The 57,671-nt window shown below is 32.2% G+C and carries 56 protein-coding genes and 1 pseudogene (2 of these 57 cut by a window edge); 20 read left to right on the top strand and 37 right to left on the bottom strand.

Annotated features, from left to right (window positions below):
• The 10 genes from HYI43_04940 to HYI43_04895 form a co-directional block, all read right to left on the bottom strand.
• Positions 1-371 carry the start of a CamS family sex pheromone protein gene (locus HYI43_04940; GenBank protein ID UDI77920.1) on the bottom strand. 835 nt of this gene lie to the left of the window's left edge, so the window shows 371 of its 1,206 coding nt (coding positions 1-371); its start codon is at positions 369-371; its stop codon lies beyond the left edge, outside the window.
• A gap of 12 nt (positions 372-383) precedes the next feature.
• Complete coding sequence (gene ligA / locus HYI43_04935) at positions 384-2,387, bottom strand: NAD-dependent DNA ligase LigA (GenBank protein UDI77919.1); 2,004 nt, start codon at positions 2,385-2,387, stop codon at positions 384-386.
• 3 nt (positions 2,388-2,390) lie between these two features.
• Complete coding sequence (pcrA, locus tag HYI43_04930) at positions 2,391-4,583, bottom strand: DNA helicase PcrA (protein ID UDI77918.1); 2,193 nt, start codon at positions 4,581-4,583, stop codon at positions 2,391-2,393.
• Positions 4,580-5,275, bottom strand: a complete 696-nt coding sequence (locus HYI43_04925) for a heptaprenylglyceryl phosphate synthase (protein ID UDI77917.1) — start codon at positions 5,273-5,275, stop codon at positions 4,580-4,582. Before HYI43_04925 ends, pcrA begins: the two co-directional genes overlap by 4 nt.
• 365 nt (positions 5,276-5,640) lie before the next feature.
• On the bottom strand, positions 5,641-5,943 hold the full coding sequence (locus tag HYI43_04920; GenBank protein UDI77916.1) for a hypothetical protein: 303 nt from the start codon (positions 5,941-5,943) through the stop codon (positions 5,641-5,643).
• A gap of 94 nt (positions 5,944-6,037) precedes the next feature.
• On the bottom strand, positions 6,038-7,333 hold the full coding sequence (gene purB / locus HYI43_04915; GenBank protein UDI77915.1) for an adenylosuccinate lyase: 1,296 nt from the start codon (positions 7,331-7,333) through the stop codon (positions 6,038-6,040).
• A 264-nt stretch (positions 7,334-7,597) separates the two neighbouring features.
• Positions 7,598-7,771, bottom strand: a complete 174-nt coding sequence (locus tag HYI43_04910; protein ID UDI79271.1) for an NETI motif-containing protein — start codon at positions 7,769-7,771, stop codon at positions 7,598-7,600.
• Positions 7,752-8,357: a DUF2179 domain-containing protein gene (locus HYI43_04905; GenBank protein ID UDI77914.1), complete on the bottom strand. Its 606-nt coding sequence runs from the start codon at positions 8,355-8,357 to the stop codon at positions 7,752-7,754. Before HYI43_04905 ends, HYI43_04910 begins: the two co-directional genes overlap by 20 nt.
• Positions 8,358-8,443: 86 nt before the next feature.
• Positions 8,444-9,265, bottom strand: coding sequence for an ammonia-dependent NAD(+) synthetase (gene nadE, locus HYI43_04900; GenBank protein UDI77913.1), 822 nt, complete (start codon positions 9,263-9,265; stop codon positions 8,444-8,446).
• Positions 9,258-10,727 carry a nicotinate phosphoribosyltransferase gene (locus HYI43_04895; protein ID UDI79270.1) on the bottom strand — a complete coding sequence of 490 codons (1,470 nt, stop codon included), beginning with the start codon at positions 10,725-10,727 and terminating at the stop codon, positions 9,258-9,260. The genes nadE and HYI43_04895 overlap by 8 nt, the downstream gene beginning before the upstream one ends.
• A 181-nt stretch (positions 10,728-10,908) precedes the next feature.
• Between HYI43_04895 and HYI43_04890 the strand changes: the two genes are divergently transcribed.
• The gene (locus tag HYI43_04890) at positions 10,909-11,976 is read left to right on the top strand and encodes a nitric oxide synthase oxygenase (GenBank protein UDI77912.1); all 1,068 of its coding nucleotides are present in this window, start codon (positions 10,909-10,911) and stop codon (positions 11,974-11,976) included.
• Between the two features lie 29 nt (positions 11,977-12,005).
• On the top strand, positions 12,006-12,809 hold the full coding sequence (locus HYI43_04885; protein ID UDI77911.1) for a prephenate dehydratase: 804 nt from the start codon (positions 12,006-12,008) through the stop codon (positions 12,807-12,809).
• Between the two features lie 148 nt (positions 12,810-12,957).
• Here the strand turns inward: HYI43_04885 and HYI43_04880 are convergent, their stop codons facing one another.
• Positions 12,958-14,040, bottom strand: a complete 1,083-nt coding sequence (locus tag HYI43_04880; protein ID UDI77910.1) for a pectate lyase — start codon at positions 14,038-14,040, stop codon at positions 12,958-12,960.
• Between the two features lie 176 nt (positions 14,041-14,216).
• Here HYI43_04880 and HYI43_04875 point away from each other — a divergent pair, with 176 nt between their 5' ends.
• From HYI43_04875 to HYI43_04865, 3 genes are all read left to right on the top strand, one after another.
• A complete protein-coding gene (locus tag HYI43_04875) occupies positions 14,217-14,777 on the top strand; it encodes a cysteine hydrolase (protein ID UDI77909.1) in 561 nt (186 codons plus the stop codon).
• A gap of 49 nt (positions 14,778-14,826) precedes the next feature.
• Positions 14,827-15,756: a manganese-dependent inorganic pyrophosphatase gene (locus HYI43_04870; GenBank protein UDI77908.1), complete on the top strand. Its 930-nt coding sequence runs from the start codon at positions 14,827-14,829 to the stop codon at positions 15,754-15,756.
• A 214-nt stretch (positions 15,757-15,970) separates the two neighbouring features.
• On the top strand, positions 15,971-17,353 hold the full coding sequence (locus tag HYI43_04865; GenBank protein UDI77907.1) for an aldehyde dehydrogenase: 1,383 nt from the start codon (positions 15,971-15,973) through the stop codon (positions 17,351-17,353).
• 226 nt (positions 17,354-17,579) lie between these two features.
• Here HYI43_04865 and HYI43_04860 read toward each other — a convergent pair whose 3' ends face one another.
• Positions 17,580-18,617: a lactonase family protein gene (locus HYI43_04860; protein UDI77906.1), complete on the bottom strand. Its 1,038-nt coding sequence runs from the start codon at positions 18,615-18,617 to the stop codon at positions 17,580-17,582.
• A 158-nt stretch (positions 18,618-18,775) separates the two neighbouring features.
• The gene (locus HYI43_04855; protein UDI77905.1) at positions 18,776-18,949 is read right to left on the bottom strand and encodes a hypothetical protein; all 174 of its coding nucleotides are present in this window, start codon (positions 18,947-18,949) and stop codon (positions 18,776-18,778) included.
• A gap of 329 nt (positions 18,950-19,278) precedes the next feature.
• Between HYI43_04855 and HYI43_04850 the strand changes: the two genes are divergently transcribed.
• Positions 19,279-20,319, top strand: a complete 1,041-nt coding sequence (locus HYI43_04850) for an acyl-CoA--6-aminopenicillanic acid acyltransferase (GenBank protein ID UDI77904.1) — start codon at positions 19,279-19,281, stop codon at positions 20,317-20,319.
• Between the two features lie 85 nt (positions 20,320-20,404).
• On the opposite strand, the pseudogene HYI43_04845 reads toward HYI43_04850, so the two are convergent.
• The 3 genes and pseudogenes from HYI43_04845 to HYI43_04835 all read right to left on the bottom strand — a co-directional run bounded on the left by HYI43_04845 (position 20,405) and on the right by HYI43_04835 (position 22,362).
• Positions 20,405-21,248, bottom strand: a pseudogene (locus tag HYI43_04845) (DUF4097 family beta strand repeat protein).
• Positions 21,245-21,802 carry a DUF1700 domain-containing protein gene (locus HYI43_04840; GenBank protein ID UDI77903.1) on the bottom strand — a complete coding sequence of 186 codons (558 nt, stop codon included), beginning with the start codon at positions 21,800-21,802 and terminating at the stop codon, positions 21,245-21,247. Before HYI43_04840 ends, HYI43_04845 begins: the two are co-directional and overlap by 4 nt.
• Before the next feature lie 74 nt (positions 21,803-21,876).
• The gene (locus HYI43_04835) at positions 21,877-22,362 is read right to left on the bottom strand and encodes a hypothetical protein (protein ID UDI79269.1); all 486 of its coding nucleotides are present in this window, start codon (positions 22,360-22,362) and stop codon (positions 21,877-21,879) included.
• Between the two features lie 253 nt (positions 22,363-22,615).
• Between HYI43_04835 and HYI43_04830 the strand changes: the two genes are divergently transcribed.
• Entirely contained in the window at positions 22,616-23,176 is a 561-nt protein-coding gene (locus HYI43_04830; protein ID UDI77902.1) for a thioredoxin family protein, read from the top strand.
• A gap of 211 nt (positions 23,177-23,387) precedes the next feature.
• Here the strand turns inward: HYI43_04830 and HYI43_04825 are convergent, their stop codons facing one another.
• From HYI43_04825 to HYI43_04800, 6 genes are all read right to left on the bottom strand, one after another.
• Complete coding sequence (locus HYI43_04825; protein ID UDI77901.1) at positions 23,388-24,116, bottom strand: hypothetical protein; 729 nt, start codon at positions 24,114-24,116, stop codon at positions 23,388-23,390.
• Positions 24,117-24,989, bottom strand: a complete 873-nt coding sequence (locus HYI43_04820; GenBank protein UDI77900.1) for an ABC transporter ATP-binding protein — start codon at positions 24,987-24,989, stop codon at positions 24,117-24,119.
• Positions 24,989-25,669, bottom strand: coding sequence for an ABC-2 transporter permease (locus HYI43_04815; protein ID UDI77899.1), 681 nt, complete (start codon positions 25,667-25,669; stop codon positions 24,989-24,991). Before HYI43_04815 ends, HYI43_04820 begins: the two co-directional genes overlap by 1 nt.
• Positions 25,666-26,565, bottom strand: coding sequence for an ABC transporter ATP-binding protein (locus tag HYI43_04810; GenBank protein UDI77898.1), 900 nt, complete (start codon positions 26,563-26,565; stop codon positions 25,666-25,668). Before HYI43_04810 ends, HYI43_04815 begins: the two co-directional genes overlap by 4 nt.
• A complete protein-coding gene (locus HYI43_04805; GenBank protein ID UDI77897.1) occupies positions 26,562-26,942 on the bottom strand; it encodes a GntR family transcriptional regulator in 381 nt (126 codons plus the stop codon). Before HYI43_04805 ends, HYI43_04810 begins: the two co-directional genes overlap by 4 nt.
• A gap of 204 nt (positions 26,943-27,146) precedes the next feature.
• Complete coding sequence (locus HYI43_04800) at positions 27,147-27,323, bottom strand: hypothetical protein (GenBank protein UDI77896.1); 177 nt, start codon at positions 27,321-27,323, stop codon at positions 27,147-27,149.
• A gap of 405 nt (positions 27,324-27,728) precedes the next feature.
• Here HYI43_04800 and HYI43_04795 point away from each other — a divergent pair, with 405 nt between their 5' ends.
• A complete protein-coding gene (locus tag HYI43_04795; protein ID UDI77895.1) occupies positions 27,729-29,015 on the top strand; it encodes an aminotransferase class I/II-fold pyridoxal phosphate-dependent enzyme in 1,287 nt (428 codons plus the stop codon).
• Positions 29,016-29,406: 391 nt separating this feature from the next.
• Here HYI43_04795 and HYI43_04790 read toward each other — a convergent pair whose 3' ends face one another.
• The 3 genes from HYI43_04790 to groES all read right to left on the bottom strand — a co-directional run bounded on the left by HYI43_04790 (position 29,407) and on the right by groES (position 32,404).
• On the bottom strand, positions 29,407-29,925 hold the full coding sequence (locus HYI43_04790) for a ClbS/DfsB family four-helix bundle protein (GenBank protein ID UDI77894.1): 519 nt from the start codon (positions 29,923-29,925) through the stop codon (positions 29,407-29,409).
• A 520-nt stretch (positions 29,926-30,445) separates the two neighbouring features.
• Positions 30,446-32,065 (bottom strand): chaperonin GroEL, encoded by a 1,620-nt coding sequence (gene groL, locus HYI43_04785; GenBank protein UDI77893.1) that lies wholly within the window; start codon positions 32,063-32,065, stop codon positions 30,446-30,448.
• Positions 32,066-32,116: 51 nt separating this feature from the next.
• Complete coding sequence (gene groES, locus HYI43_04780) at positions 32,117-32,404, bottom strand: co-chaperone GroES (protein ID UDI77892.1); 288 nt, start codon at positions 32,402-32,404, stop codon at positions 32,117-32,119.
• 177 nt (positions 32,405-32,581) lie between these two features.
• Here groES and HYI43_04775 point away from each other — a divergent pair, with 177 nt between their 5' ends.
• Positions 32,582-33,322, top strand: a complete 741-nt coding sequence (locus tag HYI43_04775; GenBank protein ID UDI77891.1) for a CPBP family intramembrane metalloprotease — start codon at positions 32,582-32,584, stop codon at positions 33,320-33,322.
• A 104-nt stretch (positions 33,323-33,426) separates the two neighbouring features.
• On the opposite strand, the gene HYI43_04770 is transcribed toward HYI43_04775, so the two are convergent.
• Complete coding sequence (locus HYI43_04770; GenBank protein UDI77890.1) at positions 33,427-35,487, bottom strand: hypothetical protein; 2,061 nt, start codon at positions 35,485-35,487, stop codon at positions 33,427-33,429.
• 186 nt (positions 35,488-35,673) lie between these two features.
• Here HYI43_04770 and HYI43_04765 point away from each other — a divergent pair, with 186 nt between their 5' ends.
• From HYI43_04765 to HYI43_04740, 6 genes are all read left to right on the top strand, one after another.
• Positions 35,674-36,300, top strand: a complete 627-nt coding sequence (locus tag HYI43_04765; GenBank protein UDI77889.1) for a nitroreductase family protein — start codon at positions 35,674-35,676, stop codon at positions 36,298-36,300.
• A gap of 113 nt (positions 36,301-36,413) precedes the next feature.
• Positions 36,414-37,199 (top strand): carbon-nitrogen family hydrolase, encoded by a 786-nt coding sequence (locus HYI43_04760; GenBank protein UDI77888.1) that lies wholly within the window; start codon positions 36,414-36,416, stop codon positions 37,197-37,199.
• A 744-nt stretch (positions 37,200-37,943) separates the two neighbouring features.
• Positions 37,944-38,510 (top strand): accessory gene regulator AgrB, encoded by a 567-nt coding sequence (locus HYI43_04755; protein ID UDI77887.1) that lies wholly within the window; start codon positions 37,944-37,946, stop codon positions 38,508-38,510.
• A gap of 2 nt (positions 38,511-38,512) precedes the next feature.
• On the top strand, positions 38,513-38,653 hold the full coding sequence (locus HYI43_04750; GenBank protein UDI77886.1) for a cyclic lactone autoinducer peptide: 141 nt from the start codon (positions 38,513-38,515) through the stop codon (positions 38,651-38,653).
• 25 nt (positions 38,654-38,678) lie between these two features.
• Complete coding sequence (locus HYI43_04745) at positions 38,679-39,968, top strand: GHKL domain-containing protein (GenBank protein UDI77885.1); 1,290 nt, start codon at positions 38,679-38,681, stop codon at positions 39,966-39,968.
• Positions 39,969-39,980: 12 nt separating this feature from the next.
• Positions 39,981-40,697 (top strand): response regulator transcription factor, encoded by a 717-nt coding sequence (locus HYI43_04740; protein UDI77884.1) that lies wholly within the window; start codon positions 39,981-39,983, stop codon positions 40,695-40,697.
• A 52-nt stretch (positions 40,698-40,749) separates the two neighbouring features.
• Here HYI43_04740 and HYI43_04735 read toward each other — a convergent pair whose 3' ends face one another.
• The 7 genes from HYI43_04735 to HYI43_04705 all read right to left on the bottom strand — a co-directional run bounded on the left by HYI43_04735 (position 40,750) and on the right by HYI43_04705 (position 47,997).
• Entirely contained in the window at positions 40,750-41,727 is a 978-nt protein-coding gene (locus tag HYI43_04735) for a carbohydrate kinase (GenBank protein ID UDI77883.1), read from the bottom strand.
• Positions 41,728-43,221 (bottom strand): sucrose-6-phosphate hydrolase, encoded by a 1,494-nt coding sequence (locus HYI43_04730; GenBank protein UDI77882.1) that lies wholly within the window; start codon positions 43,219-43,221, stop codon positions 41,728-41,730.
• 97 nt (positions 43,222-43,318) lie between these two features.
• Positions 43,319-44,269, bottom strand: coding sequence for a LacI family DNA-binding transcriptional regulator (locus HYI43_04725; protein UDI77881.1), 951 nt, complete (start codon positions 44,267-44,269; stop codon positions 43,319-43,321).
• Positions 44,270-44,371: 102 nt separating this feature from the next.
• Positions 44,372-45,616, bottom strand: coding sequence for an ammonium transporter (locus HYI43_04720; protein ID UDI77880.1), 1,245 nt, complete (start codon positions 45,614-45,616; stop codon positions 44,372-44,374).
• A 141-nt stretch (positions 45,617-45,757) separates the two neighbouring features.
• A complete protein-coding gene (locus tag HYI43_04715) occupies positions 45,758-45,982 on the bottom strand; it encodes a sulfurtransferase TusA family protein (GenBank protein UDI77879.1) in 225 nt (74 codons plus the stop codon).
• Positions 45,983-46,008: 26 nt separating this feature from the next.
• Positions 46,009-47,106: a YeeE/YedE family protein gene (locus HYI43_04710; GenBank protein ID UDI77878.1), complete on the bottom strand. Its 1,098-nt coding sequence runs from the start codon at positions 47,104-47,106 to the stop codon at positions 46,009-46,011.
• Between the two features lie 252 nt (positions 47,107-47,358).
• Entirely contained in the window at positions 47,359-47,997 is a 639-nt protein-coding gene (locus HYI43_04705) for a redox-sensing transcriptional repressor Rex (protein ID UDI77877.1), read from the bottom strand.
• Positions 47,998-48,236: 239 nt separating this feature from the next.
• On the opposite strand from HYI43_04705, the gene abc-f reads away from it, so the two are divergent.
• The gene (gene abc-f / locus HYI43_04700) at positions 48,237-50,177 is read left to right on the top strand and encodes an ABC-F type ribosomal protection protein (protein UDI77876.1); all 1,941 of its coding nucleotides are present in this window, start codon (positions 48,237-48,239) and stop codon (positions 50,175-50,177) included.
• Positions 50,178-50,519: 342 nt separating this feature from the next.
• On the opposite strand, the gene tsaD is transcribed toward abc-f, so the two are convergent.
• From tsaD to tsaE, 4 genes are read right to left on the bottom strand one after another with little or no spacing between them, the layout of a single operon-like run.
• On the bottom strand, positions 50,520-51,542 hold the full coding sequence (gene tsaD, locus HYI43_04695; protein UDI77875.1) for a tRNA (adenosine(37)-N6)-threonylcarbamoyltransferase complex transferase subunit TsaD: 1,023 nt from the start codon (positions 51,540-51,542) through the stop codon (positions 50,520-50,522).
• Entirely contained in the window at positions 51,535-51,999 is a 465-nt protein-coding gene (gene rimI, locus HYI43_04690) for a ribosomal protein S18-alanine N-acetyltransferase (protein UDI77874.1), read from the bottom strand. The genes tsaD and rimI overlap by 8 nt, the downstream gene beginning before the upstream one ends.
• Complete coding sequence (gene tsaB / locus HYI43_04685; protein ID UDI77873.1) at positions 51,972-52,637, bottom strand: tRNA (adenosine(37)-N6)-threonylcarbamoyltransferase complex dimerization subunit type 1 TsaB; 666 nt, start codon at positions 52,635-52,637, stop codon at positions 51,972-51,974. Before tsaB ends, rimI begins: the two co-directional genes overlap by 28 nt.
• Positions 52,618-53,079, bottom strand: coding sequence for a tRNA (adenosine(37)-N6)-threonylcarbamoyltransferase complex ATPase subunit type 1 TsaE (tsaE, locus tag HYI43_04680; protein ID UDI77872.1), 462 nt, complete (start codon positions 53,077-53,079; stop codon positions 52,618-52,620). The genes tsaB and tsaE overlap by 20 nt, the downstream gene beginning before the upstream one ends.
• A gap of 517 nt (positions 53,080-53,596) precedes the next feature.
• Between tsaE and ilvD the strand changes: the two genes are divergently transcribed.
• The 4 genes from ilvD to ilvC all read left to right on the top strand — a co-directional run.
• Positions 53,597-55,285 (top strand): dihydroxy-acid dehydratase, encoded by a 1,689-nt coding sequence (gene ilvD, locus HYI43_04675; GenBank protein UDI77871.1) that lies wholly within the window; start codon positions 53,597-53,599, stop codon positions 55,283-55,285.
• A gap of 17 nt (positions 55,286-55,302) precedes the next feature.
• Positions 55,303-57,087 carry a biosynthetic-type acetolactate synthase large subunit gene (gene ilvB, locus HYI43_04670; protein UDI77870.1) on the top strand — a complete coding sequence of 595 codons (1,785 nt, stop codon included), beginning with the start codon at positions 55,303-55,305 and terminating at the stop codon, positions 57,085-57,087.
• Positions 57,084-57,332: an ACT domain-containing protein gene (locus tag HYI43_04665; GenBank protein UDI77869.1), complete on the top strand. Its 249-nt coding sequence runs from the start codon at positions 57,084-57,086 to the stop codon at positions 57,330-57,332. The genes ilvB and HYI43_04665 overlap by 4 nt, the downstream gene beginning before the upstream one ends.
• 141 nt (positions 57,333-57,473) lie before the next feature.
• A protein-coding gene (ilvC, locus tag HYI43_04660) for a ketol-acid reductoisomerase (GenBank protein ID UDI77868.1) crosses the window boundary here: on the top strand, positions 57,474-57,671 show its 5' end (the start). Its footprint extends 807 nt past the window's final position; only the first 198 of its 1,005 coding nucleotides appear in the window; its start codon is at positions 57,474-57,476; the stop codon falls past the right edge of the window.

Here is a 57,671-nt window from a genome sequence, read left to right as displayed (position 1 = left end):
TTAGAGTATTTAGGGTTCAGGTAATCATTAATTGTATCTTTGTCTAAATACTGGCCATCTTGGTATAGATATTTATCTGTTGGAAATACATCTTTACTTAAGTTTAATAACCCACTCTCAAAATCATCACCATTATAGCTATTGGCCATATTATCTTGTAAAACCCCTCTTGCTTTACTTTCTTTAAAAGGTAAGATCGTGCGGTAATTATCTCCTTGAACGTCTTTATCCGTTGCAATAGATTTTACATTATTAGAATCTGATTTAGATTCTTGTTTATTGACTGATTGCTCATTTTTATTACTATTGTGATTGCCACATGCCGCTAACAGCACAAACGACATCATTACTAAAAATAGGGTCCGTTTCATTGCCGTTCTCCTCTAATTCAATATTTCATTTTGTTTCGCTACGAATTGATCTTCTGTCCAAATTTCAGTACCAAACTTTTCAGCTTTAGCTAGTTTAGAACCTGCATCTTCACCAGCAATAACAAGGTCTGTACTTTTAGTTACACTACTAGTGACTTTTGCACCTTGCATTTCCAACCAAGATGAAGCTTCTTTTCGCGTCATTTGTTGTAGTTTACCTGTTAATACGATTGTTTTATCTTTAAAATCAGGATGTCCTTCAATATCACTTGTTTTGATACCTTTATAAATCATATTAACATCTTTAGCTTTTAGCTTATTAATTAATGCTTTGATATCCTCATTCTCTAAATAAGTGACAACAGATTGAGCGAGTTTATCACCAATATCATGTATGCTTACCAGTTCTTCCTCAGTCACTTCAAGTAATCGATCCATTGTTTCGTATTTTTCAGCTAAAACTTGACTCGCTTTCACACCTAAATGACGAATCCCCAATCCAAATAATAAATGTTCTAGCGAATTGTCTTTAGCTGCTTGTATCGCGTTTAAAAGATTTTCTACCTTTTTACTACCCATACGTTCTAGTGGCAATAAATCATCCTCAGTTAAATAAAAGATATCTGCAACGTCTTTGATTACTTGATGATGATAAAGTTGTTGAATAATCTTTGTTCCTAAACCATCAATGTTCATTGCTTGTCTAGACACAAAATGAATTAATCCTTCAACCAGTTGAGCCTGACATTTAGGATTGATACAGCGTAACGCAACCTCACCTTCTATACGTACTAGTTCATGATTACAACTAGGACAATGCGTAGGCATATGATAAGGTTGTGCATCGTCTGGACGACGATCAATAACACTTTTTACAACTTCAGGTATGATATCCCCTGCTTTTTTAACAACAACACTATCACCAATTCGAATATCTCGCTCTCTAATTAAATCTTCATTATGAAGCGATGCTCTTGATACTGTTGTTCCTGCAACTCGAACTGGATCTAAAATAGCTGTAGGTGTGACAACGCCAGTTCTCCCAATACTTAACTCAATGTCTTGTAATGTCGTAAGTACTTCTTCTGCTGGGAATTTATACGCAATGGCCCATCTAGGAGATTTTTGTGTGTATCCCATTTCGTCTTGTTGTTCAATATCATTTACTTTAATAACAATACCATCTATATCGTATGCAAGTTGTTCACGGTTTTCCGTCCATTTTTCAATGTAGTTAAGTACACCTTCAATATCTGCAACTCTTTCACGTTCATGGTTCGTTTTAAAGCCCAATCGGTCTAATTCATCTAAAGCACCACTTTGTGTTGTAGCATTAAAATCTGTAAAATCATTTACGCTATATAAAAAGACACTTAATTTACGTTTAGCTGCTAATTTAGGGTCTAATTGTCTCAATGATCCTGCTGCTGCATTTCTTGGATTAGCAAACGGTTGTTCTTCGTTTTTTTCTTTCTCCTCATTTAATCTCATAAATGAACTACGTGGCATATACGCTTCTCCACGAACTTCAAAACTTAAAGGTTCTTTGATTTTTAGAGGTATAGCATGAATGGTGCGTAAATTTTCAGTAATATCCTCTCCAGTTGTACCATCACCACGGGTCAAACCTTGGACAAAACGTCCATTTACATACTTAAGAGAAACTGCTAAACCATCAATTTTAAGTTCGCACATGTATTCAACTTTACCTATTTGTTGACGGATACGTTCATCAAATCGACGTAATTCCTCTGCATTAAAAGCATTTCCCAAACTTAACATTGGCGTATCATGGTTAACTTTCTCAAACGATGATTGTGCTTCACCACCTACACGCACTGTTGGTGAATCTTCTGTTTTATATTCAGGATGAGCCTCTTCAATATCGATTAATTCACGTAATAATTTATCGTATTCACTATCGGGAACAGAAGGATTATCTTTGACATAGTATTCATAGCTATATTGATTTAATAAATCATGTAGTTCACTCACACGATTTTGGATATTTTCCATTCATTAATCCTCCTTTTTTTCAATAGGGGCAAATTGTGCTAGTAAGCGCTTAGGTCCTTCAGATTTAAAGATAATATCTAATTCTACTGAACCATTTTTTTCATTTACATTACTCACCATACCTTCTCCCCATGATTTATGCGTCACTTTATCTCCAACTTTCCAGTCAGATGCAGAAACTTGTTTTTTCGATGATGTCGTGCGCTTACTAAAGCCACGTTTAGGTTGAGAAGCTGTTTTTGATTGAATGGTGTGTCGTTGTTGTTTAGTAGGTGTTTCTAGTAATTCTTCAGGAATTTCTCGTAAAAATCTTGAAGGCATATTTGATTGAGAGCGACCGTATAACATTCGAGATGTAGCATGTGTAATATATAACACTTCCTCTGCACGAGTAATTGCTACATAACAAATACGTCGCTCTTCTTCCATCTCATGTTCATCATCACTTTTTATAGCACGAATATGTGGGAATAATGATTCTTCCATACCCATTAAAAATACGATTGGAAATTCTAGCCCTTTTGCTGAATGCATCGTCATTAATGTTACACCACTTTCAATTTGTGCTTCATCTATATCAGCTACTAATGATAAATCCGTTAAGAAGTTAATAAGCGATTGTTCTTCTAAAGGTGTATTTTCTTCATAATCTTTAGGTACTGACATAAATTCATCTATATTTTCAAGTCTACTACGTGATTCAATGGTTTGTTCATTTTCTAACATAGATCTATAGCCAGACTTATTAAGAATTTCGTCTACAATCTCACTAATTTCTAAAAATTCTTGTTCTTTGATTAAATTTTGTATCATTTCGTAAAATTGAATACATTCTTGAGTGACTTTTTTTGATAGACCAATAAAGTCCACTTCACCTAAAGCATCAAACATACTAATATTATTATCCATTGCGTAGTTTTGAATCTTCTCAACAGATGATGGACCAATACCACGTTTAGGAACATTAATAATTCGTTGTAAGCTAATGTCATCCTTGCTATTTGCAACAACTCTTAAATAACTTAGTAAATCTTTAATTTCTTTACGGTCATAGAACTTTTGTCCGCCTACCATTGTATAAGGAATATTAGATTTCATAAATGTTTCTTCAAGTACACGTGACTGCGCATTTGTACGATACAAAATAGCCATATCATTATAGTCTTTTCCAGCTTTACGGTGTTTCATAATTTCTCTTACGACATATTCCGCTTCATCGCGTTCCGTCATCGCTTCATAATATTTAATTTTTTCGCCACCAGTATTGGCAGTCCATAGACCTTTAGGTTTACGTTCAGAATTGTTTTTGATGACCTCATTAGCTGCAGTCAGAATCGTTTTAGTTGAACGGTAATTTTGCTCTAAGAAAATGGTTTTAGCGTCTGGATAATCTTCTTCAAATGATAATATATTTTGAATATCTGCACCTCTCCATCCATAAATAGATTGGTCAGAATCACCTACTACACAAAGATTTTTAAATTTGCTAGCCAATAATTTTACTAATGTATATTGAGCCTTATTCGTATCTTGATATTCATCAACATGAATATATTGAAATTTATTTTGATAATATTCTAACGCATCGGGCACACGTTCAAATAAACGAATCGTCTTCATAATTAAATCATCGAAGTCTAGTGCCTCATTACGTGATAATTGTCTTTGATAACCACTATATACAGTAGCTACCATTTGTGAGTGAAAGTCATTTGCTTCATTAATAGCATCTTCAGGTGTTTTTAATTCATTTTTTAGGTTACTAATTGCCCCGATAAACATTCTTGGTTCAAAACGTTTACTATCAATGTTCTCGTTTTTAAGAACATCTTTAATTACAGACTTTTGGTCGGTAGGATCAATAATAGTAAAGTTTCGTTCAATGCCAATTCTGTCAGCATCACGTCTTAAAATGCGAACACACATTGAATGGAATGTTGACATCCATATGACTTGTGCTTCTTCCCCCACTAATTGCTCTACACGTTCTTTCATTTCTTTTGCCGCTTTATTTGTAAATGTAATTGCTAAAATATTGTAAGGAGAGACATCTTTTTCATCTAATAAATAGGCGATTCGATGTGTTAATACTCTCGTTTTACCTGAACCAGCACCAGCCATGATTAGCAATGGACCTTCAGTAGCTCTTACGGCTTCACTTTGTTCTTTATTCATATTATTGACTAATGAATTCATTTATTAGACTCCTTTTTTATTTTTACTGTTTTAAGGGCTTTTTTAATATCTGAATATATGACATTGCCGACAACAATCGTATCTGCATATTGCGCCATTTCTTTTGCTTGCTCAAGTGTGCTTATTCCTCCGCCATAAAATAGTTGTGTACGCGACAACATCTGTGAAATTGCTTTGACGTAGTCGGTGTCGCCATACATGCCACTATATTCAACATACATCATGGGTAACTTATACATTTCATTTACCATTTGGGCGTAGGCTTCTACATCCTCAATAGATAAGTTAGTAGTTGAATTTGTAACTTGCGCAACTTTACTTTCTGGATTAAGTACTAAATACCCTTCTAATATCATTTCTTCGAAGTTAATCATATGCCCAAATTGTTTTAACGCACTATGTAACATTCCATTATGATAAGTTGTGTCACGACTATTTAATACTGTCGGTACAAAGTAAAAATCAAAACCTGGCATAACACTTTCAATATTAGAAATTTCAAGTACCATTGGCAATGGATATCTTCTTACTCTGCTCATTAAATGAATTACATTATCTTCAGTAACACCATCTGTACCACCAATCATAATCGCGTCGGTATCTGACATGCAAAGTGCTTCTAAATCATCATCACTTATTTCTTTAGCAGGATCTAATTTAAACACATGTTGCCATTCTTTAATGTCGTACATTTACCCATAACTCCTTTTTTTAACATACACTAAATTATAGCATTTTTAATAAGCTAGTTCTAAGTAGATTAAACTATTTATACTCGGAAAAATAATAATTAGTATTTAAATTTTTAAATATCCATTTTCTAAAAAAAAGAGGACTAGGACCGAATTCTTTTCGAATTCATCGTCCTAGCCCTGCGTATGCATGACTAAAATTGAGAAATGCTTAATTTAAGTGATTTCTCAGCTCAGTCAGCTACTGTGAATTTGCAATGTAGCCAAAATATTATTTATTTCAGACTTAACTTATATTGGTCACTCATTTAAGAACGTATGGCTTTAATATTCTAATTTCGATTAAAACTCATATCAAATCATGCTTATTCTTTAGTTTCGATATTTAAACGATCTAAAATCATTGTATATGCATCATTACCCCATTGTAATGAACGTTTCACTCTGGAAATTGTTGCTGTTGAAGCACCTGATTCTTTTTCAATCGTTGCATAAGTAAAGCCTTGTTTTATCATTTTAGCAACTTGAAGTCTTTGAGATAAAGATTGAATTTCATTAACGGTGCATAAATCATCAAAGAATTGATAACATTCTTCTCTGTTTTCAAGTGTTAGAATTGCATCAAATAATTCATCTAATGCTTGTCCTCGCAATTTCTCTATTTGCATCTCAAACAACCCCTATATTTCAATTTCAATATAATCTAATTTTAACGCATTAAATAGTTAAAGTGTAGTAATTTCATTGAAAATGAAAAACGGATTATTCTAAACCAGCACGTTTAAAAATTGTGTCAACTTGATTTAAATGATGTTCAGGATTAAAGCATTCATCTAACTCTTCTTTAGATAATACATTAGTAATTGAACTATCTTGTTCAATTAACTCACGGAAAGGTGTTTTAGTTTCCCATGATTCCATAGCTTTAGGTTGAACTTTGTCATACGCTTCTTCACGAACCATACCTTTATTGATTAATGCTAGAAGGACACGTTGAGAGAAGATTAGACCAAATGTTTTATCGATATTATTTCTCATATTATCTTCAAAAACAGTTAATCTATCAACTATATTTGTAAAACGATTTAACGCATAATCCAACGCTATTGTTACATCCGGCAACATAATTCGTTCTGCTGAAGAATGTGAAATATCACGTTCATGCCATAATGGGACGTTTTCATAAGCTGTAGTGATATAACCACGAATCACTCTTGAAATACCTGTGATATTTTCTGAACCAATTGGATTACGTTTATGTGGCATAGCTGAAGAACCTTTTTGACCTTTAGCAAAAGCCTCTTCAACTTCGCGAGTTTCAGTTTTTTGTAAGTTACGGATTTCAACAGCAAATTTTTCCAACGAAGTAGCTACTAAAGCAAGTGTCGCAATATAATACGCATGTCGATCACGTTGTAATGTTTGTGTAGAAACAGGTGCTGCATCAATACCTAAATGTTTACAAACATAACTTTCAATTTCTGGTGGAATATTAGCAAATGTGCCCACTGCACCACTCATTTTACCTACTTCAATTTCTTTACGTACTTCTTTAAAACGTTTTAAATTACGTTGCATTTCTGCATACCATAGTGCCATTTTAACACCAAATGTAGTTGGTTCAGCATGCACTCCATGTGTACGTCCCATCATCAAAGTATATTTATAATTTTTAGCTTTTTGTTCTAATACATCAATGAATCTTTCAATATCTTTTTCTAAAATCTCATTGGCTTGTTTAATGACATAACTCAATGCTGTATCTACAACATCCGTTGAAGTTAAACCATAATGAACCCATTTACGTTCATCACCTAAAGTTTCAGATACTTGTCTTGTAAAAGCAACTACATCGTGTCTCGTTTCTTGCTCGATTTCTTGAGCACGTTTTACATCTACTTTTGCGTTATCTCTAATATTTTTGACATCTTCCTTAGGAATGTGACCTAATTCACTCCAAGCTTCACAAGCAAGTATTTCAACTTCTAACCATGCTTCGTATCTATTTTGATCGGTCCAGATGTTTGACATTTCTTCTCTTGAATAACGTTCAATCATTTTTAAACTCCTATTCTATGTATTAATTTTCAAACAAAAACTGTACATTAAACAACAAAAATTATAAATAGTTCGTGTTTAAGCTTTCAATTAAAGTTTAACAGATTCTTTATTAAATGTATAAACCTTTTTTCACTATATAATTATAATTCATTCTCAATAAAATAAACACTCATCCTCTCCACTTCTTACACATAAAAAATCTACATTGTGGAGTTCAATCACGCAATGTAGATTCACTAGTATAGTTTTAATCAAGTAAATTTATTCTAATTTCTTTCCAACAAATTGAATGTCTTGTCGTAATACTTCAATGTTACCATTTTTATCTTCTTTATAAATTGGCTTTTCAATGCGTTTCACGGGCATATACCCTTCAGCACGCATACGTTCTAAACATTCTGAAATAGTTTCATTATCATTTACTTTGAATTTCATCATGTTCCACAACACTTTCAATTTCTTCAACTTCATATGCTTTAACTTTTCGAGTACGAACGCCTTTAGTCCAGAAGCCACCATGAATCGCTCTTGGTTCATAAGCTATGATAAATGCTTTCGCATCTAAGTTACGTACTGTTTCCATTAACTTACGTTCATATCGTCGTGGCGTTAAAATTTGCATAACCATTCGGCTACCATCACGACCATGAGCTGCATAGTGTGTAACACCATATCCTAAATTTCTTAACTCATTTGGCAAATCAATTTCGTACTCTGAAGAGGTAACGTTTACTACTGTATAACCTAATGCGAGTTTTTCTTCGATTTTCATTCCTACTAATATCCCTATTGAAAAACCTAATGCATAGGCAAAGATATTTTGAATTTGGTCTAAACTAGACATAACCATACCTAGACCAACTACATATACTAATACCTCAAGGAAACTTACTGCTGCTGCCATATAACGATAACCTTTTAACGTTAATATCGTTCGCATTGTTAAAAATGTGACATAAAAAACGTTAATGACGAATATCGCTAATACCATTGTCCATGGATTTGAAGTTATCACTGACATACTATTCCTCTTTTCTCCCTCGGAAATCTAAAATCGAGATAATTTTATCAGTGAAATTTTATTTTGTCACTAGTAAATAAGTTTTCTTAATTTTTAGGCCAAGTATAACGCGTATAAGCTAACTCACGTTTATGCGCATTTTTAACATAATGCTTTTCAATTGTTTCTCGTGCTTCACTAGGAACCTCTTTGCCTTCTAAATAATCATCGATTTGATCATACGTAACACCTAAGGCTTCTTCATCAGGTAATTGTGGTTTATCATCTTCTAAATCTGCCGTTGGTATTTTTTCATACAAATGTTTAGGCGCATCTAGATATTTAAGTAATTGTCTTCCTTGTCTTTTATTCAGTCCGAAAATAGGAGCAATATCTGCTGCACCATCGCCATACTTAGTATAAAATCCAGTTATGTTTTCAGCAGAATGGTCCGTGCCTATTACGATACCGCTTCGATTCGATGCTATTGAGAATTGAACTTTCATACGTTCACGTGCTTTTTCATTACCACGTTGAAAATCTGTAAGTTCTATACCAGCATCTTTTAAAGATTGTACACTCTGATCAACTGCAGGCTTAATATTCACATTTATGACTTCATCAGGATTTATAAATTTAAGTGCATCTTCAACTTCAGCTGCATCCTTTTGAACACCATATGGTAATTTAACAGCTATAAATTGACATTCACGACCTTCGTTACGTAATGCTTCAACAGCCATTTGAGCAAGTTTGCCGGTCAATGTTGAGTCTTGTCCACCTGATATGCCTAAAACCAATGATTTAATAAAGGCATGTGATTGAACGTAGCTCTTGATAAAATGAATAATCTCGCGTGTTTCTTGTTCACTATCGATATGTTTCTTCACTTTCATTTCATTCACTACGATATTTTGTAACTTAGTCATTGTCTTCCTCCATCTCCTTAACGTGTTCAGCAACTTCAAATATACGTTTATGTTTATTATCCCAACATGCTGTACTCAAATCTACTGGATATTCTTGCGGATTTAAATAACGTTTGTTTTCTTCCCACAACTCTGAAAGAGCTTGTTTCAAGTAGTCTTGTGCTTCTTTTTCAGATGGTAACTGATAAACAAGTTTGCCATTTTCAAAAATAGAGCGATGTAGATCAACAGCTTCAAAGTGTTTAATATATTTCATTTTATATGTGTGCACTGGGTGGAACATTTTTAGAGGTTTTTCATCATTAGGATTTTCATGTTCTAATGTAATATAGTCACCTTCTGCTTTACCAGTCTTTGTATTAATAATACGGTATACATTTTTCTTACCAGGTGTAGTCACTTTTTCAGCGTTATTAGACAGTTTAATACGATCAACATATTGACCACTTTCATCTTCTACCGCTACTAGTTTATATACTGCACCAAGTGCTGGTTGATCATAACCAGTGATTAACTTTGTACCTACACCCCAAGAATCTACTTTGGCACCTTGTGATTTCAAACTCATAATCGTCTGTTCATCTAAATCATTTGAAGCAATAATTTTTGCATCTTTGAATCCAGCTTCATCTAACATGCGTCTTGCCTCTTTAGATAAGTAAGCAATGTCACCTGAATCAAGACGAATTCCAATAAAATTAATTTTGTCGCCCAGTTCTTTAGCGACTTTAATCGCAGTTGGAACACCTGATTTAAGTGTGTGGAAAGTATCAACTAAAAAGACACAATCTTTGTGACGTTCAGCATATATTTTAAATGCTGTATATTCATCACCATAAGTTTGCACAAGTGCGTGTGCATGTGTACCTGATACTGGAATTCCAAACAACTTACCTGAACGCACATTACTTGTAGAGTCAAAGCCACCAATATAAGCAGCACGTGCTCCCCATAATGCTGCATCAAGTTCTTGAGCACGTCGTGTACCGAACTCCATCAATATATCTTCTGGCGCCACTTGACGAATTCTACTGGCTTTAGTCGCAATTAAAGTGTGGAAATTAACAATATTTAATAAAACAGTCTCTATTAACTGGGCTTGAATTAATGGCGCTTCAACTCTTATTAAGGGTTCATTCCCAAAGCATAATTCACCTTCTTGCATTGAACGAATATTGCCGCTAAATTTTAGTTGTTTTAAGTATTCAAGAAAATCACTTTGATAGCCTATTGATTGCAAATATTCAATATCAGATTCACTAAAATGGAAATTCTCAATAAATTGTATTACTCGTTTTAATCCATTAAAAACTGCATAGCCACTTTCAAATGGCATGCTCCTAAAGTACAAATCAAATACTGCATTACGTTCATGTATACCATCATTCCAATAGCTTTCAGCCATGTTAATTTGGTATAAGTCATTATGTAACATTAAACTGTCGTCTTCGTAACGATACACCACAATCTCTCCAATCCATCTTTTAGTATATTTTATCATAATTACTTTTTTGTGAGTATTGACATGGTGTGTCTTACTTTTCAAAAAGAAAAACTTTACTTATCTGACAAATTCGTGACAATAAAGGGAATTGAATGTGCTAATGAATTGCCTAGATTATAATATTAAGCGAGGTGTTCATATGATTATAGAAGAAGCAAGAGAATTCATTAATACCATGTATACTGAACTAGATTATTCAGAAATTAAAATTAATAACAGATTATCTGAAATTGAAGCAGAAATTGAAGCTAAAGGTACTTATACGCATACATTTGAAGAATTACAATACGGTGCTAAACTAGCTTGGCGAAACTCTAATCGTTGTATCGGTCGGTTATTTTGGGACGCTTTGCATGTTGAAGATGCTAGAAACATAGATAATGAAACAGATTTTATTGAGGCAATTAATTATCATCTTAAAGAAGCAACTAATGGTGGCAAAATTAAACCATTTATTACAATATTTTCATCTGAAAATGCCCCACAAATTTATAACAATCAACTTATTCGATATGCAGGTTATGAAGATAAAGGTGACCCAGCTGAACGTGACATTACACAATTGGCACAACATTTAGGTTGGCAAGGTAAAGGTACTGACTCTGATGTCTTACCTCTTATTTATCAATTACCTAATGATTCAATTAAATTGTATAATTTACCAACAGAGTTGGTTAAAGAAGTGAATATAGAGCATGACCATTTTCCAAAATTAAAAGATTTAAATTTAAAATGGTACGGGGTGCCTATCATTTCTAATATGGATTTAAAGATTGGTGGTATAACTTATCCAACCGCACCTTTTAATGGATGGTATATGGTTACAGAAGTTGCAGTGCGTAACTTTACAGATTCGTATCGCTATAATTTATTAGAAAGTGTTGCACAAGCATTTGAATTTGGTACACTTAAAAATAATTCATTTAACAAAGATCGAACATTGGTAGAACTGAATTATGCTGTTTATCATTCGTTTAAAGCGCAAGGCGTGTCTATTGTTGATCATTTAACTGCGTCTAAACAATTCGAATTATTTGAAGAAAAAGAAAAGGCACATCATCGTGAAGTAACAGGTAAATGGTCATGGCTAGCGCCACCCTTATCGCCAACATTAACCACAAATTATCATCATGGTTATAATAATGAAATGAAAGATCCAAATTTTCATTATAAGGCTAAGCAAACGATGAAGTGTCCATTTCACTAATGTTCAACTGACATGAGGTGATGATTTAAATGTATTTATATTATTTAGGCCCACAAGGAACCTTCTCGTATTTAGCTGCTAAGAAATATATTTCTGAAAAAGAAGTGACTTTCTCACCTAAATCTAATTTATATGAAGTGATTAAAGCGGTAAGTAGTAATGACGCGTCCGTTGGTATTGTTCCAATTGAAAACTCAATCGAAGGAACAATAAATATTATCGCCGATGCACTTGCACAACAAGATATTTTTGCTCATGGTGAAATCCACTTAGATATTAATTTTGGCTTATATGCACATGAAGGAACTGAATTACAAAATATTAAAAAAGTATACTCAATTGCACCAGCTATTAGTCAAACGAGTCGTTATATTCAGCGTCATCATTTTTTATACGATTACGTAGATAGTACGATTCAAGGATTAAACAAAATCTCTGAAACTGAAGCAGCAATTGCGCCACTCGGTAGTGGTGAAGCATACGGATTTACACCTATTGATAGTCATATTCAAGACTATCCACACAATGTAACGCGATTTTTAATAGTTAAAAATCACGCAAACTATGACAAAGGTGCGTTAAATACATTATTATTAATCACACCTAAATATGATAAAGCAGGACTCTTAGCTAGTATATTAAACACGTTTGCTTTATTTAACATTAATTTATCTTGGATTGAATCAAGACCACTCAAAACTCAGTTAGGGATGTATCGTTTCTTTGTACAAACAGATAGTGGTATAACTTCTGAATTAAACAAAGTTATTACCATACTTGAGACATTGGATTTTAAAATAAAAGTGATTGGTGCATTTAATCGTCATAGCTGATAAATGATGTTGCCTTTTTATTTGCTAGTATTTTCAAACATAAATGACTAGGATTGACAGCACGTTCACATATAACGTTACTCAATTCTAGTCATCTTTTTAATTAGGTATATTCAAGGGGGTTGTACTACCCTATGCACTTTTTTAATTAATCAATATTAATCTTTTCTATTTTTACATCTTCACTTTGATTAAGAGTTAAGTCTTTAATATCTTCCAAATGGATAGTTTGCGAGCTATCATCAAAAATATTTCCTGCAATAAAGACTTGTTGATGCTTTACATTGTTATAACTTCTGATGTGAATGGCATCACGTTTCATATGCCCCGTGAATGTATTACCAATGACACTAAAATTTTCACCTGCTTGTGTCCCTATGACTTGACCCGTTACAACATCTGCTGCATTTTTCCCATCTTTAACTGCTAAATTTCTAATACCACCGTTGCAATTTCTAAATTCATTGCGAGAAATAATCATATTTTTAGTTTTCAGTGGTGTTAGAGCATACTCATTCATTCCATCAAAGATATTATTTCTAATATGCACATTATCATAATATTGATTATATCGACTTGCATGTGAACCAATTGCTCTATTCCATGCTTTCATTTTTGGGTTATCTGAGTTTCCAAAATAACAATTTTCTATGACCACATTTTTAGTAATCGTTCCATCTGTTGTGCCAAATTTTGGAAAGGCACCTGGTACTTGAATATCTATTTGAATTGCTTCTGAAAATGAACGGTCACCATCAAAATCATTGAATCCTTTAAAATTACAATGTTTGATATATAAGCCATTGATTCCACAGGCATCCAACGCATGTCCTCCAACGACATTTAATACAGTAACGCCTATGAGCTGAATATCTTCGGCATGGCCAATTGACATTGCAGTATTATTATATGGATACTCTGCACCATTCATATCAAACGTACCGCCTTTAATATAGATATGACTATTGCCTGAGTACCCATGGTAGAATCCAAAGCGTTTCCCATTTTTCAATAAGGCATCTTTACTACATCTTAATAACGTTGTGTCATCTTCTAAAAGTAATGTGGTTGAGTCATAGATAATAAGCGCCTTGCCAATATGATACGTACCACTAGGTATTAATACAGTATGTTCTCCATATTTTGCTTTATTTAATGCTTGTTGAATTGCTTTTGTATCTTTTCGTTTGTTATGCCCTGTGAGGCCATAGTCTTGTGCATTTATTAGCATATTCAATCCCCTATTCTCGTGCTTTAAAATCTTATATTATATAAGTTTTATACAATTTTAGTTTCATATTAGCTATACTAACTATATAAATGATGATGAGGTATTAACTCAACCTTTTCTATATTATTATACAATTTTTAACTACCTCAAACATTTATCAGAGAGGATGAACAAATATGATTAAGAAAGCATTGATTGTTGTAGATTATTCGTATGATTTTATTGCTAATGATGGTCGCTTAACTTGTGGTAAACCTGGTCAAGATATAGAATCATTTATTTTAAATCGTTTAAAATACTACCATTCAAGTAATCAAGACATCTTTTTTATGATGGATTTACATTATGATAATGATCACTATCACCCAGAAACACAACTTTTCCCACCACATAATATTGAGGGAACGCCTGGTCGAGAATTGTATGGTCAAATTAAAACCTTCTATGATAATTACAAAACAGAACCTAACATCCATTTCTTAGATAAACGACGTTATGATTCTTTTTTTGGCACGCCATTAGATAGTCTTCTTCGTGAAAGAAATATTTCCGACGTTGAAATTGTAGGTGTCTGTACTGATATTTGTATATTACATACTGCTATTTCAGCCTATAATTTAGGGTATAAGATGACTATACCTAAAGATGGTGTTGCCTCTTTTAATGAAAATGGACATGAATGGGCTTTAGGACATTTTAAAAACTCATTAGGCGCAGAGGTAGAAGTAAGCAATTAAAACATGCTAAAATAATATTAAAATTATATGATAAGGGTGAATTATAGCAATGGCAAAAACTTATATTTTTGGACATCAAAATCCAGACACTGATGCAATTTCTTCAGCGATTATTATGGCTGACTTTGAACAATTAACTGGAAACAGTGAAGCAACAGCATACCGTTTAGGTGATATCAATGCTGAAACTAAATATGCGCTAGATCATTTCGAAGTAAAAGCACCAGAATTATTAACTGATAATTTAGATGGTCAAGAAGTTATTTTAGTAGATCATAACGAATTCCAACAAAGTGCAGAATCAATTGCAGATGCTGAAATTAAACACGTCGTTGACCATCACAGAATCGCAAATTTTGAAACTGTTGCTCCATTGTGGTATCGTGCAGAACCTGTAGGTTGTACTGCTACAATTCTTTACAAAATGTATAAAGAACGTGGCTTTGAAATTAAACCTGAAATTGCTGGATTAATGGTTTCAGCTATTATTTCAGATAGCTTATTATTTAAATCTCCTACTTGCACTGAAGAAGATGTGAATGCTGCTCAAGCTTTAAAAGATATTGCAAATATAGATTTAGAAGAATATGGTTTAGAAATGTTAAAAGCAGGTGCGTCTACAACTGATAAATCTGCTGAAGAATTATTAGATATGGATGCTAAATCATTTAACATGGGTGACTACGTTACACGTATCGCTCAAGTAAATACGGTTGATATCGATGAATTATTAAACCGTAAAGATGAACTTGAAAAAGTGATGTTAGAAACAAGTACAAATGAAAAATATGATTTATTTGTCTTAGTCGTAACTGACATTATTAACAGCGACTCAAAAATCTTAGTAGTAGGTGCTGAGAAAGATAAAGTTGGAGAAGCTTTCAAAGTTCAATTAGACGACGGCATGGCTTTCTTAACAGGCGTTGTATCTCGTAAAAAACAAGTGGTACCTCAAATTACTGAAGCATTAACTAAATAATATATTTTATAAATATAAGCACACTATGTGGTGTTAAATCTTACGGAGGCTAAACTGTTGAGTTCAATAGTTTAGCCTCTTTCATTCATTACAGACCAAGTCAACCAATTGCTTTTTAATTGAAAATTATTTGGGGTATAGATATGATAAATGACTATATTCATTATTATTTAAATCATGTATATGGTTGATAAATTTTAAGGAGGTTAACGTATTGTCTTCTATTTCAAAACAATTTGAGGAAAGTAAAGCTTTTTTCAAAACACATAAAACGAAAGATATTAAGTTTCGTAAACATCAATTAAAACAATTGAGTAAAAGTATTAAACATCATGAAAATGAATTATTAGAGGCACTTCAACAAGATTTAGGTAAAAGTCCGGTTGAAGCTTATGCAACTGAAATCGGTATAACTTTAAAAAGTATTAAATCCGCTCGAAAAGAACTTAAAAATTGGACTAAAACCAAACAAGTAGACACACCTTTATTTATGTTTCCAGCTAAAAGTTACATAAAGCCTGAACCCTATGGCACAATTCTAATTATCGGACCGTTTAATTATCCAGTTCAATTAGTATTTGAACCATTAATTGGCGCGATAGCTGCTGGAAATACTGCGATAATTAAACCTTCAGAATTAACTCCTAATGTTTCTAAAGTGATACGTCAAATTATTGAAGATGTATTTATTTCGGATTATATCAGTGTTATTGAAGGCGGTATTGAAGAAACACAAACATTAATTCATCTTCCTTTTGATTACATGTTCTTTACTGGTAGTGAAAAAGTGGGTCAAATCATTTACGAAGCAGCAAGTAAACATTTAGTCCCTGTAACATTAGGGCTTGGCGGTAAATCACCTGTTATTGTAGATGACACAGCAAACATTAAAGTCTCAAGTGATCGTATCAGTTTCGGTAAATTTACAAATGCAGGACAAACATGTGTTGCGCCAGATTATATCTTAGTAAATCGTAAAGTGAAGCATCAACTGATCGATGCGCTAAAACATAGTATTCATGAATTTTATGGAAATGACATTGAAAAAAGTCCTGATTTCGGACGTATTGTGAATGATAAACATTTTAATCGACTCAATGATTTACTAAATGTACATCAAAATAATATTATCTTTGGTGGTCATACTAATGAGCAACACCGCTATATAGCGCCTACAATTTTAGATGGCATCACATTAGACTCTAAAATCATGCAAGAAGAAATATTTGGACCGATTCTCCCTATTATCACTTATGATGATTTTAATGAGGCAATCGATATTATTCAAAGTAAGTCTAAACCATTAAGTCTCTATTTGTTTAGTGAAGATGAGAATACAACCCACCGTGTATTAAATGAATTATCATTTGGTGGTGGTGCAATTAATGATACCTTAATGCATTTAGCTAATCCTAAACTCCCATTCGGTGGCGTTGGTATGTCAGGCATCGGTCAATATCACGGTAAATATACATTCGATACCTTTAGCCACAAAAAATCTTATATTTTTAAATCTACTCGTTTAGATTCAAGTATTATTTACCCACCATACAAAGGCAAGTTTAAATATATTAGAACGTTCTTTAAAAACTTATAAAAATGATGAGGGGGCGAGACAGAATTCTTTTGAATTCATTGTCCCACCCCTAAATTGCTTTATTTGTTAAATATCTTTTTAAGTTTTCAATGTTTGGAGCACGCCTACAAGGATGACTGGAGTTGAAAAAGCTTAATATAAGTGTTTCCTCAATCAGTCAGTTACTGCGAATTTGCAATGTAGCCTCATCTCATTATTGTTGTCTCAACTTCATAAATATCTGTATTTATTTTATAAAGTCGACAAATACACCTTCAGGTGCTTTATATTGATTATCAGTTGGTGTTAATTTTCCAGAATTAGTATCACGTCTAAATACGGTTACTTCATAATTGCTTTCTTGATGCGCACAAACTAAATAATCATCAGATTCTGTAATATTAAAATCTCTAGGGAATTCTCCACCACTACTTACGATTTCAACTGGGTTTAAAGCTGCTCCATCTTCTGCTACTGTATAAACTGCAATACTATCATGTCCTCTATTACTCACGTATAAACTTTGCTGGTCATGAGATAAACGTACGGCAGCTAATTTAGTCTCTCCTTCAAAATCTTCTGGAACTGTTGCATGACGTTCTATTTCTTCAAATTGTCCATCGTTATAATGCGTAACACTTACAATATTAGATATTTCATGCACTACATAAGCATATTTACCATTTTTATGAAAAGCAATATGTCGAGGCCCATCTTGATCTTTAAATTGTGAAACTGCATGTTCTTTAAAACCTTCACTGCCAAATTCATAAGTGACAACCCTATCAGTTCCCAAGTCAGCAGCAACGACATATTTACCATCTGGCGTTTCATTTAAAAAATGAACATGAGGGTTCTCTTGGCGCTCATGGCTTCCCGTAGTAAACTCATGGTCTAACTCTTGAATCAATTTAACCACTTCACCAGTTTCTTTATTTAATTGATAAATACGCGCTAAGCCTTCTCCATATACCGCTTCAAATAAGAAATTACGGTCATTTGATACAGAAATATAGCATCCTGTACCACGCGTTGATGCTAAACATTTATTGATTAAAGATAGTTGTCCCTGCTCATCCTTTTTAAATGCTGCAATCCCACAATTATCGCCTTCTTTAGTAATGGCATATAAATAATCTTCTGTTTGAGCAAGATACGTCGAGGCTTCAATTTCATAACCTGTTTCTATTTGGTCAACTTGACCAGAATCTTCATTTAACTCAAAGCGATAAATACCTTTACCTTCTTTTTTAGTATAAGAACCGATATACCCTGTCGTAGTCATATGATTACCTCCAATTTATTATTATATTCATTTTATAAAAAGTAAGGGGTTAATGACAATCAATGTATCTTTCTTAGTTGTTAAACGATAAAGGAACATATATGTATAACATAAAAAAACCAGCAACTTCAAAATAAGAAGCTACTGGTAAATAATAATTATGCATTATTACTTTCGATATCAGATACGATTTCTTTAGTTTTTCTTTCAATGTCTTCAAAGTCTTTTTTGAAGATGTAAGCAAATGCAGCTACACCAACACCTACTACTACAGTAGTAATAAGGATAAAGCTAAATAAGAATTTGAATAAACCTTTAATTAAATCCCACATGTATGTTTCACCTCTAAATATAGAAATTAGTATGTTTACAATATTATATATTATCATACTTACTGTTTTGATTAAATAGATAGCTATTTTAACTTTGTATAATATCAAAAACCTAAAAAATTAGTACTTCTAATTCAGTATTCAAGTTTTTACTATTAAGATAACCACCAAGACTTAACGGAATCTACTACTGCTCTATATGCATCGCTAATCATAGTAACCCTCCTTGTGTTTTTGGTGAATCTTGCTATCATATTCAGTATAGTAATATTTATAATTGAATTCAATTAATACTCTATTTTTGACTAATATATTCAGGAGGCCTTCTTATGCAACAAGTTAAATCAGATATAATGACTTTTCGAGGGTCACATTTTGATTTAGGTATCAAAACGGCACAATGGCTTAAACAAACCCCTTTATTAGCAAATCGAGAACGTGAATGGAAAAAACGTATGCCTCGATTTGATATAGATGTTAACGAAACGCATGCCGTCTTTCAAACTTATGCGCCAGAAATATGGGAAGAGTTAATGGGTATGCAAGAAGTACTTAATTTACCTACTAAACAAATGATTTTAAATTTTGGACATTATCGTTTCTCAGATTTGAAGGACAGTGGATGTACGGTTTTTCAAGGCCAGGATTTTATGGTACGTAATTATGACTACCACCCTGCTACATATGATGGCAGATACTTATTATATCAACCAAATGATGGTGGCTTAGCTCAAATTGGTCCTACGTCACGTGTTACAGGCCGTATGGATGGCATGAATGAAGCTGGTTTAGCAATGGGCTATAATTTCATGCATCGTAAACATCCTGCCAATGGCTTCGTATGTTATATGATTGGTCGTCTTGTTTTAGAACACTGTAAAGATGTTGATGAAGCTGTTCGCTTTTTAAAAGAACTACCACATAGAAGCTCATTTAGCTATATTTTAATGGATAAGCATCTAAACCACGCCATTGTTGAAGTTACACCAAGATCTTTCGATGTTAGATATGACAAAGTATGTACGAATCACTTTGAAGTGTTAACACATGAAAATCGTAACTATACGAAAGAATCTCGTGAACGATTAGAACGTACAATTAATCAAACATCTCAAGATTTAGATAAGCATACAGCATTTGAATTATTTAATAATCCTAAATATGAAATTTATAGTAAATTATTTAGAAGTTGGTCAGGTACAATACATACATCGATGTATGAGCCTCAGAACTTAACAGCTTGGATGACACTTGGTGAGAACCAGGTTCCTACTTCAATCGATTTTCAATCATGGCTTGAAGGCAATGATATAGATACCACACAATTTACAGGGCAAATTGATACAGATTTAACATTCGCAAATTATTAAAAAACAGGCGACAATCCTTAACTCGGAATTTGTCGCCTGTTACAATATTTATAAGAATGTAAATTGATAATATGTTATAAGTTCATTATTTAATTGTAATATCTTTATTCACTGTATAAAATTCAACTACATTATTACTATTACCAACTTTTCCATCTTTAAAGTTTTTATTTTCAACTTTAGCTTCACCAGTTCCAGGATGTAACTTAAGGAGTGTATTCTTTGGTTTATCCTTATAATCGAAATATACAAATTTATGTTTACTAGAACCTTTAACATCTGTTTCACTATTCATTTTCGTAAACTTTATAAATCCAATGTCAGTCACAAATAGAGATTTTTGAAGCTTGGAATTATTCACTTTCATACTACCAATTTTAGACTTAAAATCACTATTACTAACCTCACTGTTTTTTAATGTTTACCCCACTAGAGTCACCCTTAAAAGTAAGATTATTTAATTTAGAATTGTTAACTTTAAGAAATTGAGCGTCTTGAATTATAGAACCGCTCTTAACATTAATACCTTCTAATACCACATTTTCCAATCCTGAATTAACATCTAATTTAGCAATATTTTTATTTGGTATCGTAATATTAATTTTGGATTTACTCTGATTGAAAGGGTTCAAATTTATACTGTAACCTCTTTTATTAGAACGGTGTTCTTTTATATTTAATGTGTCTTTAGTACGGTAAACCTTGATATCATTATCACCTAAATATTTAACACCACAATGTTTACCGTGTTTAATTGTGACCTCAGAATTATAACTTTGAATATTTAAATTATTCATCTTTAGATTGCTGTATTCCCTATCATATTTAAGTTTTTTAAATTCATCTTTGTCGTGAACAAACCATACTAACGTTGCGGCCAAGAAAAAACCTATAAATATAACTATGCCTGTAATCATTGCTTTCTTCATTGTTTAATTCTTCCTTTAACTGTTTGGATATACCAAGTTAAATATTTTAAAACAAGTCGATAGATATTTTGAGTTATTTTCATAGTAAGTACAAATAAGACAATGCCAATCCCCGTATAGGAAACACTAAATAAGAAGTTGCTAAATGAATCAACAATCCCCTTTAGAATACTCGTAGATATAATCACTAACGGAAGAAAAATTAAAAAAGCGGAAAATAGAAATACTATGAATAAAATCACCAAAAATATTACTATAGGGATAATAATGAAGAAAAATGAAAGTACCCCTAAACTCAATGAGGCCGTGATAGCCCTTAAAATATTATGAGGATTTGGCGTTACTTTCGCATCAGAAATAGCTTCTCTCGCTTTAACTTCTTTACCTATGTCATGTGGCTCTTGTAAGTCGGAAATAATTTGTTTTTCAGACTTACCTTTTGACTCTTGTTTATAAAAATGATTTTCATAATCATTCATAAGCTTGTCTTTCTCTTCACGCGGTAGTTCATCTAGTTCTAATTCAAGTTCATTTAAAAAAGTAATCTTATCCATTTCTATTTCACATACTTTCTTAATTGATTTTTCTTTTTTTGAAAGTAGTCGAATTGAATATTTTAGTATTTGTTTTATCGGCTAAAAAATTCAATACGTTTTACAATATTGTCTTTATAAAGAATTGATAATTTCATATGGTGCGCTTTATCGATATAAATCAATGCATCATACCCCTTACCAACTCGATCTTTACGATAATTATCACCTAAATCATTAATGGCATTTTCAACTCGGTCTCCAATTTTAACACCGAAGTTTGTAGAAACTTTATTATCATTTACGAGTACAATCCCTTTAACTTTTTCACGTTTATTTTTAACTTTAACTGTTAAATTAGGATGTTTTTTATGGTTATAAAATTTATATCTATCCACTTTAATATGTTTATTAATCTTATAACCCTCTTTATTAAACTGTTCATTCATTTGCAAATTGTTAATTTTAACATCTGTAAGATCAATTGTCTTTTCATTCTTATAAATTGTAAGACTAGTAACAACTACAAAAGCAATTATTGTAAAAATTGCAAATATAACCCATCTGTTTTGAATGCGCAAACGTACCACCACTTCTATTCATATTATATTAAATATATCATACCCATTGATTCTGAAACACCGAAATACAACCTTCTTAGTCTTACATATTTGTAACTTTTAAAAATTTAACAAATCTTTCATACATTCATTCAGCAGTACAATAAATTCTTAAAAATAAAAGACGATTAATTTTTTAGCAAAAGTAATATAATTATCTATTTTTTAAAAGAATTGTTATAATAATGTAAATTTACTTAAGGAGGTTTTATTTATGGCTAATTTGAAAACATATTTTGACAAAAGTCAGCCACTTGATGAATATATTGCTACTATGACAACAAACAAAGATAATGTGTTAGCAATATACAATGAATTTAGTATTCCTTCTAATGATAGTAATATCGATAAGTTAAAAGATGCTTCATTTTCAAAAGTGTTGGTCATTACAGAAGATTGGTGTGGCGACGCTATGATGAACCTACCAATATTAAAACATATCAGTGAGGAGCTTCACTTAGAGGTTCGCGTCTTCCACAGAGATGAAGATACTGATTTAATTGACCAATATTTAACTAATGGAACAGCACGCTCAATACCTATCTTTATCTTCTTAAATGATAAAGACGAACAAGTTACTGTATGGGGTCCAAGAGCGCGTGAAGCACAGGAATTTGTAACCAATTTAAGAGCTGAAATGCTTCCAGATAAAGATGCTTCTGATTATGAAGACAAAGAAAAAGAAGTTCATAAAGAAATCACTACTAAATATCAAAATGATACTGAGTTATGGCAACAAGTCTATAATTCAATTATTAACAAGCTTTTATTATAAAAACACAAAAATAGGAGAGAGCGTATAACTTATATTATGTCGCCCTCTCCAATTTGTATTTTTAATAATTATCATCAATCAAAAGGTTAAGACTAAAACATTAGGATATTTTCACAACTTAACTATTAATAAAAAGTATTGCTTAAATTTTATTGAATCTGTTGCCGAATCCTAAACGTATATGTTTATGTCTCGACCTATTAACTTTTGTTTAGATATCTCTTTTAGCAGCATATAAAGTATTAGCAATAAAGAAGATAACAATTGATGCAATAGAAATAAACCATTGCCAATGCGAGAACTTAATGCTGTCTGATTGTGATTTTTCAGTTAGATAACTAAATGGAATGTACTTTAATGATTTTTGTATCTTTTCGCCCCAATCAGGTATTAAACCAATAAACGGTTGAATAAATGGAACAATAAATACTAAGAATATACCTAACGTGAATATCACTGCTGGTTTTTGGACGATTAATGTAATTAAGAATAATAACAGTCCAAAGAATAATAAGAAGATAAGATAGAACCAAATATTAGTTAAAAACTTATCTCCATCAAGGTTCTTACCGTCAGTAAAAGATTGAATTAGCACTAATGTAATGTATGTGATAAAAGTGAAAATAAATGAAATTAATACAATTGAAATTGTTTTAGCAACAATATATCCAATTCTATTTTTAACCTTATTCATATATAACTGGATAGTACCTTGAGAATAGTCACGTGTAATTGTCTTAATAACAACTAATAAGCCAAAGAATAAGAACATCCAATTTGCCATAGATAATATTGTTGAATAAGTCACTTTATCGTTATTGCGTGCCATTAAAAATGCCATTAAACCTAAAACAGCCCAAATAAGTATTAGCGCAATATATGTTAAATAACTCTTACAAAAACTAAGAATATCGTATTTTACTAATTGTAAACTTCTCATTTATTTGTCACCTCTCTGATTAATATTAAAGTACGTATCACGAAGCGAACTTTTACGTGTTTCGATATAAGTAGGGTATATTTCTTTTTGTGCTAAAGCTTTAAGCAATTGTTTATAATCTTTTTGTGCTTTTATTAAAATTTCTCCACTATTTTTGTTAGTTTGAAGTACATCGAAATGTTCTTTTAAATGTTCAAGCGCTTTGTTATATTCTGCTTCTTCTACTTTAATTGATGTATGATCTTGTGCACTACCGTCTTTCATATTGACATCTTGCACGAAATTACCATCACGTAGGAAAACGGCACGGTCACAAATCAATTCAATATCTTCTAATTTATGACTTGAAATAAGTATTCTCATTTCTAAATCATTTACAAGTGATTGAATTGTTTTTAATACATCAATTGAACCATCAGGGTCCATACCATTTGTTGGTTCATCTAAGATTAAGTATTTCGGTTTATTCATTAGTGAAACAGCAATCGCTAATTTTTGTTTCATCCCCATTGAATATTTTCTTACTTTTTTCTTAATGTATGGGCGCATACCAAATGCATCTATAATTTTATCTGTATAATCTTTGTCGAAACCTTTTCCTAGAACCTGAGCAAATAATCTTAAGTTATTTAAACCTGTTTTATTGTCATATAATTTAGGATGTTCAATTAAATAACCTACATTTTCGTTATCATTAAGTTGAACCTTTCCTTTAAAATTAATAATATTGCCATTCATAACCTTCATCAAAGTTGTTTTACCAACACCATTTTTACCTATTAAACCTACGATTTGACTTTCTCCAAAGTCAAAATTGATGTTATCTAAAACATTATTATCGCCATATGTTTTAGTGATATTTTCTAATTTCATCAAAGCCCTCCTTTTTTAATACGACTATTAATATGTCGTAGTTGAATAACATAATTACTAATCATCCAGATGATGCTTAAGACGAGCAACCCATTATCAAAGTAAACTCCAAAAGTATCACTGGCTAAATTATTTTTAAAAATAAAATTATTAATACATGTAAATATTAATGCAATCGCAAATGGAATCACGAGCATCATTAAAATGATGTAGGCTGCATACGATACGCCATTCCGTTTTTGTTCAGTATTCTTGCTAAATGCAATTGGAATACTAAAAAAATTGACGGTTAAAAAAGTAATTGCTGTTGAATATCTCAAGTTATTAACCTCTATATTGGTAGACTGAAAATTATACAACGCTATAATTGCGGTTCCTAAAAGGGTTAAAACTATACAAGTGATATAGTTTGCATTCAGCATATCCTTTTTAGACACAGGCAGGCTTTCATAGAATAAATATGAAGTCTTACCACCAAGTCTTCTATGAACCCGAAATAAATGACCTGAATCTAAAATACTTATCAACATTAATGAAATAGCTATCGGTGTATAAAATACAAAGGCTATTTCCGTTTTTGATAATATAAATGCATATAATGGGTTAATTAAAAGTAATGCAATATACAAGATAATTGTCCAACTGCGCAATTTAAAATTTCTAATTAATAATTGTTTCATTGTATCAACTCACTTTGCTGAATGTCTGTGTTGTTAATTCTGTTGTCAGCCTTTTCAAGATAAATCATTAATTCTTCGATACTAGGTTGTTTTACATCAACTTTATTACCAAATAGTTCTTTAAACACTTGCGCATGTTTTGTAAAACCAAGATATCCTGTTGTTTTCACTTCTTTATATATAAACAATTTATTTAATTCATCATCTAACGCTTGGTTATCGCCTTGAACAATGAAATACTGCTCTTGAATTTGATTACGGTATCCTTGTAATATTACTTCTCCATCTTTTAAATAAATGAGATAATCAGCAATTTTCTCTAAGTCAGAAATGATATGTGTCGATATGAACAGTGTTTTACGTTCATCGATAAGTTCATGTTGAAGAATTTCTAGCACTTCATTGCGAACAATTGGATCTAACCCAGCTGTTGGTTCATCAAAAATAAATAACTCTGCATGATGACTTAAAGCAAGTGCTAACGACAATTTCATTTTCATACCTGTTGAAAAATGTTTAATTTTTTCATTGTATGGTAATTTAAATTTCTCTAAATATTGTTGGAATAACTTCCCATCCCATTCGCTATAAAATGGAGAAACTATTTTTTCAAGTTTCTTAACCGTCCATTGTTGATTAAAATAAATTTCTGAATATACAAAACCAATTTTATTTTTTATCCATTTCGGTTCTTGTGCCATGCTTTTATCAAGAACCTTTATTTCTCCACTTTGCGTTTCTAATAAATCCATAATTAAACGAATCACAGTAGTCTTACCAGCACCATTCGCCCCAATAAAACCTGTCACAAACCCTTGAGGAATATCGAATGAAATATTTTTTAATGCAAATGCTTTATTGCGATAAGTTACATTTTTTGCTTCAATTGCATTCATTCTTCTTCCTCCTCATAAATTAAAGTTAATATTTCTTTTAACTCTTTTAGAGGCATTCCAATCGTTTTAGCTTCTTTAATCATTGTGCGTGCCAGATTTTCGATAACAAAAAATTGCTTTTCTTTTAAAATCGCACTGTCTTGTTCCTTAACAAAGGTGCCTTTGCCACGAATGGTAGTGACAAAACCCTCTTTTTCAAGATCTTCATACGCACGTTTAGTTGTTATTAAACTGACTTGTAAATCTTTAGCTAACTCTCTCATTGAAGGTAAATGGCTCCCTGTTTCAACATAGCCTTTTAAAATATTTTCTTTAATTTGTTGCTTTATTTGTTCATATATGGGTTGTTCGCTGGTGTTTCTCAAAATGATTTTCATTGATGTCCCCCTTTAATAACTGTATATACATAATATATACAATATATACATCTTTGTAAAGGGATTTATCAATATTTCCTCATATTTCAATGTCATTTTTTTCCATCATTGTATATATACGCCATATACAATGAGTGATTTTAATAAAAAGACGCTACTTAATCAGCCAAATATAACTGACAGTTGCAGCGTCTACACTTATTGTTATTTTTTATTTTTTCGTCTATCATTGCTTCTATTAATAAATGCACAAATAATAAACATGATTGCAGCTAATAATAATTTGATTCCTTGATTTTCATGTCCAGTAGCTTGTAAATAATAACCTACAATAAATAGAATGATTGCTAACCCGACAAAAATCTTTGTTAAGTATTTCATCGTTTTGTCACCTCATTTGTTACATTGTATCAAAGAGATATAATTTTAGAAATGTTCATTCTGATGGTGCTAAAACATTGGAACTGTTTCATATTTTTTAATTAAATAATTTCTTTTACTTATCTTTCCATTTCGATTCTAACCATATTCGAAAAACGACAAGTATGCTTCCCGTAATTAAAGTCATCATACCTTCAAATAACCACGACATTACACTGCACCCCCACAAAGAAAAGTGTCATATCTCTAGATGACCTAATAGTATTCTATCACAAAATCGAACAAATGTTCGTATTAAATAATAATTAATTTCATATTTACGGCAAACGTGTATCAATACTTTATCTTTAACCAAAATCAAGATAAGATAATATTGAATATACAATTTAAAGTGAGGTTAAAATTATGAACCCTTTAGCACAAAACTTAAACGACCAACTTGTAGACGAAAGTCCTGAAATATTAAATATGCTTTCAAATTTAGGTAAATCAATGTACTATCCAAAAGGCATTTTATCGCAATCAGCCGAAGCTAAATCAACTAAATATAATGCCACAATTGGTATGGCTACCAATGATAAAGGTAAAATGTATGCTGACACTTTATATGGTGTTTATAATCATTTATCTCCTGACGAAGTGTTTCCATACGCACCACCTCAAGGCATTGAGCCTCTTAGAGATTTATGGCAAGACAAAATGCTCAATGAAAATCCTGACCTAACTAGTGATTCAATTAGCCGTCCAATCGTCACAAATGCACTCACTCATGGCCTTTCATTAGTAGCTGATTTATTTGTTGAAAGCGGTGACACAATTTTATTACCTGAACATAATTGGGGAAATTATAAATTAATTTTTAATACACGTCATTCAGCTAATATTGAAACATATCCTATTTTTAATAAAGAAGGTCATTATACTACTGATTCTTTAGTTTCTACTTTAGAAAATTACAACCAAGACAAAGTACTTTTACTCTTAAATTATCCAAATAATCCAACTGGCTATACTCCTACTAGTGAAGAAGTAAAAACAATTGTCTCTGCGATTAATGACTTGGCCAATAGAGGTACAAATGTAATCGCTGTAGTTGACGATGCATATTATGGTTTATTTTATGAAGATGTTTATACGCAATCAATTTTCACAGCAATTAATAATCTCGAATCTAAAAACATCTTACCTATTCGTTTAGATGGTGCCACTAAAGAATTCTTTGCATGGGGATTACGTGTAGGTTTCATTACTTTTGGTTTAAAAAATGATACTGCCAAAAAAGTATTAGAAGCTAAAGTGAAAGGTCTAATTAGAAGTAACATTTCGAGTGGACCAATGCCATCACAAAGTGCTATCAAATACGTACTTGAACATCACAGTGATTTTGATAAAGAAATCCAAGCAAATATTGACACATTACAAGAACGTTATGAAGTTACGAAAGACGTTGTTTACGGTGATAAATATAAAGACTACTGGCAAGCGTATGACTTTAACTCAGGTTACTTTATGTCAATCAAAGTGAATGGTGTAAATCCTGAAGAACTACGTAAACATCTTATCGATAAATATTCAATCGGAATCATTGCATTGAATCATACTGATATCCGAATTGCATTCAGTTGTGTCGAAAAAGATGATATTCCGCATGTTTTTGATTCAATCGCTAAAGCAATAGATGATTTGAAGTAAACGATTGATATAATTAAGTAATGTAATTATGATGTTAAACAATTTTTTCATATTTGATTAATTCATTCTTTCCGAACGAAAAAATAACTCGAAAGCTGTGATTTTAATGGTAATTATTTTTTCAATATTGCTTATTATTACTTTTTTCTCAACGTCATATCATTTGTATCTTTACGGATATACGTCAACCGGACATGTACCCAAAAATTTATATTTTTTCATAGGATCACTCATCTTATTCATTCTATTTGGAGCATGGTTACTAGATTTATTATAGATTTTTCTATTATCGTTCTTAATTAGCGTAAAAAACGAGTCTTGGCTATAATTCCTAGACTCGTTTTTATTTTTAGATAGCATGGTTTTTCATAATGTTACCATCCTATAAAAGTTATCTATCTAATTCTGTTTTCTTCCACTTTTTGATTTTGGTTCTAAATGTCTTAAATGGTGCAACTGTGTTAATGTGAATCCACTTCCAAACCGGCCATTTTGAAGGCGTTGATGACGCCCATTGCCTTTTATCACTCTCAAATAATGTTTTATTATCTAAACTATTAATTAAATCAATCATGCTATCTACTTCTTTATTAAACTGATCAATAAGTTGTTCTAATGTGTAGTTTGAGTAGGTTTGATAAAATTCTTGGTATAATCCCCCTAAATTATTCCACTTATAATTCGGGCTGGGTGTTACAACGGATTTATTATTTTTATTATCCTTTTCCCAAGATTGAATTAAATTTAACCATCCAAGTTGGTATGCAATCATTTGCGCAGGTGTCCTATCAATACCGGTTTTATATATATCCTTTTCTCCTTCTAATACATCACTAAATTCGTTAATAAATAAATCGGCTCTTTTTCTAATTTCAATTATTAAAGCATCTTTATCTGCATACGTTTGCATCCAATCACCACCTATTATTTATATGCTTATTATATAATATTTTATTCAATTAAAATATGTATTTATCAACTATAGTTTGAACCTAAGTTTCATGGATAGTTATTATTAAAATATTTTTATCTATCAAAACCATGTCGTGAAATATCATTTGTGGGGATAAGAACTGAAGTTTCCATTGGTAGAGTGAGTTGAGTCATGTTATAATCTTTATACATAAGGCACCTCGTTAATTTAGTTTAGTGATGTTTATTAAATTATACGAAAGGGCCTTATTTTTTTAAAGTATTTCGATGTAAAATTACATATATATACAAAGTATTTTGGCGAGACTCTTGAGGGAACAGGACAAGCTGAAGACTACAGGCTGAAGCTGTCCCCTAAGAAAGCGAGCCAACAATACGAAGTATTGTAAATAAAGAAGCCAGTAAATGAATTTATAAAAACTCATTTACTGGCTATTTTGCTAGAAATTATGTCCCAGGCTCTTATGTTAATAAATCAAATTAGCTTATGCCGTGTATTACATCATGCCTGGCATGCCACCCATACCTGGGTTATCGTTATTATCTGGTTCAGGGATAGTTGCCACAACCGCTTCTGTTGTTAAGAACATCGCAGCAACACTTGCGGCATGTTGTAATGCTGAGCGTGTAACTTTAGTTGGGTCAACAATACCTTCTTCAAGCATATTTACCCATTCATTTGTTGCAGCGTTGAATCCAACTCCTGCATCAGCATGTTTTAATCTTTCAACAATCACTGAACCTTCAAGGCCAGCATTCTCAGCGATTTGACGTACAGGTGCAGATAACGCTTTAAGCACGATATTAACGCCTGTCGCCACATCACCTTCAGCTTCAATTTCATCTACTTTATTGTAAATATTAACTAGTGCTGTGCCACCACCTGCAACAATACCTTCTTCCACTGCTGCACGTGTAGAATTTAATGCATCTTCTATACGTAATTTACGCTCTTTTAATTCTGTTTCAGAAGCAGCTCCTACTTTAATTACTGCAACGCCACCAGCTAATTTTGCTAAACGTTCTTGTAATTTTTCTCTATCAAAGTCAGAATCTGTTTCTTCAATTTGTGCTTTAATTTGACTTACACGTGCATCAATACTATTGTCGTCTCCGTCGCCATCGACAACTGTAGTATTATCTTTTAAAACTTCAACTTTGTTTGCACTACCTAACATTTCAATTGAAGCATCTTTTAATTCTAAACCTAAATCATCAGTTATCACAGTAGCACCAGTAAGGATAGCTAGATCTTCTAACATCGCTTTACGACGATCACCAAATCCAGGTGCTTTCACTGCAACTGCAGTAAATGTACCACGCATGCGGTTTAATACGATATTAGTTAACGCATCTCCTTCGACTTCATCAGCTACAATTAAGATCGGGCGACTTGATTGAACAACTTGTTCTAATAAAGGTAAAATGTCTTGGAAAGAAGAGATTTTTTTATCTGTTACTAATATATATGGTCTTTCTAACTCAGCAATCATTTTATCTGAATCTGTAACCATATAAGGAGATTGGTAACCTCTATCAAATTGCATACCTTCAACCACTTCTAATTCTGTATCAAGTCCATTTGATTCTTCAATAGTAATGACACCGTCGTTACCTACTTTATCCATTGCTTCAGAAATGTATTTACCGATTTCTTCATCAGCTGCAGAAATAGCACCTACTTGTGCAATTTCATTTTTATTTTCAACCTTTTGAGAAATATCATGTAAAGCTTCCACAGCTACTCTAACTGCTTTATCGATACCTTCACGTAATCCTACTGGGTTCGCACCACTTGTTACGTTTTTCAAACCTTCTTGAATCATGGCTTGTGCTAATACAGTTGCAGTTGTAGTACCGTCACCAGCGATTTCGTTTGTTTTATTTGCAACTTCTTGAACTAATTTAGCTCCCATATTTTCATAAGGGTCTTCTAATTCGATTTCTTTAGCAATTGTAACACCGTCGTTTGTAATTAAAGGTGCTACGTATTCTTTATCTAGTACAACGTTACGTCCTTTTGGTCCAATAGTCACTTTAACTGCGTTTGCTAATTTGTCTACACCACGTAACATTGATTGACGTGCATCTTCTGAAAATTTAAGATCTTTAGCCATCTATTTTACCTCCGTAAAACTTTAAGTTTGTTATCAATTTTTTCATCTATTTTAGTTATCAATTACTGCTAGTACATCTTCTACATTTAATATTAAATATGTTTCGTCTCCACGTTTAACTTCAGTGCCAGCATATTCTTGGAATACAACTGAGTCACCTTCTTTAACCTCTGGAGCAATCTTCTCACCATTGTCTAAAAGACGTCCTGTGCCAACAGCAACTACGACACCTTCATTTGATTTTTCTTTAGCGCTATCCGTTAATACGATTCCACTTTTAGTTGTTTGTTCTTGTTCTTTTCTTTCGATAATCACACGATTTCCTAATGGTTTAAGCATGATTGTTCCTCCTTAGCGGGTTCTATTTAGCACTTAGTCAAATCGAGTGCTAACTTATATTTTTATATTAATCAAAGTTGGTCAATTTTTCAAGCATTATGATTTATCTAAATTTTGTACTTACCCACGTTTTGCGATAAACTAATTAGAGTTGATTATTATTGATGGAGGTTTAAAATGGCAAGAATCTGGGTGGCAATTTTAACGTTAATTATATATGCATTAGCACAGTTTTTACCCCTACTCATCCAACATATTCCTATGTTTAGTAATTTGTCAGGCATGGCGTTAGCTAGAACTGGTGTGTATACACAAGTTACTTTATTCATTATCGCTGCAATCTTAATTATCTGGCTTCATTTAAAGATTAAAGATCCTACAATGCTTGAAAAGGGTCATAAAGAACCTAAGCGTTATATTTTACCTTGGGCATTATTAGGTTTTGTAATTGTAATGATATACCAAATGGTAGTCAGCCTTATTACTATGTGGATTATTGGAAAACCACAACAAAGTCCTAATACAGAACGAATTATGGCAATAGCACGTCAATTACCTGTGTTTATCATTTTAATTTCTATTGTAGGACCTATTCTAGAAGAATTTGTGTTTAGAAAAGTATTTTTCGGTGAAATTTACAATAAAATAAAAGGTAACCGTATTGTTGCCTTTTTAATCGCTTCCATTGTGAGTTCATTATTGTTTGCATTAGCACATAATGACATTAAATTTATATTTATTTATTTTGGAATGGGAATGTTATTCTCATTAGCATATGTAATGACAAAGCGAATTGCAGTTCCAATTATCATTCACATGTTGCAAAATGGTTTCGTCGTTTTACTACAACTGTTCTTCGGAGATACAGTTAAATACATACAAGACCAAACGAACTTTATTATTCATTTTTTACTATAATCATTTAATATTTTAAAAAATAGCTATGAGAAAATCTGTCAAAAAAATGATTTCTCATAGCTATTTATATGTTTAAAATTACTAAAGCTAAATTTCATATCAAACTAATTCTTAAATTTTGAATAAAGATACTTCCCGGTAACTCCCGCAAATATAAATACAATTAAGGTTATTAATGAGATATTTATATTTTTATACTTATCCGCATCATTATTTTCTGATGCTTCATCATCTTTTGAATCAATAATTTTATCACCATCATGGCTTTGAATATCAGCATCATCATTTTTATCCCTATCACTAGGTTTTTTCAAGTCTGGCATTGATCCAATTTCACCAGTAATTAATGCCATCACTTGTTCATCTAAGTTCTTATAATAATCTTTCGAATTTAAAGGATTAAAGTACTCAAATCTAAAATAATTTGACCCTTTTTGAAGATAATTTAAATATTGGTTATTAAATGATTGCTTACGGAAAAGTCTATAAAAGTCTTGATCTGTTACGTATTCATCATTATTACCTAATCTATTAATTTGATTAATAATATATGGATTATATTTGTAGGAACCTGTTGCTAGACTATTAAATCTACTCAATAACGTCGAATAATTGTTATTTGGTATTTCTGATTTCGGTGCATAATCATTATTCATATATAATGAACGATTACTATTATTATTTAAATTGTCTCCATAGTGCCATTGACCACGGTTAGCCCCACTCACTTGATTCCAATCACTGGTATTATTTTGATTTAAATTAGAACCATTTTGTTGATTGAAGGATTTATGCGGATATATGCGATGGATAATTGAATCAGATACATTATCATCATTATTATATCCATTATTGTATGAGTTACTATAAGAACCGTTGTGTTCATAGTCACTAGCTTGTCCTGTATAATACGGTTTATTTTTAGGTTGATTTGATGGACGTTTCGGAATAGGATTTGAATGATTTGACGTGCCATTATTTGGATAACTACCTTGATTTGAAGTATTTCCATTGTGATTTGGATGATTATCTCCTATTGAACCGTTGTTTGAATGACTGCCATTATGAGAAGTGTTATTGCCATGATTTGAATGACCATTATTTTTAGGTGGTTGCTCGTTACTTCCAGAATGTGAGCCATCACCCTTATTTGGTGGTTGTTCATTACTGCCTGAATTTGAGCCATCACCTTTATTCGGTGGTTGTTCATTACTGCCTGAATTTGAGTCTTCGCCTTTATTTGGTGGTTGCTCATTACTGCCTGAATTTGAGTCGTCGTCTTTATTTGGTGGTTGTTCATTACTACCTGAGTTTGAGTCGTCACCTTTATTCGGTGGTTGTTCATTACTGCCTGAATTTGAGTCGCCGCCTTTATTTGGTGGTTGCTCATTACTGCCTGAGTTTGAGTCGTCGCCTTTATTCGGTGGTTTTTCGTTACTGCCTGAGTTTGAGTTGTCACCTTTATTTGGTGGTTGTTCATTACTGCCTGAATTTGAGCCATCACCTTTATTCGGTGGTTGTTCATTACTGCCTGAATTTGAGTCGTCATTATTATCTGATGGTTTATTAGTATCTCCTTTACCAACTGAGCTTCCATCTTCAGTACTATTATTATCTTTGCCAGAATCTGTGCCACCATTTGAATCTGTTCCTGAATCATTGTTATCAGGTTTATTACTATTATCCGAACTAGTATCTCCATTTGAATTATTATCTATGTCAGAACCATTTTGGTTATTTGACTCATTACTATTTGAACCATTCTGGTTATTGGAATTATTTGACCCACTATCATCATTATTATTATTAGAATCATTAGAATTGCTACTAGAATTATTAGGATTAGATTCTGAGTTGTTTGTATCACTGTTATTTACATTATTATTTTCATTGTCGCTATTTTGAGATTCATTCTTTTCATTTGAAGATGAATCATTATTTTCGGTCTCAGATTGATGATTTAAATGATTGTTACTATTATTGACATTTCCTTCATTACTTTCATTGATTTCGTTTTTATTAAGTTTATTAGCATTATTAGTAGTCTTTTGCTTATTGATTTGCGTAGTAGCATCGTTGTTTACTTCTTCAGCAAATGTTTGATGTCCTAAAAGTGACGTTCCAAGCGCAACCACTATACCTGTCTGAGCTATTTTCTTTTTCATCAATCATCCACCTCCTTTTATCTCTTAACACTTATAGTATAAAGAAGAAAATCGTAGAATGCATGGAAATAAGTGTAATGATAAAAAATATTAATATATTTGAAATTTTTTGTTATATATTGTTTTACATATTTAAGTATAATATTTATACTTACATTATATCTTTAAAAACAAAGGAGAATTTACATGGGCTTATTTAGTAAACAAAATACAAAACCATTTTTACAAGAAATAGAAGATAGACGTACAATCTATAACACTGAAACAACTATTTCGATTAGTGATCAAGAATTAGAGGAAATGATTGAGCACATTATCAAATATGTACCATCAGCATTTAATTCACAATCAACACGTATCGTTTTATTATTAAACGACAAACATCAAAAATTCTGGGATAACACTAAAACAGTATTAAAAGATGTAATGGGTCCTGATCGTGACTTTGCACCTACTGAGCAACGTATCGATGGATTCAAACATTCTTATGGAACAATTCTTTATTTCGAAGATGAAGACGTTATTAAAGGCTTACAAGAAAAAATGCCGAATTACGCTGATAACTTTGCTAATTGGTCAGTTCAAACAAATGCTATGCACCAATATGCAATTTGGACTGCTTTAAGCTCTAAAGGTATCGGTGCCTCATTACAACACTACAATCCATTAGTTGATCAAATTACTACTCAAGAATTTGATATTCCAGCTTCATGGAAACTTGTTGCTCAAATGCCATTTGGCGATATTCGTGAGAATGCTGCCGATAAAGAAATTCAACCAACAGATAACCGATTCATCGTTAAAAAAAAATAAATTTAATAATTTCATTAGCAGGATTGAGGCGAACACTTCTATCCTGCTCTTTTTTTGCTTTTCAAAAATGACTTTAGTAAATTAGAGATATGTCAATACGAGGAGCGATTTGTATGAAAATCCAAGTTTTTCAATTTTACGTAGAATATGGTAATGCTCAAAAAAATGAAGAAAAAATAAAAGATTGGTTCGAAACTAAATTACAACAAGATACAGAGGTCGTTGTTCTCCCGGAAATGTGGAATAATGGCTATGCATTAGATGAATTAAGTGAAAAAGCTGACAAAGAACTTAGTCGAAGCTTCCCTTTTATTCAGTCGTTAGCTCAAAATTATAATGTTGATGTTGTGGCAGGATCTGTTTCTAACATACGAAATAATAACGTATACAATACCGCTTTTACTGTATCAAAAGAAGGCCATCGAATTAATAAATATGATAAAGTTCATTTAGTTCCAATGTTAAAGGAACCTGAATATTTAGAGGATGGTAAGACGGTACCTGAACCTTTCAAACTCTCTAATGGGGCTATTGCTACTCAAATTATTTGTTATGATTTGCGATTCCCAGAATTACTTAGATATCCTCCTCGTAAAGGCGCTCAAATTGCTTTTTATGTAGCTCAATGGCCTACGCCACGTTTAAATCATTGGCGCAATTTACTTCAAGCTAGAGCAATCGAAAATGATATGTTTGTTATCGCCTGCAATGGTACAGGCAATGATGGTAATACGGACTATGCAGGCCATTCAATGGTTATAAATCCTAACGGTGAAATTTTAGCTGAACTCAATGAAGAAGAGGATAGTTTAATATGTGACATTGATTTAGAAGAAGTAACAAAACAAAGAGAGAATATACCAGTATTTCAAAATATAAAAACTGAATTATATAAGTAATTATCATCCTGCAGTCTTCATCATTTGACTGCAGGTTTTTTACATAAAAAAGTCGTGAGCTTGGGAGGAACTCACGACTTTACACTTATTATTAAGGGAATGTTTTTACAGTTATTTTTCAATCATTTTGGGGATGTTTTAAATTATGAAAATTTCTGCGATAGCTTACAACTTGAAAATTATTATCTTCTATATCTAACAATAGCTAAAGTAATAATCTTCGATTGAGTATTAAACTTCAATCACTTTAATTATTCATTCATTAATAAGTTGGGATGGCTTATTAATGAACAAAACAAACTACACGAAGAAAACAAATGAATTCTTTCTACTATGAGAAATCAAAACATTAATAATGCTCGCTAAAACATTATTAACATAGAAGCATAAATTAAAACAATTCATACTTCTTACAACTCGAGGCAAAAGATTATAATGATTAAGCAACTACAACAAAATCATTAAACTCTAATACCAAAACAATAACTATTAAATTTAAAGACTAAGATTATTAAGTTTTTATCACATCTCTGTGATATGATTTTATTAAAACATATATTTAAAAATACATTTTAAATATTTCTTAAATAGCTATTTTTAATACTAAACTGTATCTTTTTATATGTTAAAATATTATTTATAATTTAATTACAACAGTTAAGTATTAATTTTGAACACTTATGCATAAGTTGCCAGGTCAGTTGCACAAAATTGTATAATATTAATAAGGAGAGTGGCACAATATTGAACGCAATTGACAGAAAGATTGAACAATTTTCATTATACCTACAACGTAAAAATAACCTTGATCATATTCAGTTTTTGAAAGTACGATTAGGTTTACAAGTCGTTGTAAGTAATATTGCTAAAACAATTGTGACATATGGTGCTGCTATCATATTCCATACATTTCTATACACTTTAATTACACATGTTAGTTACTTTTTAGTCAGACATTTCGCTCATGGTGCTCATGCAAAGTCATCATTATTATGTCATATTCAAAATTTAATCTTATTTGTTGGATTACCTTGGTTAATTGCGTATTTTCCAATAAATGTGGGTATAATGTATGCGGTTGCAATTTTAGCTTGGGGATTAATAATTATATATGCACCAGCAGCAACTAAAAAACAACCTATTCCACTACGCGTAAGAAATCAAAAGAAAGTTTTTTCAATAATAGTTGCTTTACTATTGATAATTGTTTCATTATTGGTTCCAGAACCTTTCAAACAATTAATTTTTCTAGGACTATTTCTAGAGAGCATTACACTTATACCATTCTTTTTTCCTAAGGAGGATAATTAACAATGACTTTATTTGCAGATTTATTTATTAAATTATTTACATTCGTTTTAGAAACTATTGGTAATATAGCTACAATTTCAACTTGCGCAACTTACTTTGATGAACCTGAAGTACCTAAAGAGTTAACTAATTTAAAAAGATAATAACTTGTTAGAAAGTGTGTGAAGTATGGATATATTATCTAATGTACCATTAGCTTTTTTTCAAGGATTTCTCCTGTTTTTAGTTGCTAAAATCATTTTAAATATTAAATTTAGCTTTAGGGATTATTTACTTATTTTAATAGTTATAATCCCTTCAGCTTTTTTGTTTTATTTTTTTGGTAGTTTATCACTATTGTATTTACTTATTGGATGTAGTTTGTTTTTCTATTCAAAAGTTAAACTTTATGCAATTATTACTGTTTTAAGTAGTGCAATAATCATGTTTTTAAGTAACTTTATAGGTTTTTTCCTTGTAGTATTTATACAGAATCATGTTGATAACCCTATTGTTATAGCAATATCATACTTGTTGATTTTTTCAATGATATCTATTGTATTAGCTTATTCATTTAATTTTTTATTTAAAAAATTAATGCAATCATATTTATCAATTAATAAAACATATTTAACAGTAATTTCTGTTGTTTTGGTATCTTCGTTTTTTATACTTTCATTTTATTCTCAGATGCCCAAACAAAGTGTAGCTTCATTAAAAGGTTATGCACTAATATTTTTGAGCATTCTATTTTTCTTTATTATTGTCATTGTTTTAATATCAATTACTACAATACGAGAAATTCGCTACAAACGTAACATGGAAGAAATTGAGACATATTATGAATATACATTACAGATTGAGTCTATTAACAACGAGATGCGTAAGTTTAGACATGATTATGTCAATATCTTAACCACAATGTCTGAATACATAAGAGAAGATGATATGCCTGGTTTAAGAGAATATTTTAATGAAAATATTGTTCCAATGAAAGATAATCTTCAAATGAAGTCCATTAAAATTAATGGTACTGAGAATATGAAAGTACGTGCTATTAAAGGTTTAATTACAACTAAAATTCTTCAAGCACAAGAGAAGAATATACCTATCAGTATCGAAGTACCAGAATTAGTTGAACATATAGAAATGAACACAATTGATTTAAGTCGAATTATTGGGATTATTACCGATAATGCAATTGAGGCTTCTGAAGATTTAGAAGATGCTTTAATTAGAATTGCATTTATAAATACTGAAACTTCAGTTATGTTCATTGTTATGAATAAATGTAAAGAGGATATACCTCGTATTCATGAGTTGTTTCAAGAGCGCTTTTCAACTAAGGGTGAGAATCGTGGATTAGGTTTAAGTACCTTGAAAGAGATTACGGACTCCACTGAAAATGTATTACTTGATACAACAATTGAAAATGGCTATTTTGTCCAAAAAGTAGAAATTATAAATAACTTGTCATAAGGATGTGTTCCCATGAAAATATTCATTTGTGAAGATGATGTGAAACAACGCGATAATATGGTTTCAATTATTAACAATTACATAATGATTGAAGAAAAACCAATGGAAATTGCATTAGCTACAGACGATCCTTATGAGATTATTGAAAAGTCGAAAGAAATGAATGATGTAGGTTGTTATTTCTTAGATATTCAATTAGAAGCTGATATAAACGGTATCAAACTAGGCAGTGAAATACGTAAGTATGACCCTATTGGCAATATCATATTTGTTACTAGTCATAGTGAACTTACCTATTTAACTTTTGTTTATAAAATTTCGGCTATGGATTTTATTTTCAAAGATGATCCTAGTCAATTGCAATCAAGAATTATTGATTGTTTAGAAACTGCGCATACACGTTTAAAATTACTCTCTAAAGAAAGCAATGTTGAAACCATCGAATTAAAACGTGGCAGCAATTCAATATACGTGCAATATGATGAAGTGATGTTCTTCGAATCATCAACTAAATCTCATCGTTTAATTGCTCATCTAGATAATCGCCAAATTGAATTTTATGGTAACCTCAAAGAATTAGCACAACTCGATGATCGTTTCTTTAGATGTCACAATAGCTTTGTTGTCAATCGACATAATATAGAATCCATTGATTCTAAAGAACGTATCGTTAATTTTAAAAATGGTGAACATTGCTATGCTTCTGTTAGAAATGTGAAAAAAATATAGTTAGACGTTAAAAAAGCCAGCTGATGTTGATAGTCAGCTGACTTTTTCTACTTTATTTTAATGATAATTTTTCTAACTCTTTGTTCACTTCTTCTAATGTTGGAATACTTTCTATAGCACCATATTGTGTTGTCACTTTTGCAGCAACTAAATTACTAAATTGAAGTATTTCTTGTCCCTCATTTTTGAAAAGCTCAGTAATTGATGTATTTGAACTATTCAATATTTTACTAATTGCCGCACCAATAAATGCATCCCCTGCGCCAGTTGTATCTATTGCTTTAACTTTAAATCCTTCATGATGAATCGTTGTTCCATCTTTTAAAATAATACTGGCGCCATTAGGCCCTTGAGTATAAATAACCGCTTCGACATCGCCTTTGAATAAGGATTGAATACCTTTATGTTCATCCCTTTCACCAGTGATAAATTCAATTTCTTCATCCGAAACTTTTACAATATTTGCTTTAGGAATAAATTCTTGAATAGCTTTTTGACATGCTTCTGCACTATCCCATAACGGCAATCTAACATTGGGATCAAATACGATAGTACCATTCGCTGCTTTAAATTTATCTATCATAGTTTGATGTGCTTGTTTCATATCACTTTCAACCAAATCGACAGAGCAAAAATGCATAACATCTGCTTCAGTAATCGTAATATCATCTAAGTAAGAAGATTGATATAACATATCTGCTGAAGGTTTACGATAAAATGAAAAATCGCGTTGCCCATCTTCTCTTAAACTCACAAACGCAAGTGCTGTATTAGCGATATCCGTTCTTTTAATGTGATGGACACCGACACCAATATTTTCTAAAGTTTCTATGATAATATCGCCAAATGCATCATTGCCCAATTGTGTCACCATTTCAGCATGTGCACCCAATTTTTGTGCTGTGCTCGCCACATTAGCTGGCGCACCTCCCACTTGTCTACTGAATTGTTCCACATCTTTTAATTCGGAGTTGGTCACATTTGGAATAAAATCAATTAATGCTTCGCCAAGTGCGTATAACTTTCTCATCTATTCATCACCCTTAACCTTAAGCTCGTATTTCGTAAATTGTAAGTAAACTTGTCCAGATTGGGTAGATGTTTTAATACCAGTTGCCGATTCTTCTGGGAAAATTCTAGACGTTAAGACACGCTCACCATCATTACAAAAAATTTCAATACTGGAAGTATCTACAAATATTTGAAGTTGTGTTAATGGCGTATCTAAATAAGTGCTCCGTGTATAATCACTAACATTATCTGGCAGAAGTCCACTTTCTGTGCGGTCTAATGTTAATTTTTGTGTTGTACTGTTGTATTTAATAAGCGTTGTGTTATTTTTAGAAGCGCGTAATTCAAAATAAATTTCAGATGCTTCATTATCAAGAATATCAATAATGAGTTCAAATTGTTTACCTTCATATGGTTGCAATTGTCGATTAAATTTATTGGCGTAACCTAACGCAGTTTCTTTGTTGGTACGCAGTTTTTTAAGTCCTTCAAACGGACGTTGGCGCAATTTACCATCTTCAATAGTTAATTCTCTTGGTATTGTTAAACAATGCGCCCAACCTTCTCTATCTGTTGGATAGTTTATTTCTGGTAAACCCATCCAGCCTATTAATATACGTTTACCATGTTGGTCTAAAAATGTTTGAGGTGCATAAAAATCAAAGCCATGATCTAATTCGATAAAGTCTTCATGATTAAACGTTAATGTGTCAAAATCTAATGACCCAATTAAATAGCCAGATTGATAAATATTTCTAAATTGTTCATTTTCTGGCTCTATTCCTTGAGGACAAAATAATAAAACGTCTTTTTTATCTAATTTAAAATAATCAGGACATTCCCACATAAATCCGAACTCTTTTAATTCAGTTTGTAACTCACCTACAAATATCCAATCATCTAATTGCTTATTTATTGTTTTATACAATAATACTCGGCCGTAATTGTCATTCGTTTGTGCACCAATAATGGCATAAAACTCACCATTGTGTTCAAATACTTTAGGATCCCTAAAATGACTCGTGTAACCTGATGGTTGCTGAGGAATGACTGGATATGCCATTTTAGATATCGAGCCATCATCTTGAACTTTAGCGATCATTTGGCTAGCATAGCGATTCCATTCTTCGTCACGATGATTACCTGTATACATATAATAAAGTTGGCCGTTATGTTCAAACGCACTACCACTGTATACACCATGACTATCAAAGGATGTATCCGGTTTAATGATTGCACCTTGAGGTTCAAAGTTAACAAGATCATCACTAGTATAATTAAACCAATATTTCAGACCATGCGTAGCGCCTAAAGGAAACCACTGATGTGACACATAATATTTGTGATTATAATAGATTAATCCATTAGGATCATTTAGTAACCCTGTTTCAGGTTGAATATGATATGTCTGACGATAGATTGACGTATCGACTTGTTCTTTAAGTTGCTTTAATGTTAATGAATCTACGTCCTCAATACGACGATAACGTTCTTCCCTTGACCATTCAGCCATGTTAAACCTCCATTTATTGGCAAATTATTCTTTAATTAACTTTATTTTATCATTTATATTGGTATCGGTTCCATACATTTTATTTTCTAAATTTATTTTATTCTTTTACTGGTATAATCGTTTCAGTTACTACATTTTCCGAAAAAATTAAATCATGTAACTGACTCATTGCCTTAGTACCCGCTTCAAAGTAGTTAAATTTCACTGTTTTAATTGTAGGAGAAACTAACTGTGTCATTGGATCTCCACCAAACCCATAAATTTGAACTTTATCTGAGTGTATCTTATGTTCAGAGTAATATTTATGTATTGCGAGTGCGATGGCGTCGGTTGCTCCAATACAAACTTCAAAATCATCTTTATCTCTTAAAACATTCACAACATCTTGTCTCGCTTCTTCATATTTAAATGATGTTTCAAAGGTCTGAGGTTGAATACCATATGACTGAAGTCCGTCTAATACGCCTTGTTTACGTTTCACCCCTACGGCAATATCATTCTCACTTACGCCAAAGAAAGCAACATGTTTTATTTTTTTCTGACCAATGTAGTCTCCCATTAACCAACCAGCTTGGTAATCATCATGAATAATACTATTTAATTTAGGATGAGATTGCCCTACAAGGATAATGGGTACATCTATTTTATTAATGACTTCTAAATGTTGAGGTGTCAATGTTGTTGCCATTAATATGATGCCGTCTACTTTACTTCTTGAAAATGTTTCAAGCGCAGTTATTTCAGCATTGATATCTAATCCAGTATAATTAAGTAATAATTGATATTGTTGTTGCTGACATATATGGACCATGCCTTTTACAGTCTCATCTACGGCATGTGAATTCATTCTAGGTATAATAGCACCAATGATATTCGTATGTTCAGCTCTTAAACTTTGAGCAAACTGATTAGGTTGGTAATCATGTTCCGCTATGATTCGACTTAATTTCTCTTTTGTTTGTGGACTTACTGAGCCATCATTTAAAAAGCGGGAGACTGTGCTTTTAGACACTCCCGCTAGTTTTGCGATATCTGATATATTTTTCATTAGATTAATCACCTAAATTATTGTCAATTTAAGTTTTATTTTACCATATATCAAATTGCTTATTGTATAGTTTTTTGCATGCTTAAATTCTTTTATACCTATCTAGTAACGCTTACGTAATTTGTTAAGTTCTCCATAGAAGTAAGCTTTTTCACCATGAACAAGCTCATCTAAACCTGTTTTATCTTCTTCCTCAGTGGTCGCCATTGGTATAAATTTATTCAAAATAATTCCAATTAACCAAGTCATAAGAACGGTATAAATGACAACCACAATAACTGCTATGGTCTGTATCATTACTATATGTATATTTCCTGAGTAAATGAAGCCATCTGTGATATCTAAATTAACATGATGCGATTGAAATACGCCAGTTAGAATTGCACCCACGATACCACCAACACCATGAATACCAAAAGCATCGAGCGTATCATTATATTTATATTTAACTTTAATTATATTAATGATGATGTAACATGCGATACCTCCAATAAATGATATAAGATAAGCACTTAGATAATTCACATAGCCTGCAGCAGGTGTAATAGCGACCAATCCTGCGAGAACACCTGATAATAAACCTAGTAGACTTAATTTTTTAGTAAATATATATTCAAATACTAACCAACTAAACGCACCACCACTTGCCGCGATAACTGTATTTACAAATGATGTCAAAGCTACATCATTAAGTGTAAATGCACTTCCTGTATTAAAACCATACCAACCTATCCATACTAAAATGCCACCTATCAGCGCTATGATAAGGTTGTGCGGTTGTATTTTCTCAATCTTTTTACCATTTCCTAACATAATCGCTAAAATCAAACCAGAAACACCTGATGTGATATGCACTACTGTACCACCGGCATAATCTAATGCACCTAATTGTTGAATCCATCCGCCACCCCATACCCAGTGTGCAACAGGACTATAAATAAATAATACCCATATAAAGATAAAAATAATATATGGTATAAACTTCATTCTTTCAGCAATTGATCCTGACAATATTGAAACAGCAATGGTACAAAACATCATTTGAAAAAGCATAAATAATGCAAATGGAATATGTGGGCTTAAATCATGATTTATGGCAAAGCCAACATGTTGTAAACCAATAAAATCAAAGTTACCGATAAAACGATTCCCTGTACCAAAGCTTAATGAAAAGCCAAAAGTAATCCATGTGAAAGTTACAATAATGATTGCTGTCATACTTTGCATTACAGTATTAAGTACATTCTTAGATTGAACTAGTCCTCCATAGAATAGACTTAGTCCAGGCGTCATTAACCATACTAATAATGTGCAAAGAAATAAAAAAATTGTGTCATCCATCTTCATAATTACCACTTCCTTTGAAAATATCATAGTGATACTTTAGCAGAAAGGCAAAAATACGTAAGATAAGATGACACAATATGTTACTTATTATAACATCACAATCGTCTAACTAATTTGACATGCAAGAATCATTGTATATATCTATGCTTTTTGAACAGTGATTGTCCAAGAAGCATCATCAAGTTGTTCATAATTGGTAACTGGATAACCTTGTTCAGCAGCCCAATTAGGTAACGCTTCTGTAGCTTGCGTGCAATCAAAATCAATTTTTAATTCATCACCATTTTCTAATGTTTGCATCTTTTTCTGTGCTTCGATGAGTGGAAATGGACAAACCATACCTACAGTTCCTAATTCATATAACATATCTTTTTCGCTCCTTTTCGGTTGAATTATGTTGTTTGCGTTTGTTTTGAAATAGCCTTAGCCTGACTTGCTGCTGTTTCTCGTTGTAACTTTTTCATTGGTCTTACAAAAATAAAGTAACTCATAAACCATACGCCTAGTAACATTGCAATAAGTGCAATCCAGCCCTTCCAAGACATAATTGCCGTTTCAACTAAACCATTACCAATTGTACAACCGCCGGCAACTGATGCACCAAATCCCATGCATATACCGCCAATTGCACTATTTCGAATCGTTTTCTTATCTGGAAGACGCCATTTAAATTCGCGAGAGCCTCTTGCAGCAATATATGAACCTAAAAAGATTCCTAGTATTAATAAGACGCCCCAGTCTAATAATTTCGTATCACCAGTAATTAAAAATGTAACTAAATTTGCTGATGGCGTTGTAATACCTAAACCATAATCTCTACCCGTAGAAATACTCATCGGCCAAGCTAATAACGCAATTAAACCTATAGCTATACCAGCTATGAAAGGATGGAAACGTTTCTCAAATAAATAGTGTCTAATACCTGTAAATTTTTGTTTTAATTTAGGTACTGCAACTTTTGGCTTTGGTTTGCGTAAAGTTTTAACTACAAAGTAAATCGTAATAAGCGTTAATATTAAAGTGAAAATCCACATTGGTATACCTGTAGTTTGAGACATACTCGCATTAATATTAGTTGGTTTATTAATCCAGTTCATAACTGGGAGTAATACACCAGTTTTTGTAATTGCAGCAGTAACTGCATATAACACAAGTGCTACCCAACTGCCTATCAATCCTTCACCTGCACGATACCATGTCCCAGTTGCACAGCCCCCAGCAAGTACTATACCTATTCCAAATATAAAGCCACCTATAAGTGTTCCTACTATAGGAAACGTACTATCAGGTATAGCCATAATTCCTAAACCTGTTAATATGAGCAATCCAATACTTTGAATCGTAATTGCTACCAATAATGCATAAAACATTTTGTTATTTTTTTGAACATACATATCTCTAAAGCCACCAGCTAAGCAGAAACGTGTACGTTGCATAACAAATCCTAATAAAATACCTACTATAAGACCACTAATAATCATCCATATCACAGGTAATTCATCCTTTCCCGATTATTTTACTAAGGTATTATAATAAAAAGTTACACTTTTGGCAACATTTTAATTTTATATCAATTAAATATTTAATGATAAAAAGTTAAATTTCGAAAAAATTATTTACATCTCATAAATTTAGGTATAAAAAAAGAGACAGAGTTCATTTCTAATGAAAATTCTGTCTCAATTCAGCAAGAACCTCTTTAAATGTTAAATCAATAATAATGTTACTTAATTTTACAAACTTTAATTTGAATAATTCTTCATGAAGAATAAAAGAGATTGTAATTCAATACCTAAGTCAATATGATGAACTTGTACATCGTTCGGCGCCTCAACTCTAGCTGGTGTGAAGTTAAGTATCCCTTTTACATTAGCTTTAACCAACTTGTCAGTTACACGTTGCGCTGCCTCTTCAGGTGTAGTGAGTATCACTACATTAATATTTTCTGACTCTAAGACTTTCTTTAAATCATCTGCATGATGAACTGTAACGTCCCCAATTTGTTTTCCAATAATTTCTTTATCCACATCAAAAGCTTCAGTAATAGTCATTTCGTCGTGTATTGAAAAATTATAAGTTAAAAGTGCTCTTCCTAAGTTACCTACACCAATTAAGCCAATATTAAGATTATCGCTATCACTAAGTTCAGATTTAAAGAATTCTAATAGACTATCTATATTATAGCCATAGCCTTTCTTACCTAACTCACCAAAATAAGAAAAATCTCGTCTGATAGTTGCTGATTCTATACTTAATGCTTCGCTGATAGTTTTCGAATTAACCCGATCAATTCCTTTAGATTTTAAAGTATTTGCGAATCTATAATATAAAGGTAATCTTTTTAAGGTTGCACGAGGAATTTTAGCTTTATTTTGAGCCATTTCAGATGTCCTCCTCTTGTTTGAATTTTATCATTTATGTATTCAAACTAATTTGAGTGCAATTAGTCATTACTGTGAAAACTACGTTATGCCTATAATGAATACTGAAATATTATACCGTAATGTATTTTAAAAATAAATAACTTAGTTTCATGAAAATGTGTTATACGATAGAATAAAGAGTAATATATAATACTTATTTGAGTAAAGAATCATACAAATAGAAAGGTGAAACCTGAATGATACTCTTGCAATTAAATGATATTTCGAAATCATTCGATGGTGATGATATTTTTACAAATGTTGATTTCGAAGTTAAAACTGGTGAACGTATTGGTGTAGTTGGTAGAAATGGCGCTGGCAAATCTACTTTAATGAAGATTATAGCAGGCGTTGAAGATTATGATAGTGGTCATATTTCAAAAATTAAAAATTTACGTATGGGCTATCTTACACAACAAATGACGCTCGATTCATCGGCATCCGTCTTTGAAGAAATGTCTAAACCCTTCGAACATCTTAAGCGTATGGAAAACTTAATTAAAGAAGAAACTGATTGGTTAGCATTGCACGCAAATGATTATGATACTGATGATTATAAACATCATATGGAACGTTATGAATCTTTATCCAATCAATTTGAACAACTTGAAGGTTATCAATATGAAAGTAAAATTAAGACTGTCCTACATGGCCTGAATTTTAAAGAAGAAGAATTTGATAAATCAATTAATGACTTTAGTGGTGGTCAAAAAACGCGTTTATCACTTGCTCAAATGTTGTTAAGTGAACCTGACCTACTATTATTAGACGAACCGACCAACCATTTAGACTTAGAAACAACCAAATGGTTAGAAGATTATTTAAAATACTTCAAAGGCGCCATAGTTATAATCAGTCATGATCGTTATTTCCTTGATAAAATTGTCACACAAATATATGATGTGGCTCTTGGAGATGTTAAACGTTATGTAGGTAACTATGAGCAATTTATAATCCAACGTGATAAATACTATGAAAGTCGTATGCAAGAGTACGAGAGACAACAAGCGGAAATCAAACGTTTAGAAACCTTCGTTGAGAAAAATATTACTCGTGCATCAACAAGTGGTATGGCTAAAAGTCGTCGCAAGACATTAGAAAAAATGGAACGCATTGATAAACCAATGCTAGATGCTAGAAGTGCAAATATTCAATTTGGTTTTGAACGTAATACTGGTAATGACGTGATGCATATTCGCAATCTAGAAATTGGTTATGAAACTCCTATTACACAACCAATTAATATTGAAGTTAATAAGGGCGATCATATTGCTATTATCGGTCCAAATGGTGTAGGAAAAACGACACTCATTAAAACAATCGCAAATCGTCAAAATAAACTTGGCGGCGAAATTACATTTGGTGCTAATTTACAAATCGGATATTATGACCAAAAACAGGCAGAATTCAAATCCAATAAGACAATCCTAGATTATGTTTGGGATCAATACCCTACAATGAACGAAAAAGATATACGTGCAGTGCTTGGACGTTTCTTATTTGTTCAAGACGACGTTAAAAAGATTATTAATGATTTATCTGGAGGGGAAAAAGCACGATTACAATTAGCACTCCTCATGTTGCAACGAGATAATGTCTTAATTTTAGATGAACCGACCAACCATTTAGATATCGATTCTAAGGAGATGCTTGAACAAGCCTTACAACACTTTGAAGGTACAATATTATTCGTTTCTCATGATCGTTATTTTATTAATCAATTAGCTAATAAAGTATTTGATTTAAACACACATGGTGGAGAAATCTATTTAGGCGACTATCAATACTATATTGAGAAGACAGAAGAAAAAGCAGCACTTGAAGCTTTTGAAAATGATCGAAATCCAATAAAGATTGAATCACCCCTAACAGATAACAATCAGTCCACAAATACTTATCATACACAAAAACAACAACGCAGAGAGCAACGCAAATTAGAACGTCAAATTGAAGATTGTGAAGTAAAGATAGAAGAATTAGAAACCTCAATTTCTGAAATAGATGAACTGTTAACCCTACCTGAAGTATTTAATAATCCTGAAAAAGCGGCTACGCTTGCTCAACAAAAAGAAGAAACCGAACAAAAATTAGAACAAACAATGATCGAATGGGAAGAATTACAAGAAAAGTTATCTTAAACTCCCCTTTTATTTATAACCAGAAAAAGTCTCAAAACTTTTTCTGGTTATTTTACAATTTTTAACGCACAAAGTTATAAACATTTAAAATACTGTATTATCAACTATCCACAAAGTTATTCGACTTATCCACAGATTCATAACTACAACTTTACAATTTTTTTACACAAATTTTATTCTATATCCACAATATTAAAAACCACTTATCAACAATTTATACACAGAATGTTGATAAGTACACACGTTCCCTATTGACTAGCTTTCATTTTCATTTTTTCCATAAAAAAACGTTAAGCTAACTTATCTCTAATTCGTTAACTTAACGCCACATGGTCACTTTAATTAAATTGTCTCTTCTTCAATATCCATATTATTTTGACCATTTAAATCTAAACCAGCAGCTACACCAGCTTTATAATAATAGTAGCCTGCCGCGCCAATCATTGCAGCATTATCGGTACATAATTGCGGACTAGGAATAGATAATTGAATATGATTTTCTTCACATAATGTTTTAAGTCTACTACGTAAGCCTTTGTTGCTTGCAACACCACCAGCTATGATTAAACGTTTCACATCATATTCTTTACATGCATTCATTGCTTTAGTGCTTAATACATCTACAACACTATTTTGAAAACTTGCAGCCACATTGGCTTTATTAATTTTTTCATTTTTTTGCTTTTGATTATGCAATTTATTAATTACAGCACTTTTTAAACCACTAAAACTAAAATCATAACTGTCTTTCTCTAACCACACTCTTGGAAAATGATACGTGTCTTGGCCTTGCGCAGCAAGTTTATCGATTTCAGGACCACCCGGATAAGGTAAATCGATTGTTCTAGCAACTTTGTCATAAGCCTCGCCTACAGCATCATCTCTTGTTTCACCTATAACTTCAAAATTCAAATGTGATTTCATATATACCAGTTCAGTGTGACCTCCTGACACGATAAGTGCCATAAGAGGAAATGTTAATGGTTCTTCTAAATGATTCGCATATATATGTCCTGCGATATGATGTACAGGTATTAAAGGTTTGTCATAGGCAAATGCTAAAGCTTTGGCTGCATTTATGCCTATTAATAGCGCCCCGATAAGACCTGGACCTTGAGTCACGGCAACTGCATCAATATCTTCCATAGTCACATTCGCAGTTTCTAGTGATTCTTCTATCGTCACTGTCATACCTTCAACATGATGTCTACTCGCGACTTCTGGTACCACGCCACCAAAACGTTTATGACTCTCTATTTGACTTAAAACGGTGTTAGATAAAATAGTATTGCCATTTTCTATTACACTAACACTCGTTTCATCACAACTTGTTTCTACTGCTAAGATTAGCGTTTTGTTATTCATTTAAATTCACCCACATGACTAGTGCATCCTCGCCCTCTCCATAATAATTTTTTCGTTTTCCACCAAATTGAAATCCTAAATTCGTATAAACATGCTGTGCAATATAGTTATCAATTCTTACCTCTAAACTCATCACTTCACATGTATGACGTGCAAAATCCATCACATATTTAAGTAATAACTGACCTAATCGGTAGCCTCTGTATTCTTTTCGAATTGCTACAGTGGTAATTTGTGCTTGGTCTATCACAATCCATGTGCCTAAATATCCGACAATTTCATTTTCGAAAATAATAACAAAATACTTTGCAAAATTATTCTCATTCAATTCATGATAAAAAGCATCAATTGTCCATGAACTATCATTAAAACTCTCACGTTCAATATCAAATACACTTGGGACATCATCAACTTGCATTGCTCTTATAGTTAATTGTGCTGCTGTTGGTTTAACCAATTGCGTTCCGCCTCTGATAATTTAATATAATTTGGGATAAACGTATGAATATCTTCGCTTTGTGTCATAAGCTTTTTCATTACGGATGCTTTAGGTAGATTTCCTATAACTTCCCCACCTAATTTATCCGATAATTTTTCAGCATCTTGACCAATGAAGATATAAGATTGATTTAATTGAGTTAATTTAGCTTGTAATTCATTAATTGGTAAATATTGATCTTTTAAAACTGTTGTCAATTCACCATTATTATATTGATAAACACCTGTATATACCGCTTCTCTTCGAGCATCAAAAATAGGTACTAACAATCTTTCATCTGTTTTATCAATTGTAGCCGCTAAAGCTTCTAAAGATGATACGCCATACAAATCTGTTTTTAATGCATAAGCTAAGGTTTTAGCAGTTGTGACACCTATTCTTACACCCGTATATGATCCCGGTCCTTTAGCTACAACGATACTATTTAAATCACGTTTATCAATAGCAGTTTGCTCGAATAATCTCTTAATTGCAGGCATTAGTTGACTTGAATGATCTTTTTTATTTTCTGTCGTTTCTTCAGTTAATACTACATCGTCATTCATTAATGCAATTGACATGGGTTGGTTCGATGTATCAATCAGTAATAAATTCACGTATAACTTCCTCCTTAACTATTTCATAATGTGTCCCTTTAGCATGCAATTCAATTAATCTCTCATCTTCATCAACAGTTTGTATATTAATAATTAATTGTTCTGTCGGTAATAAATCTTGAATAAATTGACTCCATTCAATAACAGTTACAGCTTCATCTTCAAAATATTCGTCGAATCCAAGGTCTTCTTCAGCATCTTCTAAACGATAACAATCCATGTGATGCAATCTTATATGAGTTCCCTTGTATGACTTAATAATATTAAATGTCGGAGAGTTAATATTACGTTTAACTCCGAGATACTTTCCAATAAATTGAGTTAGCGTTGTTTTACCTGCTCCTAAATCACCATTTAATAAAATTAAATCTCCCGACTGTAAATGACGAACTAATATGTCAGCAAATCGATTTAAGTCATTTAAATTTTTTATACTTATCATTAGTCCTGTACGCTCCTAAAAATAATATCGTCGTTACATGTATAACCGCAATGTTCCTCGAATAAATACATTTTAATTTTATCAGTAATTTCCTATAAATAAACTTGGTTAAATTTAATTTTCAACTTAATAATTATATCAAATTTCAAGTATGATTTCCCTTCTTTGATTCTATTTATGTTATTCGAAAATTATTAGAAAATTCTAAAAATAGTGTTGACTTAGCAAAAGGGTTATAGTAAATTAAGTTTATCGAATTTTTAAACTATTCTAATTATTTAAATAACTACCATTCAAGAAAGGAGTATAATCAAATGACTAAATTCGCATATGAAACAACAACGGCAACTCACAATTTAATTATTTTATTATACTCACAAGGGCTGGAACTTTAGTATTAAATCATACTAAACGTTTAAGTCCTATTTCTACTTGAATGGGACTTATAGACGTCCCAATCACAAATTGGGACGTCTTTTTGTTTGTCTAACTTAATGAATTTACGGGGGAATTTGTAATGAGAAGTGACATGATAAAAAAAGGTGACCATCAAGCACCTGCAAGAAGTCTTTTACACGCCACGGGCGCACTTAAAAATCCTACAGATATGAACAAGCCATTTGTGGCTATTTGTAATTCATATATCGATATTGTTCCTGGACACGTGCACTTAAGAGAATTAGCTGATATCGCAAAAGAAGCTATTCGTGAAGCCGGTGCTATTCCTTTTGAATTTAATACAATTGGTGTCGATGATGGTATTGCAATGGGACATATTGGAATGCGTTATTCACTTCCGTCTCGTGAAATTATTGCAGATGCAGCTGAAACTGTCATTAACGCACACTGGTTTGATGGTGTATTTTATATCCCAAACTGTGACAAAATTACGCCTGGAATGCTTTTAGCAGCTGTAAGAACAAATGTACCTGCTATATTTTGTTCAGGTGGACCTATGAAAGCTGGCTTATCTGCTCAAGGCAAAGCCTTAACATTATCTTCCATGTTCGAAGCAGTTGGTGCTTTCAAAGAAGGTTCTATTTCAAAAGAAGAATTTTTAGATATGGAGCAAAATGCATGTCCAACTTGCGGTTCTTGTGCAGGTATGTTTACTGCAAATTCAATGAACTGCTTAATGGAAGTTTTAGGTCTTGCCCTTCCGTATAATGGCACAGCTTTAGCGGTTAGTGAACAACGTCGAGAAATGATTCGTGAAGCTGCATTTAAATTAGTAGAAAATATCAAAAAAGATATTAAGCCTAGAGACATTGTTACGCGTGAAGCAATAGATGATGCTTTCGCTCTTGATATGGCTATGGGTGGTTCAACTAATACAGTATTACATACTTTAGCTATTGCTAATGAAGCCGGAATCGATTATGACTTAGAACGAATTAATGAAATCGCTAAAAAAACACCCTATTTATCGAAAATTGCACCTAGTTCTTCTTATTCGATGCATGATGTTCATGAAGCAGGTGGTTGTCCTGCAATTATCAATGAGCTAATGAAAAAAGAAGGTACATTACATCCAGATAGACTAACAGTTACCGGTAAAACATTACGAGAAAATAATGAAGGAAAAGAAATTCAAAATACCGCAGTTATTCACCCTTTAGATTCTCCATACGATAAAGAAGGAGGATTATCAATTTTATTTGGTAATTTAGCTCCTAATGGCGCAGTTATTAAAGTTGGTGGCGTTGATCCTTCGATTAAAACATTTACTGGTAAAGCAATTTGTTTTGATTCACATGATGATGCAGTTGCAGCAATTGATAATAAAACTGTACGTGAGGGTCATGTTGTAGTCATTAGATACGAAGGACCTAAGGGAGGACCAGGTATGCCAGAAATGTTAGCCCCTACTTCATCAATTGTGGGGCGTGGTTTAGGTAAAGATGTAGCATTAATTACTGATGGTCGATTTTCAGGTGCTACAAGAGGTATTGCCGTCGGACATATCTCGCCTGAAGCAGCATCTGGTGGTCCTATTGGATTAATCAGAGATGGAGATGAAATTACGATCGATTTAAACAAGCGTACATTAGATGTTCATCAAACCCAAGAAGAATTAGCTAGACGTAAACAAGATTTACAACCTTTCAAAGCCAAAGTTAAATCAGGTTACTTAGCAAGATATACCGCGTTAGTTACAAGCGCAAATACTGGTGGTATTATGCAAGTTCCAGAGAATCTTATCTAACAAGAGGAGTGATTTCAATGTCAAATACTAAGGAAAGTAATGTGCAAAATCCCCATCGAAATACAGTTAACATTCAAGATATTAAAGTAGAAACTTCACAATATACTAATCATGATGAGGTTAGTGTTTTGAGAACTGGATCAGAACTGTTAGTTAAAGCTTTATTACATGAAGATGTTGATTTTATATTCGGTTATCCAGGTGGTGCCGTATTACCACTTTACGATACATTTTACGACGGTAAAATTAAGCATATTTTAGCTAGACATGAACAAGGCGCTACACATGCTGCTGAAGGTTATGCACGTGTTTCCGGTAAAACAGGTGTAGTCGTGGTTACTAGTGGTCCGGGCGCTACAAATGCCATTACTGGTATCACAGATGCATATAGTGATTCATTACCTTTAGTCGTCTTTACCGGTCAAGTTGCTACCCCTGGTATAGGTAAAGATGCGTTTCAAGAAGCGGATTTGCTATCGATGACTACACCAATCACTAAAGCTAATTATCAAATTAAGCATGTGGACGACATTCCTAGAGTCATTCATGAAGCATTTTATATCGCTAATACAGGACGTAAAGGACCAGTTGTGATTGATTTTCCTAAAGATATGGGAATCCTATCTACATCTGCACCCCTAGAAAATGAAGTTCATTTACCTGCTTATCAAGTGTCAGAAGAACCTGATCATAGCACAATTGAACGCTTATCAAATTATTTAAAAGATGCCAAAAAGCCACTCATTCTTGCTGGTGCTGGTATCAATCATTCTAAGTCAAATGCATTATTGACTGAATTTGTAACTAAACATCAAATTCCAGTTGTAACTACCTTACTAGGTTTAGGTGCGATTCCATATGAAAATCCCCTTTTCTTAGGTATGGGTGGTATGCATGGCTCATATGCAAGTAATATGGCTATCATGGAATGCGATTTACTCATTAATTTAGGTAGTCGCTTTGATGACAGACTTGCAAGTAATCCAAATGAATTTGCACCTAATGCTACGATTGTACACGTCGATATTGATGAATCTGAAATTAATAAAGTTATTTCAACAGATTTAGGCATAGTTGCTGATTGTAAAAAAGTTCTCGAAGCGTTGTCGCAGGCATTTTCAAGTGATGTGTCATTTGAAAAATGGGTCAATCATTGTTTAGAAAATAAAGCAAAACATCCTTTCAAATATAATGAATCAGACGGCGTGTTCTGTAGACCTCAGGAAACCATTGCGTATATTGGCAAGATTACACATGGTGATGCTATTGTAACGACTGATGTTGGTCAACATCAGATGTGGGCTGCTCAATTCTATCCATTCAAAGATCATGGTCAATGGGTTACAAGTGGTGGTTTAGGTACAATGGGCTTTGGTATTCCATCAGCAATTGGTGCGCAACTCGCAGCACCCGATAAAACAGTCATTTGTTTCGTAGGTGACGGTGGTTTCCAAATGACTAACCAAGAAATGGCACTTCTACCTGAATATAATTTAAATGTAAAGATTGTTTTAATTAATAATGGAACGTTAGGTATGGTTAAACAATGGCAAGATAAGTTCTTTAATCATCGATTCTCACATTCAGTATTTAATGATCAACCTAATTTCATGAAAATGGCTGAAGCATATGGAGTTCGTGGTTTCTTAATTGATTCACCAAGTAAATTAACACAAACCTTAGATGAGGCATTTGCATATGAAGGACCTGCTTTAATTGAAGTAAGAATCTCACCTACTGAACCAGTAAATCCTATGATTCCAAGTGGTAAAGCTAACCATGAAATGGAGGGATTAGAATGAAACGCACCATACATTTAAAAGTAACTGATCAAGTAAGTACCTTAAATCGTATAACAAGTGCATTTGTCCGATTGCAATACAATATTAATGAATTAACAGTAAAACCTTCAACTGAAAATGGTATTTCAGATATGGTAATTACAGCAAATATTGAAAGTGACGACATTTTAAAAATATTGATTGCTAAATTAAGAAAACAAATTAGTGTTATTGAAATCAATGAAGTAACTAAGTCAGAACAATAAAATTCATTTGAATTGATGCGCTAGTTTTAAAAAATATTAAATATGGAAGGACTATCATCATCTTTTATAGATTACATATATATCTATAATTATCGGAATATTCAAAATATTTAATAGTTAAACAAATTGGAGGAAAGTATTATGACAAAAGTTTATTATGATCAATCTGTTGAAAAAGACGCATTACAAGGTAAAAAAATCGCAATCGTGGGTTATGGATCTCAAGGACATGCTCACGCTCAAAACTTAAAAGATAACGGATATGACGTGATTGTTGGTATTCGTCCAGGTAGTTCATTTGATAAAGCTAAAGAAGATGGCTTTGATGTTTATCCTGTT

The sequence above is a fragment of the Staphylococcus taiwanensis genome (assembly GCA_020544305.1).
GTDB classification, from domain to species: domain Bacteria; phylum Bacillota; class Bacilli; order Staphylococcales; family Staphylococcaceae; genus Staphylococcus; species Staphylococcus taiwanensis.
Note: the sequence above shows the minus strand (reverse complement) of the source record. Positions and strands in the feature narration are given on the sequence as shown.

What these genes read in the sequence shown, in the direction of transcription:
- ligA (UDI77919.1), bottom strand. Translation starts at nt 2,387, where the DNA reads ATGGAAAATATCCAAAATCGTGTGAGTGAACTACATGATTTATTAAAT.
- pcrA (UDI77918.1), bottom strand. Translation starts at nt 4,583, where the DNA reads ATGAATTCATTAGTCAATAATATGAATAAAGAACAAAGTGAAGCCGTA.
- HYI43_04925 (UDI77917.1), bottom strand. Translation starts at nt 5,275, where the DNA reads ATGTACGACATTAAAGAATGGCAACATGTGTTTAAATTAGATCCTGCT.
- HYI43_04920 (UDI77916.1), bottom strand. Translation starts at nt 5,943, where the DNA reads ATGCAAATAGAGAAATTGCGAGGACAAGCATTAGATGAATTATTTGAT.
- purB (UDI77915.1), bottom strand. Translation starts at nt 7,333, where the DNA reads ATGATTGAACGTTATTCAAGAGAAGAAATGTCAAACATCTGGACCGAT.
- HYI43_04910 (UDI79271.1), bottom strand. Translation starts at nt 7,771, where the DNA reads ATGAAATTCAAAGTAAATGATAATGAAACTATTTCAGAATGTTTAGAA.
- HYI43_04905 (UDI77914.1), bottom strand. Translation starts at nt 8,357, where the DNA reads ATGTCAGTGATAACTTCAAATCCATGGACAATGGTATTAGCGATATTC.
- nadE (UDI77913.1), bottom strand. Translation starts at nt 9,265, where the DNA reads ATGACTAAGTTACAAAATATCGTAGTGAATGAAATGAAAGTGAAGAAA.
- HYI43_04890 (UDI77912.1), top strand. Translation starts at nt 10,909, where the DNA reads ATGATTATAGAAGAAGCAAGAGAATTCATTAATACCATGTATACTGAA.
- HYI43_04885 (UDI77911.1), top strand. Translation starts at nt 12,006, where the DNA reads ATGTATTTATATTATTTAGGCCCACAAGGAACCTTCTCGTATTTAGCT.
- HYI43_04880 (UDI77910.1), bottom strand. Translation starts at nt 14,040, where the DNA reads ATGCTAATAAATGCACAAGACTATGGCCTCACAGGGCATAACAAACGA.
- HYI43_04875 (UDI77909.1), top strand. Translation starts at nt 14,217, where the DNA reads ATGATTAAGAAAGCATTGATTGTTGTAGATTATTCGTATGATTTTATT.
- HYI43_04870 (UDI77908.1), top strand. Translation starts at nt 14,827, where the DNA reads ATGGCAAAAACTTATATTTTTGGACATCAAAATCCAGACACTGATGCA.
- HYI43_04860 (UDI77906.1), bottom strand. Translation starts at nt 18,617, where the DNA reads ATGACTACGACAGGGTATATCGGTTCTTATACTAAAAAAGAAGGTAAA.
- HYI43_04855 (UDI77905.1), bottom strand. Translation starts at nt 18,949, where the DNA reads ATGTGGGATTTAATTAAAGGTTTATTCAAATTCTTATTTAGCTTTATC.
- HYI43_04850 (UDI77904.1), top strand. Translation starts at nt 19,279, where the DNA reads ATGCAACAAGTTAAATCAGATATAATGACTTTTCGAGGGTCACATTTT.
- HYI43_04840 (UDI77903.1), bottom strand. Translation starts at nt 21,802, where the DNA reads ATGGATAAGATTACTTTTTTAAATGAACTTGAATTAGAACTAGATGAA.
- HYI43_04830 (UDI77902.1), top strand. Translation starts at nt 22,616, where the DNA reads ATGGCTAATTTGAAAACATATTTTGACAAAAGTCAGCCACTTGATGAA.
- HYI43_04825 (UDI77901.1), bottom strand. Translation starts at nt 24,116, where the DNA reads ATGAGAAGTTTACAATTAGTAAAATACGATATTCTTAGTTTTTGTAAG.
- HYI43_04820 (UDI77900.1), bottom strand. Translation starts at nt 24,989, where the DNA reads ATGAAATTAGAAAATATCACTAAAACATATGGCGATAATAATGTTTTA.
- HYI43_04815 (UDI77899.1), bottom strand. Translation starts at nt 25,669, where the DNA reads ATGAAACAATTATTAATTAGAAATTTTAAATTGCGCAGTTGGACAATT.
- HYI43_04810 (UDI77898.1), bottom strand. Translation starts at nt 26,565, where the DNA reads ATGAATGCAATTGAAGCAAAAAATGTAACTTATCGCAATAAAGCATTT.
- HYI43_04805 (UDI77897.1), bottom strand. Translation starts at nt 26,942, where the DNA reads ATGAAAATCATTTTGAGAAACACCAGCGAACAACCCATATATGAACAA.
- HYI43_04800 (UDI77896.1), bottom strand. Translation starts at nt 27,323, where the DNA reads ATGAAATACTTAACAAAGATTTTTGTCGGGTTAGCAATCATTCTATTT.
- HYI43_04795 (UDI77895.1), top strand. Translation starts at nt 27,729, where the DNA reads ATGAACCCTTTAGCACAAAACTTAAACGACCAACTTGTAGACGAAAGT.
- HYI43_04790 (UDI77894.1), bottom strand. Translation starts at nt 29,925, where the DNA reads ATGCAAACGTATGCAGATAAAGATGCTTTAATAATTGAAATTAGAAAA.
- groL (UDI77893.1), bottom strand. Translation starts at nt 32,065, where the DNA reads ATGGCTAAAGATCTTAAATTTTCAGAAGATGCACGTCAATCAATGTTA.
- groES (UDI77892.1), bottom strand. Translation starts at nt 32,404, where the DNA reads ATGCTTAAACCATTAGGAAATCGTGTGATTATCGAAAGAAAAGAACAA.
- HYI43_04775 (UDI77891.1), top strand. Translation starts at nt 32,582, where the DNA reads ATGGCAAGAATCTGGGTGGCAATTTTAACGTTAATTATATATGCATTA.
- HYI43_04770 (UDI77890.1), bottom strand. Translation starts at nt 35,487, where the DNA reads ATGAAAAAGAAAATAGCTCAGACAGGTATAGTGGTTGCGCTTGGAACG.
- HYI43_04765 (UDI77889.1), top strand. Translation starts at nt 35,674, where the DNA reads ATGGGCTTATTTAGTAAACAAAATACAAAACCATTTTTACAAGAAATA.
- HYI43_04760 (UDI77888.1), top strand. Translation starts at nt 36,414, where the DNA reads ATGAAAATCCAAGTTTTTCAATTTTACGTAGAATATGGTAATGCTCAA.
- HYI43_04750 (UDI77886.1), top strand. Translation starts at nt 38,513, where the DNA reads ATGACTTTATTTGCAGATTTATTTATTAAATTATTTACATTCGTTTTA.
- HYI43_04745 (UDI77885.1), top strand. Translation starts at nt 38,679, where the DNA reads ATGGATATATTATCTAATGTACCATTAGCTTTTTTTCAAGGATTTCTC.
- HYI43_04740 (UDI77884.1), top strand. Translation starts at nt 39,981, where the DNA reads ATGAAAATATTCATTTGTGAAGATGATGTGAAACAACGCGATAATATG.
- HYI43_04735 (UDI77883.1), bottom strand. Translation starts at nt 41,727, where the DNA reads ATGAGAAAGTTATACGCACTTGGCGAAGCATTAATTGATTTTATTCCA.
- HYI43_04730 (UDI77882.1), bottom strand. Translation starts at nt 43,221, where the DNA reads ATGGCTGAATGGTCAAGGGAAGAACGTTATCGTCGTATTGAGGACGTA.
- HYI43_04725 (UDI77881.1), bottom strand. Translation starts at nt 44,269, where the DNA reads ATGAAAAATATATCAGATATCGCAAAACTAGCGGGAGTGTCTAAAAGC.
- HYI43_04720 (UDI77880.1), bottom strand. Translation starts at nt 45,616, where the DNA reads ATGAAGATGGATGACACAATTTTTTTATTTCTTTGCACATTATTAGTA.
- HYI43_04715 (UDI77879.1), bottom strand. Translation starts at nt 45,982, where the DNA reads ATGTTATATGAATTAGGAACTGTAGGTATGGTTTGTCCATTTCCACTC.
- HYI43_04705 (UDI77877.1), bottom strand. Translation starts at nt 47,997, where the DNA reads ATGGCTCAAAATAAAGCTAAAATTCCTCGTGCAACCTTAAAAAGATTA.
- abc-f (UDI77876.1), top strand. Translation starts at nt 48,237, where the DNA reads ATGATACTCTTGCAATTAAATGATATTTCGAAATCATTCGATGGTGAT.
- tsaD (UDI77875.1), bottom strand. Translation starts at nt 51,542, where the DNA reads ATGAATAACAAAACGCTAATCTTAGCAGTAGAAACAAGTTGTGATGAA.
- tsaE (UDI77872.1), bottom strand. Translation starts at nt 53,079, where the DNA reads ATGATAAGTATAAAAAATTTAAATGACTTAAATCGATTTGCTGACATA.
- ilvD (UDI77871.1), top strand. Translation starts at nt 53,597, where the DNA reads ATGAGAAGTGACATGATAAAAAAAGGTGACCATCAAGCACCTGCAAGA.
- ilvB (UDI77870.1), top strand. Translation starts at nt 55,303, where the DNA reads ATGTCAAATACTAAGGAAAGTAATGTGCAAAATCCCCATCGAAATACA.
- HYI43_04665 (UDI77869.1), top strand. Translation starts at nt 57,084, where the DNA reads ATGAAACGCACCATACATTTAAAAGTAACTGATCAAGTAAGTACCTTA.